The 53,400-nt window shown below is 70.5% G+C and carries 53 protein-coding genes and 1 tRNA gene; 23 read left to right on the top strand and 31 right to left on the bottom strand.

Translation table 11 applies throughout. The annotated features are described in order from the left end of the window. Positions 1–67 precede the first annotated feature (67 nt). Positions 68–301 carry a chaplin ChpH gene (gene chpH, locus ACFXBC_RS14915; protein ID WP_385023508.1) on the bottom strand — a complete coding sequence of 78 codons (234 nt, stop codon included), beginning with the start codon at positions 299–301 and terminating at the stop codon, positions 68–70. 214 nt (positions 302–515) lie between these two features. Continuing rightward, positions 516–1,892 carry a M20/M25/M40 family metallo-hydrolase gene (locus ACFXBC_RS14910; RefSeq protein ID WP_385023506.1) on the bottom strand — a complete coding sequence of 459 codons (1,377 nt, stop codon included), beginning with the start codon at positions 1,890–1,892 and terminating at the stop codon, positions 516–518. A gap of 145 nt (positions 1,893–2,037) precedes the next feature. On the opposite strand from ACFXBC_RS14910, the gene ACFXBC_RS14905 reads away from it, so the two are divergent. Next, positions 2,038–2,125: transfer RNA gene (locus ACFXBC_RS14905), tRNA-Leu, on the top strand. Between the two features lie 357 nt (positions 2,126–2,482). Here the strand turns inward: ACFXBC_RS14905 and ACFXBC_RS14900 are convergent. Both ACFXBC_RS14900 and ACFXBC_RS14895 read right to left on the bottom strand, forming a co-directional pair. Beyond that, positions 2,483–3,478, bottom strand: a complete 996-nt coding sequence (locus ACFXBC_RS14900; protein WP_385023504.1) for a tyrosine-type recombinase/integrase — start codon at positions 3,476–3,478, stop codon at positions 2,483–2,485. A gap of 31 nt (positions 3,479–3,509) precedes the next feature. Continuing rightward, the gene (locus ACFXBC_RS14895) at positions 3,510–3,980 is read right to left on the bottom strand and encodes a hypothetical protein (protein ID WP_385023502.1); all 471 of its coding nucleotides are present in this window, start codon (positions 3,978–3,980) and stop codon (positions 3,510–3,512) included. A gap of 210 nt (positions 3,981–4,190) precedes the next feature. Here ACFXBC_RS14895 and ACFXBC_RS14890 point away from each other — a divergent pair, with 210 nt between their 5' ends. Further along, complete coding sequence (locus tag ACFXBC_RS14890) at positions 4,191–4,892, top strand: recombinase family protein (protein WP_385023500.1); 702 nt, start codon at positions 4,191–4,193, stop codon at positions 4,890–4,892. A gap of 73 nt (positions 4,893–4,965) precedes the next feature. On the opposite strand, the gene ACFXBC_RS14885 is transcribed toward ACFXBC_RS14890, so the two are convergent. The 5 genes from ACFXBC_RS14885 to ACFXBC_RS14865 all read right to left on the bottom strand — a co-directional run bounded on the left by ACFXBC_RS14885 (position 4,966) and on the right by ACFXBC_RS14865 (position 8,414). Further along, the gene (locus ACFXBC_RS14885) at positions 4,966–5,520 is read right to left on the bottom strand and encodes a GNAT family N-acetyltransferase (RefSeq protein ID WP_385023498.1); all 555 of its coding nucleotides are present in this window, start codon (positions 5,518–5,520) and stop codon (positions 4,966–4,968) included. Beyond that, positions 5,517–6,155, bottom strand: coding sequence for a lasso peptide biosynthesis B2 protein (locus ACFXBC_RS14880; protein ID WP_385023496.1), 639 nt, complete (start codon positions 6,153–6,155; stop codon positions 5,517–5,519). The genes ACFXBC_RS14885 and ACFXBC_RS14880 overlap by 4 nt, the downstream gene beginning before the upstream one ends. Then, the gene (locus tag ACFXBC_RS14875; protein ID WP_385023494.1) at positions 6,152–7,849 is read right to left on the bottom strand and encodes an albusnodin/ikarugamycin family macrolactam cyclase; all 1,698 of its coding nucleotides are present in this window, start codon (positions 7,847–7,849) and stop codon (positions 6,152–6,154) included. The genes ACFXBC_RS14880 and ACFXBC_RS14875 overlap by 4 nt, the downstream gene beginning before the upstream one ends. A gap of 69 nt (positions 7,850–7,918) precedes the next feature. Continuing rightward, positions 7,919–8,047, bottom strand: coding sequence for an albusnodin family lasso peptide (locus tag ACFXBC_RS14870; protein ID WP_385023492.1), 129 nt, complete (start codon positions 8,045–8,047; stop codon positions 7,919–7,921). 133 nt (positions 8,048–8,180) lie between these two features. Next, positions 8,181–8,414, bottom strand: coding sequence for a hypothetical protein (locus ACFXBC_RS14865; RefSeq protein WP_385023490.1), 234 nt, complete (start codon positions 8,412–8,414; stop codon positions 8,181–8,183). A 108-nt stretch (positions 8,415–8,522) separates the two neighbouring features. Here ACFXBC_RS14865 and ACFXBC_RS14860 point away from each other — a divergent pair, with 108 nt between their 5' ends. The 3 genes from ACFXBC_RS14860 (at position 8,523) to ACFXBC_RS14850 (ending at position 13,086) form a co-directional block, all read left to right on the top strand. Next, positions 8,523–9,779 (top strand): helix-turn-helix domain-containing protein, encoded by a 1,257-nt coding sequence (locus ACFXBC_RS14860; RefSeq protein ID WP_385023488.1) that lies wholly within the window; start codon positions 8,523–8,525, stop codon positions 9,777–9,779. Positions 9,780–9,793: 14 nt separating this feature from the next. Continuing rightward, positions 9,794–10,153: a hypothetical protein gene (locus ACFXBC_RS14855; RefSeq protein WP_385023486.1), complete on the top strand. Its 360-nt coding sequence runs from the start codon at positions 9,794–9,796 to the stop codon at positions 10,151–10,153. Between the two features lie 527 nt (positions 10,154–10,680). Continuing rightward, on the top strand, positions 10,681–13,086 hold the full coding sequence (locus ACFXBC_RS14850; protein ID WP_385023484.1) for a glycoside hydrolase N-terminal domain-containing protein: 2,406 nt from the start codon (positions 10,681–10,683) through the stop codon (positions 13,084–13,086). 57 nt (positions 13,087–13,143) lie between these two features. Here ACFXBC_RS14850 and ACFXBC_RS14845 read toward each other — a convergent pair whose 3' ends face one another. Further along, complete coding sequence (locus ACFXBC_RS14845) at positions 13,144–13,500, bottom strand: hypothetical protein (RefSeq protein WP_385023482.1); 357 nt, start codon at positions 13,498–13,500, stop codon at positions 13,144–13,146. Then, positions 13,476–13,934, bottom strand: coding sequence for an ATP-binding protein (locus ACFXBC_RS14840; protein WP_385023480.1), 459 nt, complete (start codon positions 13,932–13,934; stop codon positions 13,476–13,478). The genes ACFXBC_RS14845 and ACFXBC_RS14840 overlap by 25 nt, the downstream gene beginning before the upstream one ends. Positions 13,935–14,136: 202 nt before the next feature. On the opposite strand from ACFXBC_RS14840, the gene ACFXBC_RS14835 reads away from it, so the two are divergent. From ACFXBC_RS14835 to ACFXBC_RS14825, 3 genes are read left to right on the top strand one after another with little or no spacing between them, the layout of a single operon-like run. Next, the gene (locus ACFXBC_RS14835) at positions 14,137–14,997 is read left to right on the top strand and encodes a helix-turn-helix domain-containing protein (protein ID WP_385023478.1); all 861 of its coding nucleotides are present in this window, start codon (positions 14,137–14,139) and stop codon (positions 14,995–14,997) included. Further along, positions 14,997–15,233, top strand: a complete 237-nt coding sequence (locus ACFXBC_RS14830; protein ID WP_385023476.1) for a DUF397 domain-containing protein — start codon at positions 14,997–14,999, stop codon at positions 15,231–15,233. The genes ACFXBC_RS14835 and ACFXBC_RS14830 overlap by 1 nt, the downstream gene beginning before the upstream one ends. 60 nt (positions 15,234–15,293) lie before the next feature. Further along, a complete protein-coding gene (locus tag ACFXBC_RS14825; protein WP_385023474.1) occupies positions 15,294–16,100 on the top strand; it encodes an SAM-dependent methyltransferase in 807 nt (268 codons plus the stop codon). Between the two features lie 77 nt (positions 16,101–16,177). On the opposite strand, the gene ACFXBC_RS14820 is transcribed toward ACFXBC_RS14825, so the two are convergent. The 4 genes from ACFXBC_RS14820 to ACFXBC_RS14805 all read right to left on the bottom strand — a co-directional run bounded on the left by ACFXBC_RS14820 (position 16,178) and on the right by ACFXBC_RS14805 (position 20,207). Next, entirely contained in the window at positions 16,178–16,807 is a 630-nt protein-coding gene (locus ACFXBC_RS14820) for an MBL fold metallo-hydrolase (RefSeq protein WP_385023472.1), read from the bottom strand. Continuing rightward, a complete protein-coding gene (locus ACFXBC_RS14815; RefSeq protein WP_385023470.1) occupies positions 16,807–17,904 on the bottom strand; it encodes an S-(hydroxymethyl)mycothiol dehydrogenase in 1,098 nt (365 codons plus the stop codon). Before ACFXBC_RS14815 ends, ACFXBC_RS14820 begins: the two co-directional genes overlap by 1 nt. 40 nt (positions 17,905–17,944) lie before the next feature. Next, a complete protein-coding gene (locus tag ACFXBC_RS14810) occupies positions 17,945–19,387 on the bottom strand; it encodes an amino acid permease (RefSeq protein ID WP_385023468.1) in 1,443 nt (480 codons plus the stop codon). 118 nt (positions 19,388–19,505) lie between these two features. Further along, positions 19,506–20,207 carry a FadR/GntR family transcriptional regulator gene (locus ACFXBC_RS14805; RefSeq protein WP_385023466.1) on the bottom strand — a complete coding sequence of 234 codons (702 nt, stop codon included), beginning with the start codon at positions 20,205–20,207 and terminating at the stop codon, positions 19,506–19,508. 175 nt (positions 20,208–20,382) lie between these two features. Between ACFXBC_RS14805 and ACFXBC_RS14800 the strand changes: the two genes are divergently transcribed. The 4 genes from ACFXBC_RS14800 to ACFXBC_RS14785 all read left to right on the top strand — a co-directional run bounded on the left by ACFXBC_RS14800 (position 20,383) and on the right by ACFXBC_RS14785 (position 24,338). Then, positions 20,383–20,892 (top strand): gluconokinase, encoded by a 510-nt coding sequence (locus tag ACFXBC_RS14800; RefSeq protein ID WP_385023464.1) that lies wholly within the window; start codon positions 20,383–20,385, stop codon positions 20,890–20,892. 104 nt (positions 20,893–20,996) lie between these two features. Continuing rightward, a complete protein-coding gene (locus ACFXBC_RS14795; RefSeq protein ID WP_385023462.1) occupies positions 20,997–22,391 on the top strand; it encodes a gluconate:H+ symporter in 1,395 nt (464 codons plus the stop codon). A gap of 85 nt (positions 22,392–22,476) precedes the next feature. Then, positions 22,477–23,244 (top strand): glucose 1-dehydrogenase, encoded by a 768-nt coding sequence (locus ACFXBC_RS14790; RefSeq protein WP_385023460.1) that lies wholly within the window; start codon positions 22,477–22,479, stop codon positions 23,242–23,244. Further along, complete coding sequence (locus ACFXBC_RS14785) at positions 23,244–24,338, top strand: L-idonate 5-dehydrogenase (protein ID WP_385023458.1); 1,095 nt, start codon at positions 23,244–23,246, stop codon at positions 24,336–24,338. The genes ACFXBC_RS14790 and ACFXBC_RS14785 overlap by 1 nt, the downstream gene beginning before the upstream one ends. Positions 24,339–24,382: 44 nt before the next feature. Here ACFXBC_RS14785 and ACFXBC_RS14780 read toward each other — a convergent pair whose 3' ends face one another. From ACFXBC_RS14780 to ACFXBC_RS14765, 4 genes are all read right to left on the bottom strand, one after another. Further along, positions 24,383–25,039 (bottom strand): cytochrome b/b6 domain-containing protein, encoded by a 657-nt coding sequence (locus ACFXBC_RS14780; protein WP_385023456.1) that lies wholly within the window; start codon positions 25,037–25,039, stop codon positions 24,383–24,385. After that, positions 24,981–25,646 carry a molybdopterin-dependent oxidoreductase gene (locus ACFXBC_RS14775; RefSeq protein WP_385023516.1) on the bottom strand — a complete coding sequence of 222 codons (666 nt, stop codon included), beginning with the start codon at positions 25,644–25,646 and terminating at the stop codon, positions 24,981–24,983. Before ACFXBC_RS14775 ends, ACFXBC_RS14780 begins: the two co-directional genes overlap by 59 nt. A gap of 123 nt (positions 25,647–25,769) precedes the next feature. Beyond that, positions 25,770–27,323 carry an APC family permease gene (locus tag ACFXBC_RS14770; protein ID WP_385023454.1) on the bottom strand — a complete coding sequence of 518 codons (1,554 nt, stop codon included), beginning with the start codon at positions 27,321–27,323 and terminating at the stop codon, positions 25,770–25,772. A 26-nt stretch (positions 27,324–27,349) separates the two neighbouring features. Next, positions 27,350–28,318, bottom strand: a complete 969-nt coding sequence (locus ACFXBC_RS14765) for a hypothetical protein (protein ID WP_385023452.1) — start codon at positions 28,316–28,318, stop codon at positions 27,350–27,352. Between the two features lie 146 nt (positions 28,319–28,464). Here ACFXBC_RS14765 and ACFXBC_RS14760 point away from each other — a divergent pair, with 146 nt between their 5' ends. After that, positions 28,465–28,899: an ASCH domain-containing protein gene (locus tag ACFXBC_RS14760; RefSeq protein WP_385023450.1), complete on the top strand. Its 435-nt coding sequence runs from the start codon at positions 28,465–28,467 to the stop codon at positions 28,897–28,899. A 12-nt stretch (positions 28,900–28,911) separates the two neighbouring features. On the opposite strand, the gene ACFXBC_RS14755 is transcribed toward ACFXBC_RS14760, so the two are convergent. Continuing rightward, positions 28,912–30,585, bottom strand: a complete 1,674-nt coding sequence (locus ACFXBC_RS14755) for an FAD-binding dehydrogenase (protein WP_385023448.1) — start codon at positions 30,583–30,585, stop codon at positions 28,912–28,914. A 161-nt stretch (positions 30,586–30,746) separates the two neighbouring features. Between ACFXBC_RS14755 and ACFXBC_RS14750 the strand changes: the two genes are divergently transcribed. Together ACFXBC_RS14750 and ACFXBC_RS14745 are read left to right on the top strand one after the other, a co-directional pair. After that, complete coding sequence (locus ACFXBC_RS14750) at positions 30,747–31,634, top strand: DMT family transporter (protein ID WP_385023446.1); 888 nt, start codon at positions 30,747–30,749, stop codon at positions 31,632–31,634. Further along, positions 31,631–32,254 carry an NUDIX hydrolase gene (locus ACFXBC_RS14745; protein ID WP_385023444.1) on the top strand — a complete coding sequence of 208 codons (624 nt, stop codon included), beginning with the start codon at positions 31,631–31,633 and terminating at the stop codon, positions 32,252–32,254. Before ACFXBC_RS14750 ends, ACFXBC_RS14745 begins: the two co-directional genes overlap by 4 nt. Positions 32,255–32,347: 93 nt before the next feature. On the opposite strand, the gene ACFXBC_RS14740 is transcribed toward ACFXBC_RS14745, so the two are convergent. Then, positions 32,348–33,286, bottom strand: a complete 939-nt coding sequence (locus ACFXBC_RS14740) for an NADP-dependent oxidoreductase (RefSeq protein WP_385023442.1) — start codon at positions 33,284–33,286, stop codon at positions 32,348–32,350. A gap of 277 nt (positions 33,287–33,563) precedes the next feature. On the opposite strand from ACFXBC_RS14740, the gene ACFXBC_RS14735 reads away from it, so the two are divergent. Both ACFXBC_RS14735 and ACFXBC_RS14730 read left to right on the top strand, forming a co-directional pair. Further along, positions 33,564–34,586: a phosphotransferase family protein gene (locus ACFXBC_RS14735; RefSeq protein ID WP_385023440.1), complete on the top strand. Its 1,023-nt coding sequence runs from the start codon at positions 33,564–33,566 to the stop codon at positions 34,584–34,586. 6 nt (positions 34,587–34,592) lie between these two features. Next, on the top strand, positions 34,593–35,807 hold the full coding sequence (locus ACFXBC_RS14730; protein ID WP_385023438.1) for an acyl-CoA dehydrogenase family protein: 1,215 nt from the start codon (positions 34,593–34,595) through the stop codon (positions 35,805–35,807). Between the two features lie 129 nt (positions 35,808–35,936). Here ACFXBC_RS14730 and ACFXBC_RS14725 read toward each other — a convergent pair whose 3' ends face one another. From ACFXBC_RS14725 to ACFXBC_RS14715, 3 genes are read right to left on the bottom strand one after another with little or no spacing between them, the layout of a single operon-like run. Beyond that, positions 35,937–36,719, bottom strand: coding sequence for a 3-oxoacyl-ACP reductase (locus tag ACFXBC_RS14725; protein ID WP_385023436.1), 783 nt, complete (start codon positions 36,717–36,719; stop codon positions 35,937–35,939). A 6-nt stretch (positions 36,720–36,725) separates the two neighbouring features. Continuing rightward, complete coding sequence (locus tag ACFXBC_RS14720; protein ID WP_385023434.1) at positions 36,726–38,201, bottom strand: aldehyde dehydrogenase family protein; 1,476 nt, start codon at positions 38,199–38,201, stop codon at positions 36,726–36,728. A gap of 8 nt (positions 38,202–38,209) precedes the next feature. After that, entirely contained in the window at positions 38,210–39,574 is a 1,365-nt protein-coding gene (locus ACFXBC_RS14715; RefSeq protein WP_385023432.1) for a glutamine synthetase family protein, read from the bottom strand. A gap of 77 nt (positions 39,575–39,651) precedes the next feature. Between ACFXBC_RS14715 and ACFXBC_RS14710 the strand changes: the two genes are divergently transcribed. The 3 genes from ACFXBC_RS14710 to ACFXBC_RS14700 all read left to right on the top strand — a co-directional run bounded on the left by ACFXBC_RS14710 (position 39,652) and on the right by ACFXBC_RS14700 (position 42,831). Further along, positions 39,652–40,380, top strand: a complete 729-nt coding sequence (locus ACFXBC_RS14710; protein WP_385023430.1) for a FadR/GntR family transcriptional regulator — start codon at positions 39,652–39,654, stop codon at positions 40,378–40,380. Positions 40,381–40,538: 158 nt separating this feature from the next. Beyond that, positions 40,539–42,029, top strand: a complete 1,491-nt coding sequence (gene eat, locus ACFXBC_RS14705; RefSeq protein WP_385023428.1) for an ethanolamine permease — start codon at positions 40,539–40,541, stop codon at positions 42,027–42,029. Between the two features lie 121 nt (positions 42,030–42,150). Beyond that, positions 42,151–42,831: a gamma-glutamyl-gamma-aminobutyrate hydrolase family protein gene (locus tag ACFXBC_RS14700; protein ID WP_385023426.1), complete on the top strand. Its 681-nt coding sequence runs from the start codon at positions 42,151–42,153 to the stop codon at positions 42,829–42,831. 16 nt (positions 42,832–42,847) lie between these two features. On the opposite strand, the gene ACFXBC_RS14695 is transcribed toward ACFXBC_RS14700, so the two are convergent. The 3 genes from ACFXBC_RS14695 to ACFXBC_RS14685 are packed head-to-tail and all read right to left on the bottom strand — an operon-like array spanning position 42,848 to position 45,894. Continuing rightward, on the bottom strand, positions 42,848–43,444 hold the full coding sequence (locus tag ACFXBC_RS14695; protein ID WP_385023424.1) for a TetR/AcrR family transcriptional regulator: 597 nt from the start codon (positions 43,442–43,444) through the stop codon (positions 42,848–42,850). Between the two features lie 27 nt (positions 43,445–43,471). Beyond that, the gene (locus ACFXBC_RS14690; protein WP_385023422.1) at positions 43,472–45,136 is read right to left on the bottom strand and encodes a class I adenylate-forming enzyme family protein; all 1,665 of its coding nucleotides are present in this window, start codon (positions 45,134–45,136) and stop codon (positions 43,472–43,474) included. Beyond that, entirely contained in the window at positions 45,133–45,894 is a 762-nt protein-coding gene (locus ACFXBC_RS14685) for an SDR family oxidoreductase (protein WP_385023420.1), read from the bottom strand. The genes ACFXBC_RS14690 and ACFXBC_RS14685 overlap by 4 nt, the downstream gene beginning before the upstream one ends. A gap of 118 nt (positions 45,895–46,012) precedes the next feature. On the opposite strand from ACFXBC_RS14685, the gene ACFXBC_RS14680 reads away from it, so the two are divergent. Further along, positions 46,013–47,263, top strand: coding sequence for an exo-beta-N-acetylmuramidase NamZ domain-containing protein (locus ACFXBC_RS14680; protein ID WP_385023418.1), 1,251 nt, complete (start codon positions 46,013–46,015; stop codon positions 47,261–47,263). A gap of 89 nt (positions 47,264–47,352) precedes the next feature. Here ACFXBC_RS14680 and ACFXBC_RS14675 read toward each other — a convergent pair whose 3' ends face one another. Beyond that, positions 47,353–50,130: a penicillin acylase family protein gene (locus tag ACFXBC_RS14675; RefSeq protein WP_385023415.1), complete on the bottom strand. Its 2,778-nt coding sequence runs from the start codon at positions 50,128–50,130 to the stop codon at positions 47,353–47,355. Between the two features lie 215 nt (positions 50,131–50,345). On the opposite strand from ACFXBC_RS14675, the gene ACFXBC_RS14670 reads away from it, so the two are divergent. After that, on the top strand, positions 50,346–50,957 hold the full coding sequence (locus ACFXBC_RS14670; RefSeq protein ID WP_385023413.1) for a hypothetical protein: 612 nt from the start codon (positions 50,346–50,348) through the stop codon (positions 50,955–50,957). A 19-nt stretch (positions 50,958–50,976) separates the two neighbouring features. Here the strand turns inward: ACFXBC_RS14670 and soxR are convergent, their stop codons facing one another. After that, positions 50,977–51,462, bottom strand: a complete 486-nt coding sequence (gene soxR / locus ACFXBC_RS14665; protein WP_385023411.1) for a redox-sensitive transcriptional activator SoxR — start codon at positions 51,460–51,462, stop codon at positions 50,977–50,979. Between the two features lie 253 nt (positions 51,463–51,715). Here soxR and ACFXBC_RS14660 point away from each other — a divergent pair, with 253 nt between their 5' ends. Beyond that, entirely contained in the window at positions 51,716–52,177 is a 462-nt protein-coding gene (locus ACFXBC_RS14660) for a MaoC family dehydratase (RefSeq protein ID WP_385023409.1), read from the top strand. Between the two features lie 93 nt (positions 52,178–52,270). Here the strand turns inward: ACFXBC_RS14660 and ACFXBC_RS14655 are convergent, their stop codons facing one another. Continuing rightward, complete coding sequence (locus ACFXBC_RS14655) at positions 52,271–52,894, bottom strand: TetR/AcrR family transcriptional regulator (RefSeq protein ID WP_385023407.1); 624 nt, start codon at positions 52,892–52,894, stop codon at positions 52,271–52,273. Between the two features lie 111 nt (positions 52,895–53,005). After that, on the bottom strand, positions 53,006–53,293 hold the full coding sequence (locus ACFXBC_RS14650) for a YiaA/YiaB family inner membrane protein (protein ID WP_385023405.1): 288 nt from the start codon (positions 53,291–53,293) through the stop codon (positions 53,006–53,008). Between the last annotated feature and the right edge of the window lie 107 nt (positions 53,294–53,400).

Here is a 53,400-nt window from a genome sequence, read left to right as displayed (position 1 = left end):
CCGGTCGGGTCGGGGGCGCGCGCGGGGCCCGGCGGGGCTCCGACCCTCGCGGGTCGGAGGCACAACGTCAGACGTTGGCGCAGGTGTTGCCGAAGGCGGGGTTGAGCAGCCCGATCACGGAGACCGTGTTGCCGCACACGTTCACGGGGACGTGAACGGGCACCTGCACAACGTTGCCCGAGATCACACCGGGAGAGTGCACAGCGGCACCCTGCGCACCCGAGTCGGCGACGGCCATGCCCGCACCCGCGAGCACGAGACCACCGGTGACTGCCGCAGCGGCGACGACCTTCTTGATCATTAGTTCCTCCTAGTCGGCAAATACGGTCCAGACCGCGGACCGCACCACCTGTAACGAGGAGAACCCGGCAGAGCTACGAACCCATCGCCCCATTCACTCTTTCCGGTCGCATACGCACGTACAGCCGATTAGTTGGAATGTCGTTTCAGTACGTATCCGGTCGGCACATGGCAGCTGGCACTTGGCTGCTGGCACATGCCTGGCACTTCTCCGGTCAGCACTTGTCCAGGAAGCGGTCGAGCACCCGTACTCCGAACTTCAGACCGTCGACCGGCACCCGCTCGTCCACCCCGTGGAACATCCCGGCGAAGTCGAGCTCGGGCGGGAGCTTCAGCGGGGCGAATCCGAAGCAGCGGATCCCGAGGTCGTCGAAGGACTTGGCGTCCGTACCGCCCGAGAGCATGTACGGCACGGCCCGCGCGATGGGGTCCTCGGCCTTCAGCGCCACCTGCATGGCGTCGACCAGATCGCCGTCGAAACCGGTCTCCAGCGCCTTGTCGCCGTGCACGTCCTCGCGCCTGACCCGGGGGCCGAGGAGCTTGTCGAGGTCGGTCAGGAACTCCTCCTCGTAGCCCGGCAGGAAGCGGCCGTCGACATGGGCCGTCGCCTGTCCCGGGATGACGTTCACCTTGTAGCCGGCGCCGAGCATGGTGGGCGCGGCCGAGTTGCGCAGCGTCGCGCCCACCATCTTCGCGATGCCGCCGAGCTTGGCGAGGGTCGCCTCCATGTCCTCGGGGTCCAGCGGGGTGCCCAGCGCGTCGGACAGCTCGTCCAGGAACGAGCGCACGGTCTTGGTGACCCGCACCGGCCACTGGTGCCGCCCGAGGCGTCCCACCGCCTCGCAGAGCTCGGTGATGGCGTTGTCGGTGTTGGTCATGGAGCCGTGGCCTGCGGTGCCGTCCACCGTGAGGCGCATCCAGTGCATGCCCTTCTGCGCGGTCTCCACGAGATACAGCCGCAGGTTCTCGTTGACGGTGAACGAGAAGCCGCCGACCTCGCCGATCGCCTCCGTGACGCCCTCGAAGAGGTCCGGGTGGTTGTCCACGAGGTGGCGCGCACCGTAGGTGCCGCCCGCCTCCTCGTCCGCGAGGAAGGCGAGCACGATGTCCCGCGGGGGCTTGCGGCCGCTGCGCAGCCGGTCCCGTACGACCGCGAGGGTCATCGCGTCCATGTCCTTCATGTCGACCGCGCCGCGGCCCCACACGCAGTCGTCCACGATCTCCCCGGCGAAGGGGTGGTGCGTCCAGTCGTCGGCGTTCGCCGGGACGACGTCGGTGTGGCCGTGGATGAGGAGCGCGGGCCTCGACCGGTCCTCACCCTCGATCCGGGCCACCGTGGACGCGCGCCCCGGGTGGGACTCGAAGATCTGCGGTTCGAGACCGACCTCGGCGAGCTTCTCGGCCACGTACTCCGCGGCGGCCCGCTCGCCGGGACCCGAGTGGTCGCCGTAGTTGCTGGTGTCGATCCGGATCAGGTCACGACAGAGGTCCACGACCTCGTCCTCGCCCGAGACGGCCCGTTCCGTGCCTGTCCTGCTGGACTCGCTCACGCTGTTCCTCCCGCTGTCGCTGCTGGTGGTCCCCTGTCCCATACTCGCCCCCGCCACCCCCGGGACCCAAGCGCGGGGACCGGTCGTCATACACGGTTCACAGACCCCGGCGCGTGATCGAGCACTCCCCGATGTTTGCTATGGTTTTCCACGTCGGAACGGCCCAGGGCCGCGAGACAGACACCTTGTCCGGGTGGCGGAATGGCAGACGCGCTAGCTTGAGGTGCTAGTGCCCTTTATCGGGCGTGGGGGTTCAAGTCCCCCCTCGGACACCAGCTGAGACCCCACTTCGCGTGGGGTTTTCTGCGTTACTGGGCTGTGGCGTGACCAACCACGTGACCAACAGCCGAGCGAATCTCCTGGTCAGACCAGGGATGACAGGCCGAGCCTGTCCGCTCCGGAAGCGGCTAGCTTCCCGTGCTCCGTTCTTACGTGAGTGCCCGTAGTGGGGGCATCGTGTAGCCCGGCAAGTGGTGCCCGACGTTGGCGGAGACCTCTTCGGGGTTCTCCCTGGCCTCCAGGTCGTTCGTGACCTTGCTGTGCCGCCAGTCGTGGATGCGGAAGTCCTCGGGCAGGTGGAGCCGGGTGCGCAGGGTGCCGACACCTTCTCGGGGTCCTGGGGTCCGCCCGCCTCACCCCCGGTACAGCTTGAAGCCGTCGCGGGCGAAGACGAGGTCACTGTCCACCCACGCGGAGCCGAGCCGAGCCCGCTCCGCGTTCTGGCGTTCCCTTCGCCACTTCAGGACGTTCATCACGGACTGGTCCACGTAGATGACGGCGTTGTCGTCGCCGTCCTTGGTGAGCTTGCGCAGCCGGTAGGTGTTGCCTTCCTCGACCACGACCCAACCGAGTTCGATGGACCCCGCATCCCAGTTGATGAGGGACCACTTCATGCCGAGCGCCTCACTGCGGCGCACACCGGTAGCGGCGTACACGGTCCACAGCGGGGCGTCCCGCAGACAGTGGTGGGTCAGGCCCCCGTCGCAGGCCCGGTTGCCACACGGCTCCCACACCGTCCCCAGGAACCGGGTCGTCTGACCGTCGTCCAGGGTCGGATACCTCGACTCCTGCGCCCGGATCTGCCGGGCGGTGGGAGGGTGCGCGGTCGCGGCGGGGTTGACGGGTATCAGCTTGGGCACCGCCGCCCCCAACGCGCCGGACAAGATGTTGTGCACGTGGCGCACCGACTTGGCCCCGAGCGGCTTGCCCTTGTTGGTCGGGCACGGGCTCGTTTCCAGCAGCCGGTACAGGTCGTCAAGGGTGTCGTCGGTGACCTCGCACAGCTTCACGCCGCCGATGTGCGGCTTGATGTGCAGACGGACTTTCGTCTCGTAACCGGCCGTGGTCGTTCCCTCCTTCCTGTGGTTGCTCAGCCACTTGTCCAGCCAGTCACCGAGTTTCATGTCCGAGCGGGCGGCGACCTTGCCCGCCTCGTAGTCGGTGATCCAGACCCGGAGTGCCCTCTCCGCCGCCGTCTTGTTCTTGTACTCCCGGCCTATCCAGTAGCGCTCCTGCTTCCCTGTCGCCTTGTTGAAGTGCAGGGGCGTACGTACACCCCAGGTGTTCGCTCTGCCTGTACGCGGGATCTCCACCGGAGTCTCGCCGGGCCCGTTGCCGCGCTTGGCCACTCGGCTACTTCCCCGCTATGGATCGCGGTTGCTATCGGGCGTCCTCGGCGGTCACGCCGCCGGGCTGAATCCTCTTGAGAACGTCGTGAGCCTTGTCCGTGATCTGGCCCCCGGCCTTGCCCTCGACCTTGGTCCGAAACCCGCGCTGGCGTGCGGCTCGGAGATGGCCTTTGAGGGTGGCCTGTTTGGTTCCGGTGACTTGTTCAAGGTCCTGGATCGGGGCACGTTGCCCGACCTCCACCACGCGGACGTAGACGGCGGAGAGGAACGCCAGGTACTCGTCCGAGAGTCCCTTTGGCATCTGGCGCAGGGTGGCGGACAGGTCATCCGGCGCGGGTTCTTCGCTCGCCTGTCGCGCCAACTCTCCGGGGGTTGCCGTGACGATCTGGCGCAGGACGGTGGAGGAGATCCCGCGAGCGATCTCCTGAGGGTCGGCATCGCCGGCCGGTTCGATGCGGATCTCCTGTGGCCCTCCAGCAGCGAATCCGATGGGGCGATACAAGGGCAAACCGGGGCGCGGCAGCGCCCCGCCTGCGTAAGTCGCAGCGGCGGAAGAGTCACCAGGGAGGGGGCGGCTCCGCCGCCACAGAGCGAAGCCACTTCGACAGTGCGGCCCCGCAGAGGCCGACATCAGGAAAACCAGGCAGGAAGCCCCTGCCGTACCGGCGCGGGCAAGGTCGCAGCCAACTACCACACGGGGCGCTTCGCCCTCGTGCCCGCCTTGAAGGCGGAACTCACCGTGAAGACCCCGGCCGACCGCAACCCCGGCAAGGCATGGGCACAGGGCGCACCCGTGGCACAAGCACCCGAAGGGAAGCCGGGCGCAGCGATCCGGCTCGGCTACGCCCGGTGCTCCACGGTCGGGCAGGAACTTCAGTCCCAGTTGGACGCCCTTGCCGGGGCGCAGTACACCCGCGTGTTCTCCGAGAAGATCAGTACCCGTGTGAAGGAGCGGCCGGAGCTGGAGAAGGCCCTCACTCTGGCGCGGGAGATCAGGCAGGCCGCCCCCGGGCAAGCCGTCATCCTGACCGTGGTCGAGATGAAGCGGCTTGCCCGCAACGCGGCGGAGTTGATGTCCCTGTCCGCCACCCTCCAGGCGGACGGCATCCAACTTGAACTCCTCTCCGGTCCCCTCACGGGGGTGTACGACCCGAACGGGGCGGGAGCCATCGTCTTCGCCGTTCTCGCCGTCAGTGCAGAGGTCGAGCGGGAGGGCATCCGGGAGAAGACCTTGGAAGGCTTGGACGCTGCGGCCCGCAAGGGCAACCACGGGGGACGCCCCACCGTCGTGGACGACGACAAGCTAGCCGTGGCCCGTGCCCGGCACGCCAAGGGAGAGAGCGTCACCGCCATCGCCAAGGCGCTGGGGATCTCCCGAGCCACCCTCTACCGGCATTTCGGTGAGAGCGCCTGAGATAGGCGCACAGGGCGTTGAGGAGTGCTTCCGAGCCCTCCTCTGCCCGGGGGGTGTAGGGCCGCGAAGCTTCTCAGCTCCCCGACGCCGGGGCAGGAGGAGCCTCTTCGGCAAGGGCGTCCATCAGGAGTTCGTCACAGGGACGGCCACGCCAGTAACCCGACTGACGTAGGCGGCCAGCCGGTTTGAACCCGGCCTTCTCGTACGCCGTGATCCCGGTCGCGTTGGGCTCCAGTACCTTGAGCCAGACCATCCGCAGTGCGGCGTACTCGAACGCCCACCGCAGTGTCAGGGCCGTGGCCTCCATGGCCAGTCCCTTCCCCCGTGCTTCGGGCGCGAGCAGGATGACGTACTCGGCGGTCCGTACCGCCGGGTCGATCTGGAGAGACGTGAGGCCGACCGGGGTCCGGTCGTCGGTCGTGATGACCTCGAACTGAGGGAAGTCGCGGTTGCGCCCGGTCGCCTCCCAGCCGCCGGCACGGACCTCCCAGGACTGCGGGACCTGAGTGCCGAAGCCCAGGATGGTGCCGGGGTCGTTCTCCCACCGGTGGTAGTCGGGCAGGTGGTCACGGTCCGGCATGGCCAGGCTGACGCGCTTGCCCGGGATCAGGATGTGAGGCTCGGTCATGGGCACCCCTTCGACGTTGGCTCCGGCCCGTTGATGGGCGAGTAGTCCCCAGTCTGGTCCGGTTCCTCGACGGGCTGACCGTGAACGTCGCAGATCCAGGCATGCATCCGGATCGGATCGGTGGCCATGCCGTGCCGCCAGGCTCCGCCCCGTCCGCCTGCCGCGAGCAGGAGTGCAGCGGTCGCAGACTCCTCTAGGCACGCGACGCGGGCGGGAAAGAAGCGGGCCGCCCAGCGGACTGAACGGACCGCCAGGCTCGCATGCGCGCGGCTCGGGGGTGGCAGGGTACGGCCCATCTCCGCCAGGCGGACCAGGCGACCGAAGCGGGTACGCCTGCGTCCCAGGTGGCGCGTCGTGAGGGTGAACGCGAGGGCAACGGTTGCCGCCATGCGCCACGACCACGGTGCCAGGTCCACAGCGTCCAGGTGGGCGGACGCCTCACTGGTGCCCCATGAGGACTCGGAGGGACGGACCGTGACGGGAGGCGGTGCGTCGCCGTCCTTCAAGGAGTCGAGCCAGTGTGACAGGGGTTCGCCGGTAAGGACTACAGTCGATCCGGTGCGGTAGTTGACGACCACGCCCACCGGGCCGGTCAACGCTGTACGGGTGTGGCGGCTGGCGACGGGGATGTTCACGGCTTGCGCTCCCAGCGGACTCGTTCGGTCGTGGTCTCGTGGGCCCGTAGCCACAGCTCGGCGCCGAAGAGCGGTTCGAGGAGCCCCCAGGGGATCTCCACCCCGAGGACGGCACGCCGGAGAAGCGAACGCAGGACCGCCGGGCGCACCAGGCAGAGGTCCGCCAGGTGCCCGTCCGCCAGTTCCAGGACGGCCGCCTGGTTGGCCCGTAGTCCGTGGTGGTGGTCCACCGCGAACAGCCCCTTGGAGCCACGCCGAACGACCCTGTCCGGAAGCAGGCCGGTGACCGCATCGGTGAGCAGCGGCTTGTATCGACGGGCCGACCAGCGCTCCGAGGCGGGCACCGACAACACGGCTTCTAGGACACGGGCATCCGTGTACGGGTTGTGCATCTCGATGCCGTACGTGGCGGCAAGCTGGTTCTCCGACGCGGCTGTACGGCCGACGTAGCGCGCTTCCCTGAGTAGGTGGCGGTCGGTATAGCTGAGGCTGTCAACGTCCGTCTCGGGCGAGATGACGGACTCGGCCACGACGGTCGCCTGGTGGGTGAGCCAGGACTTCGGCAGCGCCTCGCCTGCCAGCCGACTGGGCGCCTTCCAGGCGGCAGCCACGACAGGCCAGGGGCTTGAACGGTAGAGGCGTCCCCATGCCTGGGCGTCACGCGCCAGGCGGAGAAGACGGCCCGATCGGGCGAGGTCGGCCAGGTGGACGGGGGGCGGCATGAACAAGGTGTCGCCGCCGTCCCCGGTCAGATGCACGGAGACGCCCTCCTCCGCCAGTAGGGCGAACTGGTGGCAGAGTTGTGCGATGGTCACGGCGGACGGTGCCGGTTCGTCGGTGAGGGGCAGGGCTTCCAGGTCGGTGAACGGCAGGTGTTCACGCCCCAGCGCCATGAACCGGTGCCGGATGGAGGAGAACGCATTGGCCACGTTGCGCGCGTGGTTCACGTCCCCGCCGGACTCCCGGCCCTTGGGGTGGAAAGTCACGCCCAGGACGGGCCCGCACTGTGCCGCGTATGCCGCGAGGGCGCTGGAGTCCAGGCCGCCGGACAAGTCGGAGGACGCGGCGCGCCCGGTGACCCGGATCAGCACGCCGTCCGACAGGTCGAGTCGCAACCTGTCCACGGCCTCCGGCCAGGTAGAGGGAACCGGCTGCCAGTACGGGACAGAGAAAGACGACCCATCGCGTGGGGCCGTCCAGCGGTGCCCGGGAGGTACCTGCTTCACCCCTGTCCAGGCCGAGCGCCCTGCCGCCCAAGCTGTGGGGTGTGCCAGGTGGGCCGCAAGCCAAACCGTGTCCGGCCGACTCCCCAGCAGGGAGGCCAGCGCCAAGGAACTGGACGCCCAGACCAGCGCGCCGTCGACCTCTGCCACGTACAGCGGGCAGGACCCTGCCGGGTCGGCCCACAGGCTGATCGATCCGGCCCCGTCGTCGAGAAGCAGGGCGTACGAGCCGGACCACGCCGAGGCCGCCGCGTCGAACTCTCGCAAGTCCGATGAGCGCACCAGCCTCACGAGCTGCGCGTCTGTCGCTCCACACGGTCCGAACACGGCCAGTCGTCGGCCGTCTCCGCCCCTCGCCTGGCGCACCGGAGTGCCTACGGTCCAGGCTTCCGGCCCGTGCCACAGGAAATCAGCGGTCGCCGGTCTCGGGGCCGGTGCGTGGGAGGCGATCGCCCCGCCGAACCAACGCATGCCGTCACCTCCTCTCGGAAGTGGAAGAAGGTGCGGCGGCACCCCGGGCAGGGATGCCGCCGCCGGGCGTCACGCCCCGTAGGGCGAGCGCTTGTTCTCGACGCTGGAGCTACTGCCACCCTTCGTCAGAAGCGCCGCGTCCTCCAAGGACACGACCTCCTCCGTGGGCTCGGGTTCGAGCTGGGAACGGTCCTCCATGGTTCTCATCTCCGTTCGTTACCTGCCGAGCGTGGCGGGGTGGCTTCCCCACCACGGTGGTGCTACCTCCCGGAAGCGACGTGGCCACGGGAGGGGCTTGGTTCGGATCGTCAGGTGATCCGTGCGCAGTGCGTCAGTCGGTCACTTCCTGGTCCGGCGCGGACCAGTCGGCCAGGTGCGGCGGGTGGACCTCCGGCCCCACGTGCTGGCTGGCAAGGGCGCCAAGCAGGAACAAGGTCAGGAGGTTGCCCAGCGCCCAGGTTCCGGCCAGCACGGCTCCCGACGGGTCGTGCCGTTCCCGGCGATAGCGACCGCCGGCCGCCCCTGCCTCGTGACGTGCGTTGTCCGTGTGGCCCTTCGCTGCCATGTGTGCGGCCTCTCTCCGTCCGCTCCTGTGCTGCTCTGCGACAGCTCCAAGAAAAGCGCCGGAGAGCCGTTCATCCCAGGGCCGCGCGGGACAGGAAGGGGGGCAGCCATGGGCATGGCGGAACGGCGCAGATCCCTGGGCTACAGTCAGGAACAACTGGCTGGGTTACTCGGGGTGGACCGCACGACCATCGGGCGCTGGGAGAGCGGAAAAAGCGCCCCTCAGCCGACCCAACGACCGGGCTTGGCCAATGCTCTCGAACTCGGCCGGGATGAACTGGATGCCCTTCTGGCGGAGGCGCAGAGATCCAGCCCGGAAGACGCGAGTCGAGCACCCGGTAAAGACCCGAACGCGGGAGAACCTGACGAGATGATCCGCCGCGAATTCCTCCGCATCCTCACCGTCAGCGGGGCGCTGACCGCCCTGCCGATCGATGACGCGGAAGCCCTCAAAGACGGCGTGCGCCGGGGCGCACCCGAGGACTTCGCCCGGATGAACACCCACCTATGGCAGGTCTACCAACTGGCCCGCTCCAAGGGAGCTGTCTACCCCCTGGTCCGGGACCAGCTCACCACCCTCAACGACGCCCTTGCCGGTGACACCCGGGGCAACTCCCGCCCACTGTTGAACGCCGCAGCCGATCTCTTCCAACTCGCCGGAGAGGTGGCCTTCGACGCCAACAGGTACTCCGGCGCGGCAGCCTCGTACGTCCTTGCCGCCTCGGTCAGCAAGGATGCCGGGGCCCACGACCTGTGGGCGTGCGCTCTGGTGCGTCACGCCTACGTGGACATGTCGGAGCGCCGCTACCGCCAGGCAGCACAGATCCTCGACGCCGCGCACACCTTGGCCGAGCGGGGCGACAGCGCGTTGTCCACCCGCTACTGGGTCGCCTCCGTACAGGCCGAGGCATACGCCGGACTCGGTGACCTGGTCTCCTGCGAAAGGGCCATGGACCGGGCCGAGGAAGTCACCGCTCTACCCGTCGGAAGCGTCAACGGAGGCTGGCTACGGTTCGAGGGGTCCAGGCTCGCCGAGGAGAAGGGAGCCCGCTACGTCCAGCTTGGCCGTCTCGACCTGGCGGAGGAAGCGTTGGAGGCAGCTCTCGCGCAAGGGGCCCTTTCCTCTGGCCAGTCCTTCCGGCGTAGGGGCACGGCGTTGGCGGACCTGGCCGTCATCGGTGCCAAGCGCCGGGACGCCGAGCAGGTCATCGAGTACGGCCAGGAAGCCTTGCGGCTGGCCCGCGCCTCCTCCTCCGGTTACGTCGCCCGTAGACTCCAAGCCCTGTGCGGCGAGGTCGGCCCCCTGCGTCGGGACCAGCGGGTAGCGGACCTCGGGGCGGAGATCGCCGCACTGGGCACGTCATGACGAGAGGGGTTGCCATGCCGCAGGTCGAAGGTGCACGACTGTTCAGGGAAGCGTGGGTCTCCGGGGTGCGACAGCACTTCCCGGGGGAGCCCAGGCCGGGCTATGTGACCCCGTGGGAGGACACGCCGCAGTGGGAGCGCGAGGCCGCCGGGTCCGTCTTCGACCAGGTGCGCCAGTTCATCGAGGTCAGCGACGGGCACGCGTCGCGGCTGTCCCGTGAGCAGAAGAGCCGGTTCGTGGCGACGTGCTGGACAGCGCAGATGTTCAAGCACTTTGAGGACCCCAAGCCGGGTTACGTCGCTGACTGGCCCGATCTCCCGACCTGGCAGCAAGAGACCGACGCCGACATCTTCGAGGCGATCCAGAAAGCCTGATCAAGCAGGCGAGGCGGGATGGTCACATGACCAACGCATGACCAACAGCGCCCGGAAGCCCACAGGAAACAGCAGGAAAGAACCGGAGAAGCGCCCGCCGAAATATCGCCACTCGACGGGCATTTCCCCAGTTCAGGGCAGTTGTGGGCTGGCGCCCGAGTGGAGAGTTCAAGTCCCCCTCGGACACCAGCTGAGACCCCACTTCGCGTGGGGTCTTCTGCATTTCCCGGCAGTGGCGTGACCGACCACGTGACCGACGGCCCGGAGCCTCCCCAGGTGAGGCCAGGAATGACGGGCCGAGCCCGCGCGCTCAGGAGGCGGTTGGCTTCTGTGCTCGTATCGGCCGTTTCGTACACGTCAGAGCGCTCACGTACGCCCACTGCGAATACATCGGATGGCCACCGCTCCGCCACCCCCCAACCACCCGTGAAAACCGCCCAGAACGTTGACACGCCCCCTCAGACATCGTATGTTTCCGTCGCTTCCCGAGGTGCCGTCAGGGCACATCACGTCGAAGGGACCGGTAGATGACCCATTCCCCGGAACACCCCGCACCGTCGCGTCGAAGCGTTCTGGGGGCCGCGGGCGGAACCCTCGCCGCGGGGATCGCGCTCGGTGGGTTCCGGCCGTTCACCGCTGCTGCCGCCGGGCCGCGGCGGGGCGGGCGCGGTGCGCGGCTCGTTCCCGAGTCGGCTGCCACCGTGCTGCGTTACCCCGCTCCGGCGGACGAGGACCTGATCATCCAGCAGGGGCTGCCCATCGGGAACGGCCGGACGGGCGCGCTGCTGACCGGTGGTCCCGCGCACGACGTCCTCTATCTCACCGATGCCACCCTGTGGACCGGCGGCCTCAACGACAGCCTCCAGAGCGACGGTCAGTTCCCTTACGGAGTGGACGACTTCGGCAGCTTCACCCTGCTGGCCAAGGTGTCCGTCGACCTTCCGGGCCATGAGCCGTCCGCCGTCACCGGCTACCGCCGCACCCTCGACCTCAGCAACGGGCTCAGTACGGTCACCTACCGGCTCGGCAGAGTCACCTACCGGCGCGAGGTCTACGCCAGCCACCCCGACGAAGTCGTCGTCGTCCGCCTCACCCAGAGCGGCGGGGGCCACTGCACCGGCTCGCTCTCCCTCGGCGGATGGCACGGCGAGAGCACCGCGGCGGACGGTGCCGGCCGTACCGTGTCGTTCGCCGGCGCCTTCCCCAACGGGCTGACGTACGCGGCGGCGGCCGGCGTCACCAGCAGCGGCGGCGCCGTGGCCGTCAAGGGCGACGCCATCGTCTTCGACGGATGCTCCGAAGTGCTGGTCGTCATAGCCGGCGGTACGAACTACGCGCCGGACCCCGCGACCGGCTACCGGAACCCTGGCGCGGACCCGCACGCCATCGCGGCCGGCCGGCTGCGCGCGGCGGCGCGGGCGGGCGGCGCCGCGCTGCTCGGCGCCCATCTCGCCGACTACCAGCCGCTGTACAGCCGGATGACGGTCGAGCTCGGCAGGTCGACCGAGACGCAGCGCTCGCTCGACACCTGGGCCCGCCTCACCGCGCTCGGCGCCGACGGCGCGCCGCCGGACCCCGAACTGGAAGCCGCCTACCTCCAGTTCGGCCGCTATCTGATGATCAGCGGTTCGCGCGACAGTGTGCCGCTCAACCTCCAGGGGCTGTGGATCGACCGGACCGACCCCGACTGGATGGGCGACTACCACACGGACATCAACGTCCAGATGAACTACTGGCTGGCCGACCGCGCCGGTCTCTCGGACTGCTTCGGGCCCTTCCTGGACTACTGCCTGGCCCAGGTGCCGTCCTGGACGCGTACGACCGCCAGAAGGTTCAACGATCCGCGCAACGGTTTCCGCAACTCCAGCGGGAAGGTCGCTGGCTGGACCACCGCCATCTCCACCAACGTCCACGGCGGAATGGGCTGGTGGTGGCATCCGGCGGGGAACGCCTGGCTCTGCAACTCGCTCTGGCAGCACTACGAGTACACCCAGGACCGCACCGAGCTGAAGAAGATCTACCCGCTACTCAAGGGCGCCTGCGAGTTCTGGGAGGCCCGGCTGGTCAGCACCTCCGTCACCGACCCGGACACCGGCGTGTCCCGGCAGGTCCTGATCGACGACAGCGACTGGTCACCGGAGCAGGGACCGACCGACGCCAAGGGCATCACCTACGCCCAGGAACTCGTCCGGGACCTCTTCGCCTCGTACCGCACGGCGGCCGCACTGCTCTCCAGGGACGCCGGGTACGCGAAGACCGTGGCCGGGCTCCAGTCCCGCCTCTACCTGCCGAGGGTCAGCCCGCAGACCGGCTGGCTGGAGGAGTGGATGACCCCGGAGAATCTGGGCGAGACCACGCACCGGCATCTGTCACCGCTGATCGGTCTCTTCCCGGGCGACCGGATCACCCCCGGGGAGAGCCCGGCCGAACTGGTCACCGGGGCCCGCAATCTGCTCACGGCACGCGGTATGTCGAGCTTCGGCTGGGGCTGCGCCTGGCGCGCGGCGAGCTGGGCACGGCTCAAGGACGCCGACCGGGCGTACCGGTTGGTCCGTACGGTCATGGCGCCGTCCACCGGTGCCACCAACGGCACCTCGCAGAACCTCTTCGACATGTACGACCTGGGGTCGCGTGCCACCCTGCAGATCGACGCCAACTTCGGCACCCCGACCGCGATGATCGAGATGCTGCTCTACTCCAGGCCCGGGGTGATCGAGCTGCTTCCCGCACTGCCGGACGCCTGGGCCGCGGCCGGCCGGATCACCGGCGTCGGTGCGCGCGGCGGTGTCACCGTCGATCTGGAGTGGCGCGCCGGGAAGGTGACCCGCGCGGTGCTGCGCTCCTCGGTCAGCACGGTGACCGAGGTGCGGGCCGGCGGGTGGCGGCGGACCGTACGGCTGCGGCCGGGGCGGACGGTCACGCTGCGGCCGTAGCCGGCCCGCTCCGGAGCACGGCGAGCCCGCCGGCTCCGGAGCCCCGGACCGGGGGGCTCAGGCCCACTCCGGCACTTCGCCCATGAGCTGGCACACCATGAGGTACAGCGGGATCGGCGGGGTGTAGGGCAGGGAGTCCTGCGGCCAGTGGAGCAGCCGGGGACGGGCCGCCGGGACATAGGCGCCGGGCGCGTAGCGCACCCGCTCCGGCCAGGCGAGTTCATGGTCGGAGCCGGAGGGGACGATCCACCACCACCAGTCGTCGTCCGCGAAGACACAGCCGGGCTTGGGCAGCCTGGCGAGGAGCCGGAACCCGTGGTGTTCGGGTACGCCCACCGCGTCGCAGCCGAGGGGTGTCGAGAGGGTAGGGACGCGCGCCAGCGCATTCCTCAGCACGGCCGCCCCGCGTGGCACTCCAGCTCCGCCCAGACCAGCCGCCCCGGCCCGTGTGCCGCGTCGCGGACGCCCCAGGCGCTGCTGACGGCGTCGACGAGCAGCAGTCCGCGGCCGTGCTCGCCCTGCGGCGAACGGCAGAGCTGCGGTCCCGCGGCGGCGTGCCCCTGGTCCTGTATCGCGATACGCAACTGTCCCCTGTCGTCCCGCAGCTCGCAGGCGATGTGGTCGCCCGCCGTGTGCACGACCGCGTTGGTGACCAGTTCCGAGACGATCAGCAGCGCGGTGTCGCTGGCGTCCTCCGAGAAGTCCCAGCAGGCGAGCCGGTTCCGGGTCAGGCGGCGGGCGCGGGCCACGGAATCGGTGCGTGCAGGTAATTCGAATGCGTACCGCCGTACGTCGCTTCCGGGGCACTGGTCGATGAGCTGGGGGATGAGCGCGGTACCTGGAGCCACAGCCGAAATCCTCACGGTGGGGTACGGCGACTGCCGCACCATCCCCCATGGGTATGCGCCAGTCGCGTGAACTGGTTCACCCGTCTACTGTCCTCCGTAACGGACACCTTGGCAAGAGGCACTTTGAAAAGTTCAGAGTGACGTTTCACCGATGGGGCGGGCATGGCAGACTGCTGCACAACTGCCCAAGTGGAGGTCTCAGTTGAGTGAGCCGCGGTCCGCCCCGACCGTTGGCCAGGTCGTGCTCGGTAAGCGCCTGCAGGAACTGCGCGAGCGAGCCGGCCTGAGTCGCGAACAGGCTGCCAAAGTGCTCAGGGTCGCCCAGGCCACCATCCGCCGGATGGAGACCGCCGAGGTGGCGCTGAAGATCCCCTATGTGCAGTTACTGCTGAAGGCGTACGGGATCAGCGAGGCGGAGAACGACGCCTTCGTGGAACTCACCGAGGAGGCCAACCAGCCGGGCTGGTGGCAGCGGTTCCACGGCATCCTGCCCGACTGGTTCAGCATGTACGTCAGCCTGGAGGGCGCCGCCTCGCTCATCAGGCAGTACGAGCCGCACTTCGTGCCCGGCGTGCTGCAGACCGAGGAGTACGCGCGCGCGATCATGATGAGCGGCGCCGTCGGGGAGACCAGCCCCGCGGACATCGAGCGGCATGTCGCGCTGCGGATGGAGCGGCAGTCGCTGCTGGCGCGGCCGGACGCGCCGACCCTCTGGGTCGTGATGGACGAGACGGTACTGCGGCGTCACGCGGGCGGCCGCGACGTCATGCGCGGCCAGATCGACCGGCTGCTGCGGGCAGCGGATCTGCCGCATGTCACGCTGCAGATCGCGGAGTTCTCCAGCGGCCACCACCCGGGTACGTACGGCCCCTTCGTCCTCTTCCGGTTCGCGATGCCCGAACTCCCCGACATGGTTTACAGCGAGTACCTGACCGGCGCCGTCTATCTGGACGCGCGCCCCGAGGTGGCCGCCCACCTCGAAGTCATGGACCGCATGGCGGCTCAGGCCGCAACTGCACAACGCACGAAGGAGATCCTCAGGGATTTCCGCAAGGAGCTGTAATGGATCGCATATACAACGGCATGCCTGCCGCGGACCTCGGCGCCGAGGGCTGGCACAAGCCGTGGAGCGGCGGTAACGGCGGAAACTGCGTCGAGGCCATGAAACTGGCCGACGGCAGGGTCGCCGTACGCCAGTCCGCAGACCCTGAAGGCCCCGCGCTCATCTACTCGACCGGCGAGATAGCCGCTTTCATCCAGGGGGCGAAGTCCGGCAAGGCCGACTTCCTCCTCTACTGAACAAGGCTGTCGCCGCTGCCCGTTGTCCTCGCTGTTGCCGACCACGTACTGGAGCGTTCCATGACCGGAGTAGACCCCGCGCCCGTCCAGATCGACACCAGCAAGCCGCATCCGGCCCGGATGTACGACTGGTTCCTGGGCGGCAAGGACAACTATCCCGTCGACCAGGAGATGGCCGAGCAGCTGCTCGCCCTCGACCCCCGGGGCAGGGAGATGGCGCGGGTCAACCGGGCGTTCATGCACCGCGCGACCCGCTGTCTGGCGGAGAGCGGCATCCGTCAGTTCCTGGACGTCGGTACGGGCATACCGACCGAACCCAACCTGCACCAGGTCGCCCAGCGTTCGGCGCCGGACTCCCGCGTCGTCTACTGCGACAACGACCCGATCGTGCTGGCGCACGCGGCGGCGCTGCTGCGCTCGACGCCCGAGGGCGCGACCGACTACATCCAGGCCGACGCGCGGGAGCCCGCCACCATCCTGGAGGCGGCAGGCAAGCTGCTGGACTTCGGCCGGCCGGTCGCGCTCTCGCTGGTGGCCCTGCTGCACTTCGTCGCCGACGAGGAGGCGTACGAGCTGGTGGACCGGCTGGTCGAGCCCCTGGCGCCGGGCAGCTGTCTCGTCCTCTCGCATGTCACAGGGGAGTTCGACCCGGAGGGGTCGGCGAAGGCCGTCGAGATGTACCGGGCACGCGGTCTGACCCTGCGGCCCCGCTCGCAGGCGGAGACGGCCCGGTTCTTCGAGGGCCTGGAGCTGTTCGAGCCCGGGGTCTCGCTGGCCGCCGAGTGGCGGCCCGAGCTGGGTGAGCGGGTGCCGGTACCCGGTGACGACCCGATTCCGGGCTGGGTGGGCGTGGCCCGCAAGTCCTGAACCCGGAACCGCTGAGCCCGCGGGGTGCTCGGGAGGGACGCCTGACCGGCTCCCCGGCCGGGCACCCCGCAGCCGTGTCAGCCGTCCTGCGCCAGCCACTCCGGCAGGCCGGGGGCCTCGGCGCCGATCGTGGTGGTATCGCCGTGGCCGGTACGGACCACGGTCTCCGGGTCCAGCGTCAGCAGCCGGTCCCGGATGGACGCGACGATCGTCGGATGGTCCGAGAACGAACGGCCGGTGGCACCGGGGCCGCCCTGGAAGAGCGTGTCGCCGGTGAAGACCGTGGCAAGGCCGGGGGCGTACAGACAGATCGCGCCCGGCGCGTGGCCCGGCGTGTGCAGCACGGTCAGCGCCGTCCCCGCGACGGTCAGGCTCTGCCCGTCCGCGAGTTCACCGTCCGGGAGGCGGTCGGGGTGGGTCATCCGCCACAGCGGCAGATCGTCGGGGTGCAGGAGGACCGGCGCCCCGGTCGCGGCGGCGAGTGCGGGGGCCGCGTCGATGTGGTCGTTGTGCGCGTGGGTGCAGACGATGGCGCGCAGTGTACGGCCGCCCAGCGCGGCCTCGATGGCGCCGGGGTCGTGGGCGGCGTCGATGACGATCGCCTCGGTGTCGTCGCCGACGATCCACACGTTGTTGTCGACGTCCCAGGTCCCGCCGTCGAGCGAGAAGGTGCCGGAGGTGACGAGGTGGTCGATACGGGCCGCCATCAGAACTCCACCACCGAACGCAGCACATCGCCGTGGTGCATCCGCTCGAAGGCCTTCTCCACCTCGTCGAGGCCGATCGTCTCGGTGACGAAGGCGGCGAGGTCGATCCGGCCCTGCTGGTGCAGGTCGACGAGCATCGGGAAGTCGCGGGAGGGCAGGCAGTCCCCGTACCAGGAGGACTTGAGGGCGCCGCCGCGGCCGAAGACGTCGAGGAGCGGGAGTTCCAGCTTCATCTCCGGCGTCGGGACGCCGACCAGGACGACGGTCCCGGCCAGGTCGCGGGCGTAGAAGGCCTGCTGGTAGGTCTCGGGGCGGCCGACCGCCTCGATGACCACGTCGGCGCCGAAGCCGCCGGTGAGTTCCCGGATGGCCTCGACCGGGTCCGAGGTGCGCGAGTTGACGGTGTGGGTGGCGCCCATCCGCTGAGCGGTCGCGAGCTTCTTGTCGTCGATGTCGACGGCGATGATCTTCGCGGCCCCGGCGAGCCGGGCCCCGACGACGGCGGCGTCACCGCCGCCGCCGCAGCCGATGACGGCCACCGAGTCGCCCCGGCCGACCTGGCCGGTGTTGATGGCGGCGCCGATCCCCGCCATCACTCCGCAGCCGAGCAGCCCGGCGACGGCCGGCGAGACTGCCGGGTCGACCTTGGTGCACTGGCCGGACGCGACCAGGGTCTTCTCGGCGAAGGCCCCGATGCCCAGCGCCGGGGACAGCTCCGTGCCTTTGCCGGAGCCCCCGGCCAGGGTCATCTTCTGCTTGGCGTTGTGCGTGTCGAAGCAGTACTGCGGCCGGCCGCGCAGACAGGCACGGCACTGGCCGCACACCGCGCGCCAGTTGAGGATCACGAAGTCCCCGGGGGCGACGTCGGTGACGCCCGCGCCCACCGACTCCACGGTGCCCGCCGCCTCGTGGCCGAGCAGGAACGGGAAGTCGTCGTTGATCCCGCCCTGCTTGTAGTGGAGGTCCGTGTGGCAGACCCCACAGGCCTGGATCCGCACCACGGCCTCGCCCGGTCCCGGGTCGGGGACGAGGATCGTCTCCACGCGTACGGGTTGGTTCTTGCCGGGGGCCACGACCCCCTGGACCTGCTGCGTCATGCCGTCAACAGCCTTCCGTGTCACCGAACGGTATGGGGCCTCAGTCTCCCAGGTCCTGGCGCTCGGCGGCGACGGACGCGACCCGGCCGCGCACCACGAACCAGCCGCCGACGAGGGCCGCGGCGATCAGCGGCAGGCATTCGACGGTGGTGCGGCCCACTCCCCCGCCCCACCACATCAGGAACGCGACGGAGAGCAGGAAGCAGAGGGTGACGATCTGGGTGTACGGCGCCCACGGCAGCCGGTAGGCGGGACGGGTGACCCGGCCCTCCTTGGACCGCTGCCAGAAGAGCAGCGAGCAGAGCATGACCATGCCCCAGGTGCCGAGGATGCCGATGGAGGCGAAGTTGAGGACGATCTCGAAGGCCTTGCCGGGGACCAGGTAGTTGAGCACGACGCCCAGCACCCCGAAGCTCGCCGTGAGCAGGATGCCGCCGTAGGGCACCTGGCCCTTGTTCATCCGGCCGGTGAAGCGCGGGGCGGACCCGGCGAGCGCCATCGAGCGCAGGATGCGTCCGGTGGAGTACAGGCCGGAGTTGAGGCTGGAGAGCGCCGCGGTCAGGACGACCAGGTTCATCACACCGGCCGCGCCGGGGACGCCGACCTTGGAGAGGACCGTGACGAAGGGGCTCTCGCCGTCGGAGTACGCGGTGTACGGGAGGAGCAGGGCGAGCAGCACCACGGAGCCGACGTAGAAGATGCCGACCCGCCACATGATCGAGTTGATCGCCTTGGGGATGATCTTCCCCGGGTTCTCGGTCTCGCCCGCGGCGACCCCGCACAGCTCGACGGAGGCGTAGGCGAAGACGACACCCTGGATGACCAGCAGCATCGGCATGACGCCCTTGGGGAAGAAGCCCCCGCTGTCGCCGATGCTGCCGAACCCGGGGGTGTGCCCGTCGACCGGGTGCTGGGTGACCACCAGATAGATGCCGATGCACATGAAGACGACCAGTGCGGCGACCTTGATGATCGCGAACCAGAACTCCGTCTCGCCGAAGTACTTGACCGAGATCAGGTTCGCGGTGAGGACGAGGGCCAGGGCGACGAGTGCGCAGACCCACTGCGGGACCGAGCTGAACATCGACCAGAAGTGGGCGTAGGTGGCGGCGGCCGTGATGTCGGCGACCGCGGTGGTCGACCAGTTGAGGAAGTAGAGCCAGCCCGCGGTGTAGGCGCCCTTCTCGCCCATGAACTCACGGGCGTAGCTGACGAAGGCGCCGGATGAGGGGCGGTAGAGGACGAGTTCGCCCAGGGCCCGTACGACGAAGAAGGCGAAGGCACCGCAGACGGCGTAGGCGATCGCGAGTGAGGGGCCCGCACCTGCCAGCCGGCCGCCGGCGCCGAGGAAGAGGCCGGTGCCGATGGCCCCGCCGATGGCGATCATGTTGATGTGGCGGGACTTCAGATCTTTGCTGTAGCCCTCGTCACCGGCATCGACGTGCAGAGAGGGCTCTGCCGCGGTGAGGGTGCGGTCACTCATGTGGTGCGTCGCCTTACGTGGGGGAGGTGGCGGCTGATCAAGGCGTCAGCGTAAAGGGGTCATGTCGAGCCGGAGAACTGAATGAAATCTATGTCACAAAAGGTTTGAAACATTTCCCTCAGGGCGCCAGGACGTCGAGCTCCTTCAGGGCGCCGACCGCGATCTCTCTGGTCAGCTCCTCGGCCCGGTCCGCGTCCCCTTCCCGTACGGCCTCCGCCACCTGCACATGCAGGGTGACGGCGGCCGGATCGGGGTCGTCGAACATGATCTGGTGCTCGGTGCGCCCGGCGAGCACCTCGGCCACCACATCGCCGAGCCGGGCGAACATCTCGTTCCCCGAGCCGCGCAGGACCAGGCGATGGAAGGCGATGTCGTGCACGAGATATCCGGCCAGCTGGTGGCCGCGCGAGGTGGCGACCATACCGAGGGCCTGCTCGGTGAGGGCGGCGCACTGCTCGGCGGTGGCGTGCCGGGCGGCGAGCCCGGCGGCGACGGGCTCGACGGAGTACCGCAGGACGGTCAGCGAGCGGAGCTGGCGGGAGCGGTCCGGGCCGGCCAGCCGCCACCGGATGACCTGGGGGTCGTAGACGTTCCATTCGTCGGCGGGGCGCACGGTCACACCGACCCGTCGCCGCGACTCGACCAGGTGCATCGATTCCAGTACGCGGACGGCTTCGCGGATCACGGTACGGGAGACGTCGAAGCGCTGGGCGAGCTCGTCGGTACGCAGCACGCTGCCCGGCGGGTACTCCCCCGAGGCGATCGAGGGACCGAGGTTCTCCAGCACATGGGCGTGGAGCCCCGGGCCCTGAGTGGTCATGGACTCAGCCTACGGGGCGGCCACCGGACCCATTAAGTATGACTTTTAGGTCACAGACTCTTGAATAAGTCGTACCTAATGGGTTTCAGTAGCGCGACGGATCCATGCCGCCCCCGTCGCAGACACAGCGACGTCACATCGAAGTCATGTCGAAGAAGACAGCGAGGCACCACCGATGAGCACCCCCCGAGTCGTAGTCCTGATGGGCGTGGCAGGGACCAGCAAGACCACGATCGGTCCGCTGCTCTCCGCCGCACTGGGCGTTCCGTACGCCGAGGGGGACGACTTCCACCCGGCCGCGAACATCGCCAAGATGTCGGCCGGAACGCCTCTTGAGGACGCCGACCGGTGGCCCTGGCTGGACGCCATCGGCCGGTGGGCGCACGAGCACGCCGGGCGGGGCGGGGTGGTCAGCTGCTCCGCGCTCAAGCGCTCCTACCGTGACCGCTTGCGTGCCGAGGCGCCCGGCGCCGTCTTTCTGCATCTGACCGGTGACCGGGAGCTGATCGAGCAGCGGATGGCGGAGCGCAAGGGGCACTTCATGCCGACCGCGCTCCTCGACTCGCAGTTCGCCGCGCTCCAGCCGCTGGGCCGGGACGAGGCGGGAGCCGCCGTCGACATCTCCGGGACGCCCGATGAGATCACCGGGCGGGCCGTGGCCGCGCTGCACGGCATGGACCGCTAGCGCCGAGCCCCACCGTCACGCCCCACCACCGAGCGCCCCCGCGCTCCTGTCCGTACCACAGCCCCACCGCCGAGCCACAGCCTCACGAACCGAAGGAATCCACCGTGTCCAGTCTCAGTGTCGAGATGCTGGCAGCGGACGCAGCGCCGATATCGTCGGCCGGCCACGCCCAGCTGGGTATCGCCGTCCTCGCGGGCATCGCCGTCATCGTCCTGCTCATCACGAAGACCAAGCTCCACGCGTTCCTGTCGCTGACCATCGGATCGCTTGTCCTGGGAGCGGTCGCGGGCGCCCCGCTCGACAAGGTCATCACGAGTTTCACCACCGGCCTCGGTTCCACCACCGCGAGCGTCGGTGTCCTGATCGCGCTCGGTGCCATCCTCGGCAAGCTCCTCGCGGATTCCGGCGGCGCCGACCAGATCGTCGACACCATCCTCGCGAAGGCGAGCCGGCGCGGTATGCCGTGGGCGATGGTGCTGATCGCGGCGATCGTCGGTCTGCCGCTCTTCTTCGAGATCGGCATCGTGCTGCTGATCCCGGTGGTGCTGCTGGTCGCCAAGCGCGGCAATTTCTCACTCATGCGGATCGGTATCCCCGCGCTGGCCGGCCTCTCCGTCATGCACGGTCTGATCCCGCCGCACCCCGGGCCGCTGGTGGCCATCGCAGCCGTGCACGCCAACCTGGGCGTGACGCTCGCGCTGGGCGTTCTGGTGGCCATCCCGACTGTGGTCGTCGCCGGTCCCGTCTTCTCCCGGTACGCGGCCCGCTGGGTGGACATCGAGGCGCCCGACCGTATGGTGCCCGAGCGTCCTTCGGAGGACCTGGAGAAGCGGCCCGGCTTCGGCGCCACCGTGGCCACCGTGCTGCTGCCCGTCGTACTGATGCTGGCCAAGGCGCTCGTCGACATCATGATCGACGACCCGGCGGACACGGTCCAGCGCACCTTCGACGTCGTCGGATCACCCCTGATCGCCCTGCTGGCCGCGGTGCTGGTCGCCATGTTCACGCTGGGCCGCGCCGCCGGGTTCACCAAGGGCCGGATGTCGGCCACCGTCGAGAAGTCCCTCGCCCCGATCGCGAGTGTGCTGCTGATCGTCGGAGCCGGCGGTGGGTTCAAGCAGACCCTCATCGACTCGGGTGTGGGCCAGATGGTGCTGGACATCTCCAAGGACTGGTCGATCCCCGCGCTGCTGCTGGCCTGGCTGATCGCCGTGGTGATGCGGCTCGCGACCGGCTCCGCCACCGTGGCGACGGTCTCCGCAGCCGGTCTGGTCGCACCGCTTGCCGCCGACATGTCCACGGCTCATGTGGCGCTGCTCGTCCTCGCCGTCGGCGCGGGCTCGCTCATCTTCAGCCATGTCAACGACGCGGGGTTCTGGCTGGTCAAGGAGTACTTCGGGATGGACGTCGGCCAGACGATCAAGACCTGGTCGGTGATGGAGACCATCATCTCGGTCGTCTCGCTGATCTTCATCCTGCTGCTCTCGCTGGTTGTCTAGGAGCCCGCTGGTTGCCCAGGAAGGCGGCAGGGCAGCCACCGGGGCAGGCAACTGTTCGCGCCCGCACGGGAGAAGGACACACCTCATGGCACATCCACTGTTCGAGATCGGCGGCCGTACGGCACTGGTCACCGGAGCCGGGCGGGGCATCGGCCACGCCCTGGCCCGAGGGCTGCTGGAGGCGGGCTGCACCGTCGTCATCAACGGCCGGGACGAGGGCCGGCTGAAGGACGCGGCAGCCCGGCTCGCGGACGCCGGGGGCACGGTGCTCACCGCCGCCTTCGACGTCACCGACGGGCCGGCGGTCGCCGCCGGGATCGCCGCGGCCGAGGAGCAGGCGGGCCCGCTGGACATCCTGGTCAACAACGCCGGTATGCAACTGCGCGCGCCGCTGCTCGACTTCACCGACTCCGACTGGCACCGGATCGTGGACACCAATCTCACCAGCGCCTTCCTGGTGGGCCGCGAGGCCGCCCGGCGGATGGTCCCCCGCGGCAGGGGGAAGATCATCAACATCTGCTCACTGCAGAGCGAGGTGGTGCGCCCCGGCATCGCCCCGTACGCGGCCACCAAGGGAGCCCTGAAGATGCTCACCAAGGGCATGTGCGCCGACTGGGGGCCGCACGGCATCCAGGTCAACGGCCTGGGCCCCGGCTACATCGAGACCGAGCTGACCCGCCCCTTGGTGGAGAACGGGGAGTTCAATTCCTGGGTACGCGGCCGGACCCCCGCCGGGCGGTGGGGGCGCACCGAGGACCTGGTCGGCGGAGTGCTCTTCCTCGCCTCACCGGCCGCGGACTTCGTGAGCGGCCAGATCCTGTACGTCGACGGCGGAATGACGAGCGTGCTGTGATGCGAGGATGTGTGATCCACGGGGCGGACGACCTGCGGGTCGAGGAGCTGCCCGAGCCGGCCGCCGGGCCCGGCGAGGCCGTCGTCGCGGTGCGGTACGGCGGGGTGTGCGGCTCGGATCTGCACTACTGGCGGCACGGCGGGGTCGGCGACTTCCGGCTCCGGGAGCCGATGGTGCTGGGCCACGAGGTCGTGGGCACCGTGGTCTCGTACGGCGAAGGGGCGGCGGGGCCGCCGCCCGGCACGCGGGTGGCGGTGCATCCGGCGACGCCGTGCGCTGTCTGTCCTGAGTGCCGGGACGGGCGGGCCCAGGTCTGCCGCGACACCCGCTATCTCGGCAGCGCGGCCCGTACCCCGCATGTGCAGGGCGGCTTCGCGGCGCGGATCGCGGTACCGGCAGGCCAGTTGAGGGCGCTGCCCGCGGGTCTCGGGCTGCGCAGGGCCGCCCTGGCGGAGCCGCTGGCGGTGGCGCTGCACGCGGTGCGCAGGGCCGGTCCCGTCGCGGGCAGGCATGTCCTGGTCACGGGAGCGGGACCGATCGGCGCCCTGGTGGTGGCGGCGCTGCGGGCTGCGGGCGCCGCGGCCGTCACGGCCACCGATCTGCTGCCCAGGGCCCTGGAGTTCGCGGCGGCAGCGGGTGCGACGCGGCTCGTACGGGCAGACGGCCCGGCGGACCCCGGCCCGGCCGGGTCCGGACTGCCGGACGAGGTGGACACGGCGGTCGAGGCGTCCGGATCGGCGGCCGGCCTGGACACCTGTCTGCGGTCCGTGCGGCGGGGCGGGGCCGTCGTACAGCTGGGGATGCTGCCGCCGGGGATGAGCCCGTTCGCCGGGAATCTGGTGGTGAGCCGGGAGATCGAGCTGCGCGGCGCGCTCCGCTTCGACACGGAGTTCGACGAGGCGCTGGAGCTGCTGGCCCGGGAGGAGTCCTTCGACGCGCTGATCAGCGCGGTGGTGCCGGTGGAGCGGGCGGTGGAGGCGTTCGCCCTCGCGGCCGACCGGTCACGGTCCTGCAAGGTGCTGATCGACTTCGGCGATACCGACGATCGAGGCGGCTCCGGCGACCGGGGCGGCTCCGGCGACCGGGGCGACTGAGGGCCGCGCGGCGCGGGCTCCGGGCGGCGCCGGGGCCCGGCTCCTCACCGCTCGTCGAGCCACCGCGGATGCTCCCGCCGCGCCCAGCCGCGCCCGACCCACCCCGTCCGCATCCCCCGCCGCGCCTCCGGATCGCCCAGCGCCATCCCGATGTGCCCGGCGACCACGATGCCGATGGCCGGTGCCAGCCAGTCGTGCACGAAGGTGGCGTTCGTCCGCCAGACCAGCGGGGTCAGACCCGTGAACCACATCAGCAGCCCGGTGCAGAGCATCACCAGCGCGGCGCCCGCGATCCACCCCGCGTAGATCTTCTGGCCGCCGTTGAACTTGCCCGCCGTACGCGGCGATCCGTCCCTGCGCAGCGCCGACCGGAGCCAGACCCTGTCGTACGGTGCGAAGCGGTTGAGGCGGCCCAGGTCCGCCCGGAGCGTACGTGAGACGAGGCCGAGCAGGACCGGCACCGGCAGCAGCAGCCCCGACCACTCATGGACGGTGACCACCAGATAGCGGCGGCCGACCAGCTCCGCGAGCTGCGGGACGTAGAGGCAGCCGGCCGACGCGATGCAGACCAGCATCAGTGCGGACGTCGTACGGTGCACCCAGCGCACCGGGCGGGTGAAGCGGCGCAGTCCGGACCGCGGTTCAGACCGTGGGGTGGTCGTCGCGTCCGTTGGACCTGCCGACCCATGCGTCGACGTCATAGCCGCGCTCCTCCCAGTAACCACGCCGCACATCACGGGTGGCCGTGATCCCGGACAGCCATTTCGCGGACTTGTAGAAGTACATGGGCGCGACATAGAGCCGGACCGGCCCGCCGTGGTCGTGGCTCACCGGCTCGTCCCGCATCCGCAGCGCCACCAGGACGTCCGCACGGCGCGCCTGGTCCAGGGTGAGGCTCTCGCTGTACGCGCCGTCGAAGCAGGTGAAGCGGACCGCTCCGGCCCCCGGCCGCACGCCCGCCGCATCGAGCAGCCGGGAGAGCCTGACCCCTTCGAAGGGGGTCTCCGGCACCCGCCAGCCGGTGACGCACTGCACATCGCGCACCACCCTGGTCTGCGGGAGCCGGCGCAGCGAACCGAGGGTGTACGAGACGGGCCGCTCGACCATGCCGTCCACGGTGAGCCGGTAGCTCCCGGCGTCCTTGTGGGGCACCGATGAGGTGACCGAGTAGTAGCGGAATCCGCCGCCGCCGGGCAGCAGCCCGGTCAGTCCCGTGGGGTCCTTGCCCGCCACCGCGCCGAGCGCCGAGTCGGTTCCGCGCTGGATGGCGGGCGCGGCGACGAGCCCGGCCGCGCCGAGGCCGAGCATGCCGAGGACGAGGCGGCGGCCGACCGGCGGGCCGTCGCGGTCGGAGGGTTCTGGTGTCACCCCGCGATTCGAGCACCCGCGGGCGCCGGAAGCCAGCGACCGCGGGTGGCCGTCAGACTTCCGTCACAGTCCGGCCGTGGATCCGGCCCGCGCCTCGGCGGCCTTGTCGAGCTGGAATGCCTCGTTGCCGAGCCCGATCCTGGCGTGCACCTGCGGCCTGTTCGAGCGGAGCACCAGTCCGTAGCCCAGACCGCCGACGAGTGCGAGGCCGATGATGCCGGGCAGCAGCCAGCTCAGTACGGAGCCGGGGCCCGCGCCGACCAGCACATCGAAGTCCTTGACCGTCATGAAGGCGATGCTGAGCAGGGCGAGACAGGCGAGCCCCGACGCGATCAGCCGCCAGAGCTGTGTACGGGCCGCCCCGCGCTGCACGAAGAAGGCGATGACCGCGACCGACGCCGCGGCCATCAGCAGGATGATGCCGAGGGCGCCGATGTTGCCCATCCAGGTGAAGAGGTGCAGGACGGGCGCGGTGGGGTCGCCGTGCGGCTTGCCGTCGGTCACCGCGAAGGCGATGACGACCAGGAGGGAGATCACGGTCTGGAGCAGTGAGCCGGTGCCGGGTGCGCCGCTGGACTTGTTGGTACGGCCGAAGGCGGCGGGCAGCAGTCCCTCGCGGCCCATCGCGAAGGCGTACCGGGCGACCACGTTGTGGAAGCTGAGCATCGCGGCGAACATGCCGGTGACGAAGAGGACATGGAGCACATCGGTGAAGGACTTGCCGACGACGCCCTCGCTGAGGCCGAAGAGCAGTCCGGGGCCGAGCTTCCCGGCCTGCGCGCTGATCGCCGAAGGCCCGGCGGCCACGGTCAGCGCCCAGGAGCTGATGGCGAAGAACAGCGCGACGAAGCCGACGGCGAGGAACATCACCCGGCGGACGACCACCTGCGGCCTGCTGGTCTCCTCGGCGTACACCGGGGCCTGTTCGAAGCCGACGAACGCGGCGATACAGAAGCAGAGCGCAGTGCCGAAGCCCGCACCGGTGAGGGTGCCGGGGTTGAAGGCGTGCAGCGAGAGCCCCTCCTTGGCGGGGTTCGCGACCGAGGCGATGTCGAAGATCACCACGAGGGCGCACTCGATGAGCAGCAGCACACCGAGGACCTTCGCGTTGAGGTCGATCTTCAGCCAGGAGAGCACCCCGACGACCGCGACGGCGACCAGCGCCGGGATCCACCAGGCCACTTCGGTGCTCAGATAGGTGTCGAAGAGGCCGGACACCTCGAAGCCGAAGATGCCGTAGATGCCCACCTGCATGGCGCTGTAGGCGACCAGCGCGACGAAGGAGGCGCCGGCCCCTGCGGTGGAGCCGAGGCCGCGGGCGATGTACGCGTAGAAGGCCCCGGCGTTGTGGACGTGCCGGCTCATCTCCGCGTAACCGACGCTGAATAGCGCCAGGACGACCGCCAGGATGACGTAGAGGATCGGCTGTCCGACGATCCCCATCAGGCCGAAGATCGTGGGCATGACACCCGCGACGACCATAAGCGGCGCGCTGGCCGCGAGCACGGAGAGCAGCAGCCCCGCCGTCCCCAGACGGCCGGCGCGCAGCGCCTGGTCCTGCCCCTTGAACGTGCTGATCTCGTTGATCTCGCTCGTGCTCGAACTGCCCGGCGGCATGGCGGGTCGGTCCCTTCGGTGAGGAGTTAGACGGAGCCGAGCGCGGCCTCGCGCGCGGCCATGAACGCCTGGTACGGGTCCCGGTCGGGGTACGCCCAGGGAGCTGGCGTGATGTGTTCTCCGATGCGGTGGAACAGTGCGGCGGCCTCGGCCGGGCGGCCCTCGCAGAACTTCGCGTGGGCCAGGAAGTTGAGGTCGACGCGGTTGCGCGGATGGTCCTCGCGCTCCCACTCCAGCCACCAGTCGAAGGCGGCCTTCATCACCTGGCGGGCCCGGCGGCCCGTCCAGTGCGCGGAGCGCGCGGGATCGTCCGGTTCACTGCCCGCGGCGGCGAGCACCCGGTAGCGCTCCGCGTGGGCCACCACCGGAAGGACGGCGAGCGGCGAGTCGGCGGGCGCCTGTTCGGCCGCCCAGGCCGCGAAGTCGTACACCTCGTGGAGCGGGTCCTGCCCGGCTTCCGGATGCCGTTCGGCGAGCCGCGCGGCCATCAGGTGGTGGGCATGGTGGTGCTCGGGGTGGCGGGAGCGCACCTCGTCGAAGAGGCGGCTGACCTCCTCCTCGGTACCGCGGCTGCGGGCCAGGATCAGCAGGCCGAGCCAGGGCGTGGGGTCCGATGGCGCCATCCGGGCGGCGGCACGGCACGCCTCTCTGGCCGCGTCCTCCTCGTCCCGGCCGGCCCGGCCGGTCCTGTTCCCCTTGCCGCGCAGCAGCCGCAGCACGGTGGCGCAGGCCAGCAGCGCGGCGGCGTCCGCGCTCTCCGGCTCGGCCAGCAGCCAGTCCTCCGCCCAGGCCGCGGACCCGGCCCCTTCGCCGAGTACGACGAGACGGTGGCCGCGGCGGTCCCAGTCGTCGGCGGTCGCGGTGAGCAGTGAACTGACGGTGCCCCAGCGGCCCTGGGCCAACTGGGTTTTCGCCGCAGCGAGTTCGGCGTCGTCGAGCGCCGGGTCGGCGAGCTGGCCGGCCCGTCTTCGGGAGCGGCCGAGGAAAGGGGGCATCCGCGGGGTTCCTCAAGGGCGCCGGGGCAATTGATCACGCACAGCAAACCGGTAGTAATGGCCCCACGTCAAGGGCGGACGGGTGCCATACCCGCCTCAACTCCCCTTGCGCCGCAATGTTTTACCCGGGTGCGTACGCTGGCACCATGACCGGTCCCGAGCCTCTCAAGCCTCTGCTGTTCGCCTTCCCCGGCCCGCTGCGCGACCGGCTCGTCGATGCCGTGCTGCGCGGCGAGAAGGTCTCGACCAGCGGACTCCTCGCCGAGTACGAGGCCGAGCAGGAGGAACTGCCCCCGGTCGGCGAGCGCTCGGCGCTGATCGACTCGGACGGCCGCGAGGTGGCGGTGGTCGAGCTGACCGAGGTCCGGGTGGAGCGGCTGGGCGACATCGGCCTCCAGCACGCGCTGGACGAGGGCGAGGGCTATACGTCGGTCGCCGAGTGGCGCGCGGGGCACGAGCGGTTCTGGCACGGGGACGAGATGCGGGAGGCGCTGCGGGACCCGGAGTTCACCGTGGACGACGACACGATGATCGTGGCCGAGAGGTTCCGGGTGGTGGAACGGCTGCGGGAACGGCCTTAGGAGGGCAGGCCGTTACCCCACCGCCCGTGCCGCCGCCCTTCCGGCGACCCGCCCGGAGTGGATACAGCCGCCCAGGAACGTGCCCTCCAGGGAGCGGTAGCCGTGCACACCGCCGCCGCCGAACCCGGCCGCCTCCCCCGCTGCGTACAGACCGGGCACGGGCTCGCCCCGGTCCGGGCCGCCGTCCGGCTCGGCGAGGACCCGGGAGGACAGGTCCGTCTCCAGGCCGCCCAGCGACTTACGGGTGAGGATGTGGAGCTTCACCGCGATCAGCGGTCCCGCCGCGGGGTCCAGGATCCGGTGCGGCGCTGCCGTACGGATGAGCTTGTCGCCCAGGTAGTTCCGAGCGCCGCGGACCGCCATCACCTGGAGGTCCTTGGTGAACGGATTGTTGATCTCGCGGTCACGCGCGACGATCTCCCGGCGCAGCTCCGCCTCGTCGATCAGCGGCTCGTCGGTGAGCGCGTTCATCCCGCGTACCAGCGAGGCGAGATCCTTCTCCACGACGAAGTCCGCGCCGTTGTCCATGAACGCCTTCACCGGCGCGGGTACGTCGGCCCGCGCCCGCCCGATGACGTCACGGACGGACTTCCCGGTCAGGTCCGGGTTCTGCTCGGAGCCCGAGAGCGCGAACTCCTTGCCGATGATGCGCTGGTCGAGGACGAACCAGGTGTAGTCGTGGCCGGACTTCATGATGTGGTCGAGAGTGCCCAGCGTGTCGAAGCCGGGGAAGAGCGGCACCGGCAGGCGTTTGCCCCGCGCGTCGAACCAGAGGGACGAGGGCCCCGGCAGGATACGGATGGCGTGCTTGGCCCAGATCGGGTTCCAGTTCTGGATGCCCTCGGTGTAGTGCCACATCCGGTCCCGGTTGATCTGGCTGCCGCCCGCTGCCTCGGCGACGCCCAGCATCAGCCCGTCCACATGTGCGGGCACCCCCGACAGCATGTGCGCGGGCGGGGTGCCGAGCCGCTCGGGCCACTGCGCCCGTACGAGGTCGTGGTTGCCGCCGATCCCGCCGGAGGTGACGATGACCGCCTGCGCCCGGTAGCTGAACTCGCCGGTGACCGTACGGCTGCTCGCCGTGCCCCGCTCCGCGCCGCTCGCCTCCAGTACCTCACCGGTCACCGTGTCCAGCGCGCCGGCGCTGCGGGCGAGGCCGGTGACCCGGTGGCGGAATCTCAGCTGTACCAGGCCGCGCGCCACGCCCTCCCGCACCCGGCGTTCGAAGGGCGCGACGACACCGGGCCCGGTCCCCCAGGTGATGTGGAAGCGCGGTACGGAGTTGCCGTGTCCCGTCGCGTCGTAGCCACCGCGCTCCGCCCACCCGACGACCGGGAAGAAACGCATCCCCTGGGCGTGCAGCCAGGCCCGCTTCTCGCCGGACGCGAAGTCCACGTACGACTCGGCCCACCGGCGCGGCCAGTGGTCCTCCGGGCGGTCGAATCCGGCGGTGCCCAGCCAGTCCTGCATCGCCAGCTCATGGCTGTCCTTGATCCGGAAGCGCCGCTGTTCGGGCGAGTCGACGAAGAAGAGGCCGCCGAAGGACCAGTGCGCCTGTCCGCCCATGGACTGCTCGGGCTCCTGGTCGAGAAGGATCACCTTCCGGCCGGCGTCCACCAGCTCGGCGGTGGCCACCAGACCGGCGAGTCCGGCCCCGATCACGATCACGTCAGCGTCGTCCGCCATGAGCCCCATCCCTGCCAGGTTACTTGTGGGTCACATCTTCAGTTCGTCCCGAAGCTGCGTCAACCGTCCCGTTCGCTGCACTCAACGGGTACAGGTGCCGTTCCAGGCGCTATCGTCGCCAGGACCCCGCCCCTTTTCTGGCCGGTCTTGAGGTTGATCACGTGTCGGTACTCGTTCTCGCGCTCTCCGTGGGTGCGGCCTGCTGTCTCGGTTTCGGCTTCGTGCTCCAGCAGAGAGCGGCCCGGCATGCCCCGATGAAGGACTTCCTCTCCTTCCGGCTCCTTCTCGACCTCGTACGGGTGCCGCTCTGGCTGGGCGGCATCGGGCTGATGGTCTGCGGCATGGTGCTGGGCGCGCTGGCGCTCGGCCAGGGCGAGATCTCCCTGGTGGAACCGCTGCTCGCCACGAACCTGCTCTTCGCGATGGCGCTCTCCCGCCACCAGACCGGGCAGCCGCTGGGGCGGCAGGGGTGGAGCGGTCTCGCGCTGCTGGCGGGCGGGGTCGCGGTCTTCATCCTGGCGGGCCAGCCGAAGGCCGGCGCCGCATCGGTGAACGAGCTGCGGCACTGGCTGATCATCGGTGTGGTGGCGGGCACCGCGATGCTCCTGGCGTTCTTCGCCAAACGGACCCGGCTGACCGTGGGCCCCGCGCTCCTCGCGCTGGGCGCGGGGCTGCTGTACGGGCTCCAGGACGCCCTGACCCGGGTCAGCGGGCAGCATCTGGAGCACGGCGGCTGGGCGGGCCTGGCCACGGGCTGGGAGCCGTACGCCGTGATCGCGCTGGGGGTGACCGGACTGGTCCTGGTGCAGAGCGCCTTCGAGGCCGCCCCGCTGCGCAGTTCGCTGCCCGCGCTCACCGCGGCGCAGCCGCTCGCGGGCATCGCCTGCGGCGTCGGCTTCCTCGGCGACCGGCTGCGCACCGACACCGGCGCCCTGGCCTGGGAATCGGCCGGGCTGGCGGCGATCGTCGTGGGGATCATCCTGCTGGGGCGGCACCCGGCGATGCCCTCCGGGTCGGCGCGTGCGCCGCGCGAGAAGATGGCCGCATGACCCCTGCGAACCCTGTGCCTCCCGCGTCCTCCGGTTCACCTGAGTCCCCTGGTGCTCCTGCTGCCTCTGCCCCTGCCGTTCCGGTGTCTCCCGCTCCTCCGGCTTCTCCGGCTTCTCCGGCCGACGAAATCCTCGATGTGGTCGACGCGTCCGACCAGGTGACGGGGCAGGCCCCGAGGGGCGAGGTGTACGCGAAGGGGCTGCTGCACCGCTGTGTCTTCGTCCTCGCCCGGGACGCCGACGACCGGATCTTCGTCCACCGGAGGACACCGGTGAAGCTGGTCTTCCCCTCGCTCTACGACATGTTCGTGGGCGGGGTGGTCGGCGCGGGCGAGTCCTACGACGCGGCGGCGCTGCGGGAGGCCGAGGAGGAGCTGGGCGTCTCGGGGCTGCCCGCGCCCGTACCGCTCTTCAAGTTCCTCTACGAGGGCCCCGGGCAGGGCTGGTGGTCCTGGGTGTACGAGGTGCGCTGCACCCTTCCGGTCGATCCCCAGGTGGAGGAGGTCGCCTGGCACGGCTTCCTCTCGGACGAGGAGCTGGCACAGCGGCTCGGCACCTGGGAGTGGGTGCCCGACGGCCTCGACGCGTACCGCCGTCTGACCGCTTCGCACCCGCGGTGACGGCGGCCTCCACCGCCGCGCACGACCGCGCCGGACCGGCGCCCCGGCCGTTGTGCTGCGGGGCCCCGATCCGGTCTGTCCGACGCCGTCGCCTCAGGCTGCCGCCTCCCAGTCGACCGTGACGACGATCTTGCCCCGGGTGTGGCCCTCGGTGTTGAGCCGCTGCGCGTCGGCCGTGCGCTCCAGCGGCAGGACCTGGTCCACATGGACCGCGATGACCCCCTGGTCGGCCAGTTCGCCGAGGACATGCAGATCGAGCGGGTCGGGCCGTACGAAGACATAGCGGCCGCCGAACTCGGCGACGTCGCCGTCGACGATGGACGCGAGCCGGCCCTCCGGGGCGAGCAGGTTCGCCGAGAGCCGCAGGGTGTCGCCGCCGACCGTGTCGAGCACCGCGTCCACCCCCTCGGGCGCCAGGGCGCGCACCCGCTCGGCCAGCCCCTCGCCGTAGGCCACCGGTTCCGCGCCCAGCGTGCGCAGATGGTCGTGGTTGTGGGTGCTCGCGGTGCCGATGACGCGTGCGCCCGAGTGCTGGGCGAGCTGCACGGCCATCGAGCCGACACCGCCCGCGGCGGCATGGACCAGAACGGTGTCGTCGGACCGGATTTCGAGCGCGCGCAGCGCCTGGTAGGCGGTGAGCCCGGTCAGCGGCAGTCCGGCGGCCTCCTCGAAACTCAGCCCCAGCGGTTTGCGGGCGAGGGTGCGCACCGGGGCCGCCACGTACTCGGCGAAGGTGCCCCGCGAGAGGAAGTCCTCCCGTACGTACCCCATCACCTCGTCGCCGACGGCGAACTCGGTCACGGCCGCACCCGGCTGCACCACGACCCCGGAGACGTCCCAGCCCGGCACGACCGGGAAGACGGCTTCGAGTACCGCGTCGAGGTGCCCCTCACGGGTCTGCACATCGACCGGGTTGACGGCCGCCGCGCGCACTTTCACCAGTACGGAGTCGGGCCCGACCTTGGGCTCGGGGCGCTCGCCGTACTCCAGGACCTCGGGGCCGCCGTAACGGCTGTAGCTGATCGCCTTCATGCCTACGAGCCTCTGGTCAGGCCCGGCCTCGCGCAACCGGACCCCGTGCAAACGTGAGCCCGGTTCATCCGCGCCGGTCCCGGCCGGAGGGGAACCCGAACCGGCCGGGCGGTGTATGAGAGATGTGGCCCTCACCCACCGCTGCCGGAGGCGGACCGGGGGTGGACGGCATACCGACTGGTCGGCATGATGGGCGCTGGCAGTACAGCGAGCGTTCCCGCAGACATCCGCGCGAGCGTCCACCCGGACGGTCCGCCCCTACACACGGAGGTGCCCCATGAGCGCAGTCCACCCACCGGGAATCGACCCCGAGGCGCTGCGCGGTCATCTCGACCGGGTGCGGCCCGGCCTGGTGCGCGGACCGCTCAGCGCGCGGCTGATCGAGGGCGGCCGGTCCAATCTGACGTACACCGTCAGCGACGGCACCGGCCGGTGGGTGGTGCGCAGGCCCCCGCTCGGCCATGTCCTGGCCACCGCGCACGACATGAAGCGCGAGCACCGGGTGATCAGCGCGCTGCACCCGACGGGCGTCCCGGTGCCGGAGCCGGTCCTGCTGTGCGAGGACGAGTCGGTGATCGGATCGCCGTTCTACGTCATGGAGTTCGTCGAGGGCACGCCGTACCGTACGGCCGCCCAGCTGGCGCCGCTCGGCGCCGAGCGGACCCGGGCGGCGGTGCTGGGTCTGGTCGACACGCTGGTCGATCTGCACGCCGTGGACCCGGAGGCGGTGGGCCTCGCCGACTTCGGGCGCCCCGAGGGCTTCCTCGACCGGCAGCTGCGCCGCTGGGGCAAGCAGCTGGACGCCTCGCGCAACCGCGATCTGCCCGGCATCGACGAACTGCACGCCACACTCGGACGCGAGCTGCCGCGCTCCCCCGCCCCCACCGTGGTGCACGGCGACTACCGCCTGGACAACGTCCTGCTCGGTCCCGACGACAGGATCAACGCGATCCTGGACTGGGAGATGTCGACACTGGGCGATCCGCTCACCGACCTGGGGCTGCTCGTGATGTACAGCTCCGATCTGGGCATCCCCGAGTCGCCCGTCTCCACCACGAGCGGCGCGGCGGGCCACCCCTCGCCCACCGAGCTGGTCGAGCGGTACGCGGCCCGCTCGGGCCGGGACACCTCCGCCATCGCCTGGTACACGGCGTTCGCCTGGTTCAAGCTCGCCGTGATCCTCGAAGGAATCCACTACCGCTACACCCTCGGCCAGACCGTCGGGGCGGGTTTCGACCAGATCGGCTCCCTGGTCCCCGTCTTCATCGAGCACGGCCTCACCACCCTCCAGGAAGGCTGAACCCCCATGGATTTCGCATTCGACGCGCACACCGAAGAGCTGCGCGGCAGGCTCACCGCCTTCATGGACGAGCATGTCCGGCCCGCCGAGGCCGTCGCCCACGAGCAGCGTGCGCGGCTCGCCTCCCCGTGGGAGACCCCCGCGGTGGTCGAGGAGCTGAAGGCGGAGGCGCGCCGCCAGGGCCTGTGGAACCTCTTCCTGCCGGACGCGGAGTACGGCGCGGGGCTGACCAACCTCCAGTACGCACCGCTCGCCGAGCTCACCGGGCGCTCACCGCAGTTGGCGCCCACCGCGCTGAACTGCGCGGCACCGGACACGGGCAATATGGAGGTGCTCTTCCAGTTCGCCACCGAGCAGCAGAAGAAGCAGTGGCTGGAGCCGCTGCTCGCCGGTGAGATCAGGTCGGCCTTCGCCATGACGGAGCCGGAGGTGGCCTCGTCCGACGCGACGAACATCGAGACCCGTATCGCACGCGAGGGCGACGAGTACGTCATCAACGGCCGCAAGTGGTACATCTCCGGGGCGATGAACCCGGACTGCAAGATCTTCATCGTGATGGGGAAGACCGACCCGGACGGGGAGGACGTCCGCCGCCAGCAGTCGATGATCCTGGTCCCGCGCGACACCCCGGGGCTCGAAGTCCGCCGCGCCATGCAGGTGTACGGCTATGAGGACCACTACCACGGCGGCCACGCCGAGGTGGTCCTCGACAACGTCCGGGTCCCTGTGTCGAACCTGATCGGCGAGGAAGGCGGCGGCTTCGCCATCGCCCAGGCCCGTCTCGGCCCCGGCCGGATCCACCACTGCATGAGGCTGATCGGGATGGCCGAGCGGGCCATCGAGCTGATGTGCCGGCGCGCGGTCGGGCGCACGGCGTTCGGCAAGCCGCTGGCCCAGCAGGGCGTCGTACAGAACTGGATCGCGGACGCCCGGGTCACCGTGGAGCAGCTGCGGCTGCTGGTCCTCAAGACCGCCTGGCTGATGGACACGGTGGGCAACCGCGGTGCGCACACGGAGATCCAGGCCATCAAGATCGCGACTCCGCGCGCGGTCATCGACATCATCGACAACGCGGTCCAGCTGTACGGCGCCGGCGGGGTGAGCCAGGACTTCCCGCTGGCCGAACTCTGGGCGGCGGCAAGGACCCTGAGGCTCGCCGACGGGCCGGACGAGGTGCACCAGCGGTCCCTGGCGCGCCGCGAGCTGAAGAAGTACCTGTAGCGGGAGGGGGGCCGTTACGGGGGCGGGCAGGGAGGTCCGGGGCAGGCGTGTACCTCCGTCCCGCCCCGGACCTCCCTGCCCCCGGGCCGCCCTGCCCGCCCCCGGACCACCGCCGCTCCTCCGCGACGCCTACACGGGTGTGACATAGGCGCCCGCGATACCGCCGTCGACCAGGAAGTCGGTGGCGTTGACGAACGAGGAATCGTCGCTGGCGAGGAAGGCCACGGCGGCGGCGATCTCGTCCGCCTCCGCGAACCGGCCGGCCGGGATGTGGACGAGCCGGCGTCCCGCGCGCTCCGGGTCCTTCGCGAACAGCTCCTGCAGAAGGGGGGTGTTGACCGGCCCCGGGCAGAGCGCGTTGACGCGGATCCCCTCGCGGGCGAACTGCACGCCGAGCTCGCGTGACATGGCGAGCACACCGCCCTTGGACGCGGTGTACGAGATCTGCGAGGTCGCGGCGCCCATGATCGCCACGAAGGACGCGGTGTTGATGATGGAGCCCCGGCCCTGGCGCTGCATATAGGGGACGGCTGCCTTGCAGCAGAGGTAGACGGAGGTGAGGTTGACGTCCTGGACGCGCTTCCAGGCTTCCAGTCCTGTGGTGAGGATGGAGTCGTCGTCGGGCGGCGAGATACCCGCATTGTTGAAGGCGACGTCGACGCTGCCGTAAGTGTCGTACGCCGTCCTGAACAGCGCCTCGACCTGCTCGGGGCTGGTCACGTCGACCCGCACGAAGGTACCGCCGACCTCTTCGGCGGCGGCCTTGCCCGCGGCCTCGTCGATGTCGCCGCAGACGACATGGGCGCCCTCGGAAGCCAGTCGCCGCGCGGCCGCGCGGCCGATTCCGCTGCCCGCGCCGGTGATGACGGCGGTACGGCCGGCCAGGCGGCGGCAGATGCTGCTCTCGGTCATGGTGTCTCAGGCCTCCGTGCCGGGTTCTGTGCCGGGTTCCTTGCGGGGTTCCGTGTTGCGTTCCGTGCTGGCTTCCATGTTGCGTTCCGTGCTGGGTTCCGTGCTGATGAAGACGTTCTTGGTCTCGGTGAAAGCGGTCAGGGCGTCGGGGCCGAGTTCGCGGCCGATGCCGGACTGCTTGTAGCCGCCGAAGGGTGTCCCGTAGCGGACGCTGGAGTGCGAGTTGACGGAGAGATTGCCCGCGGCGACCGCGCGGGAGACCCGGATCGCACGGCCGACGTCGCGGGTCCAGATGGAGCCCGACAGCCCGTACTCGGTGGCGTTGGCGAGCCGGACCGCCTCCTCCTCGTCCTCGAAGGGAAGGACCACGGCGACCGGGCCGAAGATCTCCTCACAAGCCGCCGGGGCATCCGGAGCGAGGCCGGTGAGCACGGTCGGCGGGAACCAGAAACCGGGTCCGGTGGGCGCCGTACCGCGGATCCCCGCCGCCCCGTCGGGGACGTAGCCACGCACCCGTTCGCGCTGGGCCTCGGAGATCAGCGGGCCCATCTGGGTCTTCTCGTCGGCGGGGTCACCGACCACCACGGACTCGATCGCGGGAGTGAGGAGAGCGAGGAAGCGGTCATGGACGGAGCGCTGCACCAGGATGCGGGTGCGGGCGCAGCAGTCCTGGCCGCTGTTGTCCAGGAAGGACATGGGGGTCGCGGCGGCCGCGGCCTCCAGGTCGCAGTCGGCGAAGACGATGTTGGGGCTCTTGCCGCCGAGTTCGAGCGTCACGCGCTTCACGCGCTCGGCGCACCTGGCCATGACGCTCTTGCCGACGCGGACGGAGCCGGTGAAGACGATCTTCGCCACACCCGGATGGTCGACCAGGGCCCGGCCCGTGGTGTCGCCCGCGCCCGGCAGTACCTGGAACAGCCCTTCGGGCAGACCCGCCTCCAGGGCGAGTCCGGCCAGCCGGAGCGCGGTCAGCGGGGTGGTCTCGGCGGGTTTGAGGAGCACCGCGTTGCCCGCGGCCAGCGCGGGGGCCGTGCCCCAGGCGGCGATCGGCATGGGGAAGTTCCAGGGCGCGATCACGCCGACGACGCCGAGCGGTTCGAGGAGGGTGAGGTCGAGGCCCCCCGCGACGGGGATCTGCCGGCCGCTGAGCCGCTCCACCCCTCCGGCGGCGAATTCGAGGAGATCGCGGACGTTGCCGGCCTCCCAGCGGGCGTTGCCGATGGTGTGACCGGCCTCCCGCACCTCCAGCCGCGCCAGCTCCTCGGCATGTCCGTCGACGACGTCGGCGAAGCGGCGCAGCAGCCTGGCGCGGTCGGCCGGCGCCGCTGCGGCCCAGCCGCGCTGGGCCCGCGCCGCCCTGGCGACGGCCTCGTCGACCCCGGCGGCCGTCGTCGCCCGCACGGTCTCGACCAGTTGGCCGGTTGTCGGGTCGAGCACCTCGTGCGACAGCTCGGGACCTACCTCGTGGGATGCGTGGACCACAGCGTTCCTCACAGACGTTCGAAGGAGCGGCGGAGCTCCCAGTCGGTCACCGCGGCGTCGAAGGCTTCGAGTTCGACCCGCGCCATGTTGCGGTAGTGGGCGACGACTTCGGCGCCGAAGGCCGCCTTGGCGACCGGGCTGGTCTCCCACAGTTCAGCGGCTTCGCGCAGAGTGGTGGGGACCCGCTCGTATCCGGCGGTGTACGCGTTCCCGGTGCACTCGTCGGGCAGTTCCAGCCGCTGCTCGATGCCGTACAGGCCGGCCGCGACGAGTCCCGCGACGGCCAGGTGCGGATTGACGTCACCGCCCGGCAGCCGGTTCTCGAAGCGCATCGAGGGGCCGTGGCCGACGACACGGAGCGCACAGGTGCGGTTGTCGTGGCCCCAGGCCACGGCGGTCGGAGCGAAGGAGCCCGGCTGGAAGCGTTTGTACGAGTTGATGTTGGGCGCGTACAGCAGCGAGAAATCACGCAGTGCGGCCAGCTGCCCCGCCAGGAAGGACCGCATGACCGGCGACATCCCGTCAGGTCCTGCGCCGGCCATCGCGGGACGGCCTTCGGCGTCCCGCAACGAGAGGTGGATATGGCAGGAGTTGCCCTCGCGCTCGTTGTACTTGGCCATGAAGGTGAGCGCGACCCCTTCCTGCGACGCGATCTCCTTGGCGCCGGTCTTGTAGACGGCGTGCTGGTCACAGGTGACGAGGGCCTCGTCGTACCGGAAGGCGATCTCGTGCTGGCCCGGGTTGCACTCGCCCTTGGCGGACTCGACGGTCAGACCGGCCGCCGCCATCTCGTTGCGGATCCGGCGCAGCAGCGGCTCGATCCGGCCGGTGCCGAGGACGGAGTAGTCGATGTTGTACTGGTTGGCCGGGACGAGGTCGCGGTAGTTGCGGTCCCATGCCTCCTCGTACGTGTCCCGGAAGACGATGAACTCCAGCTCCGTGCCCACATGCGCGGTGAGACCGTGCTCGGCGAGACGCTCCAGCTGGCGGCGGAGCACCTGGCGCGGGGCCGCCACGACGGGTGCGCCGTCGTTCCACGCCAGGTCGGCGATGAGCAGCGCGGTGCCCTGGTTCCAGGGGATCCGGCGCAGTGTGGTGGGATCCGGGTGCATCGCGAAGTCGCCGTAGCCGGTCTCCCACGAGGACATCTCATAGCCGTCGACGGTGTTCATCTCGGTGTCGACGGCGAGAAGGTAGTTGCACCCCTCGCTGCCGTTCTCCAGGACCTCGTCCAGGAAGAAGGGGGCGGCGAACCGCTTGCCCTGGAGACGTCCCTGCATATCGGGGAAGGCCAGGACGACGGTGTCGATCTCACCGCTCGTGACGAGGGAGCGAAGCTCCTCCACCCCGAGCGGGGGTGTGCGGTCTGCCACGGGATTACCCCTCCTTGGGCCAGCCGGAAGCCATAAGGTAGTACCGAAGACCATTGAAGGGGAAGAGGATCGGTGACGTGGCGAGGCAGATCGAACCGGCAGACCCCCTGACGCCCGTACTGCGCCCCGTGCGCGCCGGGAACGGCTTCGAAGAGGCGCTGGAACAGATCCTTCAGCTGCTGCGCCTCGGCCTTGTCCCGGCCGGGGACAGGCTGCCCGCCGAGCGCGAACTGGCGGAGCGGATGGGGATCAGCCGGGTCACACTCCGCGAGGTGCTGAAGGTGCTGACCGAGCAGGGCCTGGTGGAGAGCAGGCGCGGCCGGTACGGCGGGACCTTCGTGCTGCACCGCCCGGCCGCGCACGGTGAGGACGAGCTGCGCCGGCGGGTGGCGGGGGTGGACGTCGAGGACACCCTGCGCTTCCGCGAGGTGCTGGAGGTCGGGGCCGCCGGACTGTGCGTGGCGCACGGTCTCGCCGATGAGGACGTGCGGCGCCTGCGGGCCGCGCTCGCCGCCACCCATGACGCACCGCTGGCCGAGTACCGGCGGCGGGACACGGTGCTGCATCTGACCCTCGCCGAACTGTGCGGGTCGCCCACGCTCAGCGCCCAGTACGTCGCGGTGCGGGCGACGCTGAACGATCTGCTGGACTGCATTCCGCTGCTCGTACGGAACCTGGAGCACTCACAGCACCAGCACTCCGCGCTGGTCGACGCGGTCGTCGACGGGGACGCGGACGCGGCGCGCGAGGTGATGCGGGAGCACTGCGAGGGTACGGCCGCGCTGCTGCGCGGCTTTCTGTCCTGACCGGGGGCCGCAGCGACCAGGACCGGTGCGATCCGGGCCGGATGGCCGGCCCGGGTCGCACAGGCCCGGCCGCACGGGCCCGCGCAGGGGGCTTGCGCACGGCCGGGAGTACCGGAATGGTGTGCGTGCAAACCTTTGACCTCTGTCAGGAGCGACTCATGGCCGAAGGCACCACCAGGGACGACCCCTCCGCCTCGTCCCCCGCGTCTCTCTCCTCCCCCGCGTCTCCCTCCTCCCCGGCCGACGATGCCTACCTCAGCCGCCGCACTCTGCGCAGGGGCAGTGCGGGATGGCTGCTGCTCACGGGGCTCGGGGTCGCCTACGTCGTCTCGGGTGACTTCTCCGGCTGGAACATCGGTCTGTCCAAGGGCGGTTTCGGCGGGCTCGCCGTCGCCATGCTGCTGATGGGCGTGATGTACGCCTGTCTGGTCTTCACGCTGGCGGAGCTGTCCACGATCCTGCCGACGGCCGGCGGCGGTTACGGCTTCGCCCGCCGTGCGCTGGGTACGTGGGGCGGTTTCCTCACCGGCACCGCGATCCTCATCGAGTACATCCTGGCGCCCGCCGCGATCTCCATCTTCATCGGCGACTACGTCGAGTCGCTCGGCCTCTTCGGCCTCGAATCCGGCTGGCCGGTCTATCTCGCCTGCTTCGCGGTCTTCATCGGAATCCATCTCTGGGGCGTGGGCGAGGCACTGCGTTTCAGCCTGGTGGTGACGGCGATCGCGGTGGCCGCGCTGCTGATCTTCGCGGTCGGCGCGTTCACCGGCTTCAGCGTGAGCGGGCTCAGCGACATCCCGGTCGACACGAGCGCCTTCGGCTCGGGTTCGTGGCTGCCGTTCGGACTCCTCGGCATCTGGGCGGCGTTCCCCTTCGGTATGTGGTTCTTCCTCGGCGTCGAGGGCGTACCGCTGGCCGCGGAGGAGGCGAAGGACCCGGTGCGCTCCATGCCGCGGGCCCTCTCGATCTCCGTGGGCGTCCTGGTGCTGCTCGCCGTACTGACCTTCTTCGCGGCGGCCGGCGCACACGGCTCGAACGCCATCAAGGAGGCCGGGAACCCACTGGTGGTGGCCTTGCAGGGGGACGGCGGTCCCACACCGCTGAGCCGTTTCGTCAACTACGCCGGTCTCGCGGGCCTGGTCGCGTCCTTCTTCTCGCTGGTCTTCGCGGGATCACGCCAGCTCTTCGCGCTCTCCCGGGCCGGCTATCTGCCCCGCTTCCTCTCGCTCACCAACCGCCGGAAGTCGCCGTACCTGGGGCTGCTGGTCCCCGGAGCGATCGGCTTCGCGCTGGCGGCGGGGACGGGGAACGGGGCCCGGATGCTGAACGTCGCGGTCTTCGGCGCGACCATCTCGTACGCGCTGATGGCGCTGTCCCACATCGTGCTGCGGCGCCGCGAACCGGCGCTGGAGCGCCCGTACCGGACCCCGGGGGGTGTGCTGACCTCGTCGGTGGCGTTCGTACTCGCCCTCTTCGCGCTGGCGGCGACGTTCCTGGTGGACAAGGACGCGGCGTTCATCGCCATGGGCGTCTATGCCGTGGCCCTCGCCTACTTCGCGCTCTACAGTCGCCATCATCTGGTGGCGCGGGCGCCGGAGGAGGAGTTCGCCGCGCTGGCAGCGGCCGAGGCCGAGCTCGAACGGGACTGAACCGGACGCCGCAGGCCCGGCCCCCACCGGGCCTGCCCCACAGGCCCGGACCCACTGGCGCACACTCACCACCTCACCGGCTCACACCCGACCGAACGGAATCCGCGGAAACGGAGTCGCTGTGTCCAAGCCGCTCATCGGTGTCACGACCTATCTGGAACCGGCCCAGTGGGGTGTGTGGGACATGCCGGCGGCGCTGCTGCCGGCCGGATACCCGCGCCTGGTCCAGGCGGCGGGCGGTATCGCCGTACTCCTCCCGCCGGACGACCCGGCCGTCGCGGCCCCCGCCCTGGCCAGGCTGGACGGTCTTGTCGTCGCGGGCGGCGCCGACATCGAGCCGGCGCGGTACGGGGCGGAGACCGACCCCCGTACCGGCCCCGCGGCGCGGGACCGGGACGCCTGGGAACTCGCCCTGATCCGGGTGGCGTTGGCCTCGGGGGTGCCGCTACTCGGCATCTGCCGGGGGATGCAGCTGCTGAATGTCGCGCTGGGCGGGACGCTGGTGCAGCATCTGGACGGGCACACCGGGGGTGTGGGTGTCTTCGGCCGGCACCCGGTGAAGCCGGTGCCGGGCACGCGGTACGCGTCGATCGTGCCGGACGAGGCATCGGTCCCGACGTACCACCACCAGGCGGCCGGCCGGCTGGCCGACACCCTGGTGGTGAGCGCGTACGCGGCGGACGGCACCGTGGAGGCGGTGGAGCTGCCGGGTGCGGCGTGGGTGCTGGGCGTGCAGTGGCATCCGGAGGCGGGCGACGACACCCGGGTGATGTCGGCGCTGGTCGCGGCGGCCGCGGGCTGACGCTCCGGCAGCGGAGCTACGGCCGCAGCGCCCGCAGCAGCAGATCCGCCAGCTGGTCGGCCACTTCGCGCGGGGTCAGCGAGCCGTCCGGGCGGTACCACGTGGACAGATGGTGCACGGACCCGAAGTGGTAGTCGACCACCAGGTCCGCGGGGGTGGCCGCCGAGAACACCCCGGCGCGCTGGCCCTCCTCCACCAGCGCCCGGAAGCGCTCGTGGTAGCGGCGGCGCTCCAGCCGTACCTGCTTGTTCTTCTCGGGGCTCAGATGGTGCATGGAGCGGAAGAAGATCGACGCGTCGTCCAGATTGTCGATGGTGGTGACGACGACGTCCGCGGCGGCGTCGCGCAGCCGCTCCTCGACCGGCGCGTCGGCGTCCGCGAACGCGTCGAGCCGCTCCTGCTGGAGCCTCAGCACCCGTGAGTAGACCTCCTGGAGGAGATCCTCCTTGGACCCGAAGTAGTGGTAGAGGGCGCCCTTGGTGACTCCGGCCGCCTCGACGATCTCCTGGACCGACGTCCGGTCGTAGCCGCGCTCGGCGAAGAGCCGGGTGGCGGCGGCCAGCAGCCTCTGCGGGACGGGCACGCCGTTCCCGTCGGTCGTTCTGGCTGCCATCGCCGCCACCTTCCGTCCGTGTGCTCGTCACTGCGGGGAACGCAGTTCCCGCCTCAGGATCTTCCCACTGGTGGTCTTCGGCAGCTCCGGCAGGATCTCGACCTCGCGCGGGTACTTGTACGCCGCGAGCCGCTCCTTGCAGTACGCGGCCAGCTCCGCCGGTGTCACCGCGCTCCCGGTCCCCGTCGGCCGCAGGCTCACATACGCCTTGACCGACTCGCCGCGGTAGGCGTCGGGGATCCCCACCACGGCGGCCTCCCGTACGGCGGGGTGGGTGTAGAGGACGTCCTCCACCTCGCGCGGCCAGACCTTGAAGCCGGATGCGTTGATCATGTCCTTCATCCGGTCCACGACATAGAGCCAGCCGTACCGGTCCATGAAGCCGATGTCCCCGGTGCGCAGCTCACCGCCGGGGAACGCCTCGGCGGTGGCCTCCGGCCGTTCCCAGTATCCGGAGACGACCTGCGGCCCGCTCACCACGATCTCGCCCTGCTCCCCGAACGGCACCTCACCGCCGTCGGGGTCCACGATCCGCACCACGGTGTCGGGCCCCGGCACTCCGACCGAGAGCGTGCCCGACACCGGGTCGACCGGGGCCTCCCGCTCGGGCGGGACGGACGCGCACGGGGCGGTGCACTCGGTGAGCCCGTAGCCGTTGCGGATGTACGGGCCGAAGCGCTCACGGAACCCCTCCACCAGCGCGGGCGGCAGCGGTGCGCCGCCGGACGAGATCACCTGGAAGGAGGCGAAGTGGTCCGGGGTGACCGAGGGATCGGCCGCGAGCGCCATGAAGGCCGTGGAGGGGCCGACGGTGTAGGCGGGGCGGTGCTCGGCGAAGGCGTCGAGCACCACTCCGGGGTGGAACCGGTAGGCGAGTACGAGAGTCCCGGCGTTGGCGACGCACGCGGCCAGCTCGCAGACCATCCCGGTGATGTGGAAGAGCGGCGCGAGCGCGAAGTAGGCGGAGCCCTCGGCCACCGGGTGCCCGGTGCGCTGGCGCTCGGCGTTCACCATGATGTTGGCGTGGGCGTTCATCGCGCCCTTGGGGGTCCCGCTGGTGCCGGACGTATAGCTGATCAGGGCCACGTCGGCGGGGTGCGGATCGCGGCCTGCGGGGGCCGGGAGACCCTGCCGGGCGACGGTCACCAGGTCGTCGGTGTCGGCGGGGCACGGCAGCCGCTCGAAGCCGAGGACCCGGGCGTCGTCCCGGGTCTGCAGATCGCGCTCGCAGGCGGTGAGCGCGCAACGCAGCGGCACTCCGGCGGAGGTCTCGCGCAGATACGACTCCCAGGCCCGGTCGGAGCAGACGAGCGCGGTGACCCCGGCGTCCCGCAGGGCGTGGCCGACCTCGGCCGACTTGTACATCGGGTTGAGCGGTACGACCGTGGCGCCGGCCTTCCAGGCACCGAGCAGCGCCAGCACGAAGTGCGGCGAGTTCTGCAGCATGACCGCGACCCGGTCGCCGCGCCCCACACCCCGCGCGGCGAGGTGCCCTGCGACCGAGTCGGAGAGCGCGTCGGTCTCGCGGTAGGTCAGCCGTCCGTCGAAGTAGGCGAGGGCCGGGCGCTCCGGTGCGCGGGCGACGGCGTCACGGAAGGCGTGCACCACGCTCGCCTGCGGGTGGACCGGGCGGCGCTGGGCCTCGCTGAGCAGCTCCAGCCAGGGCTTCGCCGCGTAGAGCGAGGCGCTCACCGTCCGGACTCCCATTTCTGCTGGAGGTGGTTCATCCCGCCGATCCACCGGTCGGGATCGGCGGCCCGCGCCTGGTAGTAGTCGGCGACCTCGGGGTGCGGAAGTACCAGGAAGCGGTCGTCGGCGATGGCGGCCATCAGCGCCTCGGCGACATCGGCGGGCTCGATCGCCGTCGGCGCGAGCACCAGCTCACCCGCGGACCCGGTCGAGGCCAGCATGTCGGTCCGTACGCCCTGCGGGCAGATCGCGTGGACCTTCAGCCCGCGATGGCGGTAGGTGAGCGAGAGCCACTCCGCGAAGGCCAGCGCACCGTGCTTGGTGACGCTGTACGGCGCCGCGCCGATCATGGTGAGCAGCCCGGCGGCCGACACGGTGGAGACGAACCGGCCCTCTCCGCGCTCCAGCCAGCCGGGCAGCAGCGCGCGGGCGGCGCGGACATGGGCCATCACATTGAGGTCCCAGGCCGCGTCCCAGACCGCCTCGTCGGAGAAGGGGTCGCCTGCCGAGCCGAGGCCGGCGTTGGCGCAGTAGATGTCGACCCGTCCGCCGAGTGCATCCCGGGCGGCCTCCACGACCGCCGACGCGTCACCGGGCAGCGCGGTCCCGCCGATCTCATCGGCCACCGCACCGGCTCTGGCGCCGTCCAGGTCGTTGACCACGACACGGGCCCCCTCCGCGGCGAACCTCCGGGCCAGCGCCGCGCCGATACCGCCGCCCGCCCCTGTGACCACTACACGCGCGCCGTCGACCGTACCCATCAGGACCTGCCTCTCCCTTGAATGCACCAGCAGACTAACCAGTCGGTATGTGGCAGGGGAAGGGGCGAGGGCTAGCCTGCGTGGCCATGACACTCGGCGAGATCATGGAGGTATCCCGATGAACCTTTCCAGGCGGGGGCTGCTGGCCGCGAGCGGAGCCGTGGGTGCGCTGGGAGCCGTGGGCGCCACGGCGGAACCGGCCGCCGCGCGCGGGAGGCGCGCCCGGGTGCGTACCGGCTTCGACCGGCTGGCCGCCGACGGCTACGCCCTGCTCGACGGGGAGCGCGTCGGGATCGTCACCAATCCGACCGGGGTCACCCAGGACGTCCGGCACATCGTCGATGTCATGCACGCCGACCGGCGGGTGAACCTCACCGCCGTCTTCGGCCCCGAGCACGGCTTCCGCGGCACGGCGCAGGCGGGCGGTTCGGAGGGCCGGTACGACGACCCGGCGACCGGGCTTCCGGTGTACGACACGTACACCAGAAGCGGGCAGCCCCTCGCTGACATCTTCACCGCGTCCGGTGTGGACACGGTGGTCTTCGACATCCAGGACGCGGGCGCCCGCTTCTACACGTACATCTGGACGCTCTACGACTGCATGGAGGCGGCGGCGCTCGCGGGGCTGCGCTTCGTGGTGCTCGACCGGCCGAATCCGGTGACCGGGCGGGCCGCGCTCGGCCCGGTGCTGCACAAGGGGTTCGCGACGTTCGTCGGGCGGCAGCCGATCGCGCAGGCGCACGGGATGACGGTGACGGAGCTGGCCCGGCTCTTCAACGGCGAGTTCCTGGCGGGCAGGGTGAAGTTGGAGACGGTACGGATGTCCGGCTGGCGGCGCGGCGACTTCTTCGACGCGACAGGGCTGCCGTGGGTGCCGCCGAGCCCGAACATGCCCACGCCCGACACGGCTCTGGTCTACTCGGGGACCTGTCTCTTCGAGGGGACCAGCCTCTCCGAGGGGCGGGGCACCACCAGGCCGTTCGAGCTGCTGGGGGCCGAGGGGATCGACCGGCGGTGGGCGGAGGCCGCCAACACGCTCGATCTGCCCGGGGTCGTCTTCCGCGAGGCGTACTTCGCGCCGACCTTCTCCAAGTTCGAGGGGAAGACGGTTGGCGGTGTCCAGCTCCATGTCCAGGACCGTACGGCGTTCGACCCGGTGCGGACCGCCGTCGGGCTGCTGGTGACGGCGAAGAAGGTCTGGTCCGGGTTCGCCTGGCGTTCCGACGACTGGATCGACAAGCTGACCGGATCGACCAGGGTCCGCACGATGATCGACAAGGGCGCGGACACCGATGAGGTGGTGGCGGCCTGGCAGGGCGAACTCGCCGCCTTCCGGGCCGTGCGCGAGCGGTATCTGACGTACCGCTGAGCAACATCCGACATGACGCCGAGCAGCCACCGCGGGCCGGACCGGAGTCATCCGGTCCGGCCCGTGGCCGTCTCTGTGTCCCCTTACGGTTACCGGTGCGAGGGGAACTCCACGACCTGCTGGTACGTAGGCCGGTTCTGCCACTGGATGGGCCAGAACTGCAGCCCGCCCAGCGGACGGTGGATGATCGCGTCCGAGCACCACTGGTCACCGGCGGCGCAGCTGTCGTCACCGGGGTAGACCTGCGCCGGGGTCTTGGCGGCCGCCTGGCCGAGCGTGGTGAGCAGCGCGTCCCGGCAGGCGCTCAGATCGCCCCCGCCGCAGTACGTCTTGCCCAGCTTGCCCTGCACCGGGCGCCCCAGGACCGTGCGGATGTCCTTGTCGACATAGCTCCACCAGCCGTACTGGAAGGCGGATCCGGCGTGTGCCCCGGTCGGTCCGTGGCCCGCCGAGGGCGACTCGTCGATGGAGAGGTTGGCGGTGAGCGCCGAGTAGAGGTCGTCGCCGAGCCCCGGCTTGAACTCGGCCTGCACCAGCAGCGGCCACCAGGCGTCCATGATCCGCACGGCGTCGGGGTGGGTGTAGACGTGCGAGCTCTGGGCGTTCTCCTTGCGCTGGGCGCCGTCGGACACCCACGCCTCCAGCTGCTCGACCGCCTTGGCCTCCGCCGGGTCGGTGACCGGCTGGCTCCGTACGACGTCGAGCAGTTCGGGCAGAACGTCCTCGCCGCGCAGATCGGTGACGGCGGCCTCGGCCATGGCGCGGGTCAGCGCGGCACGGGTGACGCCGCCCTTGGCGACGAGTTTCGCCACCCGGTCACCCAGCAGGTCGACCCGGTGCACCGAGCCGTTGCCGAACCCGGCCGACGCGTAGTCCTTGGCCTGTTTGTTGTTCCAGGAGACGTAGTAGTCCTGGCCCACGGACTGCGGATGCTGGGTGGCCGGGGTGACGTCGGTGGTGTGGTGGTCGGGGTCGAAGCCCTTCCACTCGTAGGCCGGTTCGGCCTTGACGGGCAGCGAGGCATCGACCCCGGCGGCGCGCACCGGGTTCATCCCGCTGTTGAAGTAGGCGGCCTGGCGGGAGTCGGCGTAGAACCAGTTGAAGGTGTAGCCGATGTGGTCGGCGGCCTGCTGGAAGGTCTTGGCGTCCTTCACGTACCCCGGGTCGTTCATCATCTGGAAGCCCACGATCGAGTCGGCCTCATGCCCGTACGTACTGCGCAGCGAGGTGTAGGCGACGGGTTTGCCGTCGACGGTGGCGCGGTGGGTCACGATGCCGTACTTGGTGCGGTAGACCTGCATCCGGTAGGAGCCGGCCGCCGTGGAGTCGGCGACGGTGGGCTTCCAGGAGTTGGTCCGCTCCATCTTCTCCATCGGGGTGCAGACGCCCCTGAAGAGGTAGTGGGTGTCGTCCTGGCAGAGCTCCACCGCGTAGGTGTCGGTGATGTCCTGGCCGGCCGATGTGGCGCTCCACGCGTAGTCCTGGCCGCGGCCCAGCTGGATGTACATGCCGACACCGGCGAAGGAGACACCGCGGGCACTGATGCCGGGCCCCTGGAGTTCCTGGAGCATCAGCAGCTGCGGCAGGAAGTATCCGGTCTGCGGACCGAACACGGCGACGGGGTTTCCGCTCGCGGTGTGCTGACCCGAGACGACAAGGGCGTTGGACATGCCCTTCTTGCTGCTGAACAGGTCCGCCGGGAGCACCCCGTTGTCGTACATGCCCTGGACCGGCTTGAGTTTCTTCGACGCCTTGACCGGGGTCTTCGCCGCGGTCTTGGCGCCGCCGGTCCTGTCGTACACCAGCGGTTCGGCCTTCACCGAGCCCGGGTCGGGCATCGCGGTGCCCTTGGGATCGGCCGGTTTGTCCGCGTAGGGGAAGCTGGTGCCGTCGTGGACGGTGAGGGTGGCCTCCGGGTCGTTGCGCTCCCGGAAGGACTCCCAGACCTTGCTGCCCTCGGTGACGCCGTACTTCTGCTGGGCGGAGAGCAGCGAGAGCGCGGCCTGCACCTCGCCGCCACCGCCGCCGCCGAAGAGACCGCCGACCACCGAGGCAAGCGCGATCATGTCCGTGATCTTGAAGGGCTCGATCTCCCCGGCGTTGGTGATCGCGTTGATCTTCCCGGTGAGGACGTACTCACCGGGGAAGTAGCGGCCGTCCTTCGACTTCTGCCGGTAGGCGTTGATGCCGTCGACATACGCCTGGGCGTCGTCCATGGCCTGCTTGCCCCGGGCGCCCTGGGCCGCGATCCGGTCGACCTGGTCCTGGAGGTCCTGCTCGGTGTACGGGGCCTGCGGCCAGAACTCCTGCTCCAGGCCCTGGTTGGCGAGTGCGCCGCCGGCGAAGGAGGTGAGCTCGCCCCTGCCGATGTGCCGGAAGAGGTCCATCAGCCAGAGCCGGTCCTGGCCTGCCGCGTATCCGGCGCCGAACTCGGTTCCGTAGCGCGTGGTGCCCTTGATGTGCGGGACGCCGGTCTTCTTGTCCCGGGTGATGCTGACGTCGTCGCGCGGCTTGGTGACCGAGGCGACCTGGTCGTCGGGGACGCCGAACGAGCCGTCGTTGAAGAAGTTGTTCAGCGTGGAGTCGGTGAGCGAGGGGGCCCCGGCGGGCAGCGCGTCGTACGGTCCGAGCTGGTCGGCGCTGTGTTCGGGACGGGTGCCCAGCGCACGGTGGGCGAGGATCTGGGCGAGGGTGGCATTGCCGTTCTCACCCGGCGGCATGATGTCGTTGCACTGGCTCTTGCAGTAGTCGGTGCCGGGATCCGCCGCCGCGGCGGTCGCCTGCGGCAGCGGGGTCATCAGGCCGGCGCCGAGTGCGAACACCGCTATCGCGATGCCAGTTCTGAGCTTTCCGGTACGTCGTCGCATGAATGCTCCTGAGGGGGAAGCCGATGGGAACGGACGTTACTGGCGAGGTGACCCGTCAGTAAGGTGAACATGCGTCACCTTTTCCGAATCACCACACAGGTGCGGGAGAGGCCGCATCGGTGATGGCACCCATCGGGAATTCGATGGAGCCGAATCGGGTAGCCGTACGTCCATTCACTGACGCAGCAGCATTCAGCGACGGAGGTGGCAGTGCGATGGCCGGTTTCCGGAGTCTCGCGAGACAGGTGCGCGATCCCCACCACGACCTTGCCCTGCGGCGGTATTCGCTGCGCAAGTGTCTGGAGAGGTTTGCCCCGTACGGACACAGGGCGACCTGGGATCATCTGTGTGCCAGGCATCACATCGGGCCCGAGGACCGGGCCCCGGATCCGGCGCGGCTGGTGGCCGCGCTCGACGAACTCGAAGAGGCGCGGACCGTCTGGCTCGCCTACGAGGCGGAGTTCGCGGAACGGCGCAAGCGGGAGAAGCACGAGGGGATAAGGCGTCCCGGCGCCTTCGACGACTGGCACCGGCGCACCTGGGGCGGCTGCGGTGTGGCCTGGTGCGGGGACCCCGCCGTGCACCCGTCCCGGCCGCTGGCGGAGGTTCTGCGGCGGCTGATTTCCGCCCTGAGGGCCGACCCGGCCGGCGCCTGCCCGGTGTGCACCGGGAAGACGATCACCTGGACCTCGCGGGGCGGCCGGGAGCCGTGGTCGGGGCCCGTCTGCAACCGCTGCGGGATCCTCGTACCGCAGCCCGCCCTGACCTCCACCGCGCTGGCCCGCGCGCGGAGCGCCGGTCACTCCTCCCTGGCCTCGGCGGCCTGAGCACCGGCGGGACCGTCCGTCAGCCGGTCCCGCCCTCCGGATCCGGTTCCGGCGGGCCGGGGAGCAGCCTCGATCCGGTCATACGGTCGCCGAAGACATCGTCCGGGTTGGACAGGACGCAGTTCTCCAGCGACAGACAGCCGCAGCCGATGCAGTCGGTGAGATGGTCGCGGAGCATGCCGAGCTGGGCGATGCGACCGTCGAGCTCGGAGCGCCAGGCGGCGGAGAGGCGCGCCCAGTCCTCGCGGTTGGGCGTGCGCTCGTCGGGCAGCTCGGCGAGCGCGTCCCTGATCGTGGCGAGCGGGATGCCGACCCGCTGCGCAGCCCGGATGAAGGCGACGCGGCGCAGCGCGTCCCGGGTGTAGCGGCGCTGGTTGCCGCTTGTCCTGCGGCTGGTGATCAGGGCCTTGCTCTCGTAGAAGTGCAGGGCGGAGACGGCGGCTCCGCTCCGCGCGGAGAGCTGGCCGACGGTGAGTTCGTGGATCTTCTCCGGAAGGTGCGGCACTCCGCGAAGCCTACTGCCCCGTTCCTGAGGGGGTCTGGTCTGTTCCTGCCGGAGTCCCGCCCCCTTTCCGCCGGTGTCCGGTCTGTTCCTGACGATGTCCCGCGACCCTGATCAGCACCGGCGGTGCGGCCGGTCGTTGACAGGGGCGGCCGCACCCGACAATGCTGAGCAAGCGCTTGGACACTTCACCGGGGCCGCCGGAGCGCCGCGGCCACCGGGACCGTCGGAACCGTTGGGAAAGGCAGGATCACGCATGGCAGAGCCGAGGATCTTCACATCCGCCGATGAGCTGCGCGCCGGGATCGGTGAGCGACTGGGGCCGAGCGACTGGCTGGAGATCGACCAGAAGCGGATCGACCTCTTCGCGGATGCCACGGGTGACCACCAGTGGATCCACGTCGATCCGGCCAGGGCCGCTTCGGGCCCGTTCGGCACGACCATCGCCCACGGCTATCTGACCCTGTCGCTGCTGCCCACCCTGGTCCCGCAGATCATGCGGGTCGAGGGAATGAAGATGGGCATCAACTACGGCACCAACAAGGTGCGTTTCCCCTCCACGGTGCCGGTCGGCTCCCGGCTGCGGGCCACGGCCGTCCTCACCGATGTGTCCGAGGCGGGCGGGGGCGTCCAGGTGACGGCCGCCGTCACGGTGGAACGCGAGGGCGCCGACAAGCCGGTGTGCGTGGCGGAGTCGGTCTCCCGGTATTACTTCTGATCCATCCGTACGTCCGGTCCACCCGTACGTCTGATCCACCCGCGCTGCTGGCCCGCGCCGGACCCTGTGATCCGCGGCCGGCACCGGCCCGCGCTACTTCCGGGCGGAGACCATCCGCAGGACGAGGTCGGCGTAGAACGCGCCGACCTCGTCGGGCGTACTGCGCCCCTCCACGTTGAACCAGCGCGACACGTCGATGCAGAGCGACAGCACGGCCAGGGCGGTTCCCGGGATGTACGGGACATCGAACTCCCCCGTCCGCACCCCGTCTTCGATGATGCGGCGCACGGCGGCGTCGCTGCGCTTGCGCAGTCCGACGATCCCGGCGCGGTGCTCGTCACCGAGCGCGTCGAGTTCGTACTGGACGACCCGGGCCGTCGTGTGGTGTCCGGCGTGCCAGCGGACGAAGGAGCGGACCGCCGCCGCGAGCCGTTCGGCGGGGGTCCCCGGTCCTTCGGCCGCCGTCTCCAGGATCTCCAGGGCCTTCTCGTGGCCGATGCGGCTGATCCGGTGGAGCAGCTCTTCCTTGGTCTTGTAGTGGATGTAGAGCGCGGCGGGGCTCATTCCGGCGCGGCCCGCGATGTCGCGGGTCGTCGTGGCGTGGTAGCCGCGCTCGGCGAAGGCTCCGACAGCGGCGACGAGCAGCCGCCTGGCGGCCTCGGGGCCGACCTCCGCCCACGGCTCCTCGCCGCCCGCCGTCTCCTCCGCCGTGCTCATTGCTGGCCCCTTCCGCCCATGACGCAGCGCTGCTGCAGGACGCACACCATACCCCGAAGGTGAGCAAGCGCTTAGAACGCCGGCCGGGGAGGGCAGGCGGCGGGGGGACGGTCAGAGCTTCTGGAACGGGTCGTGCTCGGCGAGCAGCTTCTCCAGGCGGGCCTGGTCGACCCGGGTCACGATCTGGCCGGCCTCCTGCCGGTCCCTGATGACCTTGGCCAGCGTGAAGGCGGAGGTGGTGAGGTACAGGAGGCCGAGGCCGAGGAAGGCCCGCACCCAGACGTTGACGTCCAGGTTGAGGATGCCCAGAGTCATGGCCGCGAGGGCGACCGCGAAGGACGCGACGGCCTGGCCGAAGTAGGCGGCGGTGTTCTGCTGTCTGACCGGTGTGTCACTCATGGGGAGAGCATCGTGGGGGGGGGGGGGGGGCGCGCCCGCGCGGGCGCCTCGGCGATGGAGGGAGCGGCGCGGCTCCGCCGCGCCCGGGGGGCGTGGCGCGCGCCACG

The organism is Streptomyces sp. NPDC059398 (assembly GCF_042751845.1).
Classification (GTDB): domain Bacteria; phylum Actinomycetota; class Actinomycetes; order Streptomycetales; family Streptomycetaceae; genus Streptomyces.
Note: the sequence above shows the minus strand (reverse complement) of the source record. Positions and strands in the feature narration are given on the sequence as shown.

Bases quoted from the DNA above. Each gene is read 5' to 3' on its own strand.
- chpH (WP_385023508.1), bottom strand. From the start codon at position 301: ATGATCAAGAAGGTCGTCGCCGCTGCGGCAGTCACCGGTGGTCTCGTG.
- ACFXBC_RS14910 (WP_385023506.1), bottom strand. From the start codon at position 1,892: ATGGGACAGGGGACCACCAGCAGCGACAGCGGGAGGAACAGCGTGAGC.
- ACFXBC_RS14885 (WP_385023498.1), bottom strand. From the start codon at position 5,520: ATGACCGAGCCTCACATCCTGATCCCGGGCAAGCGCGTCAGCCTGGCC.
- ACFXBC_RS14875 (WP_385023494.1), bottom strand. From the start codon at position 7,849: ATGCGTTGGTTCGGCGGGGCGATCGCCTCCCACGCACCGGCCCCGAGA.
- ACFXBC_RS14870 (WP_385023492.1), bottom strand. From the start codon at position 8,047: ATGGAGGACCGTTCCCAGCTCGAACCCGAGCCCACGGAGGAGGTCGTG.
- ACFXBC_RS14865 (WP_385023490.1), bottom strand. From the start codon at position 8,414: ATGGCAGCGAAGGGCCACACGGACAACGCACGTCACGAGGCAGGGGCG.
- ACFXBC_RS14860 (WP_385023488.1), top strand. From the start codon at position 8,523: ATGGGCATGGCGGAACGGCGCAGATCCCTGGGCTACAGTCAGGAACAA.
- ACFXBC_RS14855 (WP_385023486.1), top strand. From the start codon at position 9,794: ATGCCGCAGGTCGAAGGTGCACGACTGTTCAGGGAAGCGTGGGTCTCC.
- ACFXBC_RS14850 (WP_385023484.1), top strand. From the start codon at position 10,681: ATGACCCATTCCCCGGAACACCCCGCACCGTCGCGTCGAAGCGTTCTG.
- ACFXBC_RS14830 (WP_385023476.1), top strand. From the start codon at position 14,997: ATGGATCGCATATACAACGGCATGCCTGCCGCGGACCTCGGCGCCGAG.
- ACFXBC_RS14825 (WP_385023474.1), top strand. From the start codon at position 15,294: ATGACCGGAGTAGACCCCGCGCCCGTCCAGATCGACACCAGCAAGCCG.
- ACFXBC_RS14820 (WP_385023472.1), bottom strand. From the start codon at position 16,807: ATGGCGGCCCGTATCGACCACCTCGTCACCTCCGGCACCTTCTCGCTC.
- ACFXBC_RS14815 (WP_385023470.1), bottom strand. From the start codon at position 17,904: ATGACGCAGCAGGTCCAGGGGGTCGTGGCCCCCGGCAAGAACCAACCC.
- ACFXBC_RS14810 (WP_385023468.1), bottom strand. From the start codon at position 19,387: ATGAGTGACCGCACCCTCACCGCGGCAGAGCCCTCTCTGCACGTCGAT.
- ACFXBC_RS14805 (WP_385023466.1), bottom strand. From the start codon at position 20,207: ATGACCACTCAGGGCCCGGGGCTCCACGCCCATGTGCTGGAGAACCTC.
- ACFXBC_RS14800 (WP_385023464.1), top strand. From the start codon at position 20,383: ATGAGCACCCCCCGAGTCGTAGTCCTGATGGGCGTGGCAGGGACCAGC.
- ACFXBC_RS14790 (WP_385023460.1), top strand. From the start codon at position 22,477: ATGGCACATCCACTGTTCGAGATCGGCGGCCGTACGGCACTGGTCACC.
- ACFXBC_RS14785 (WP_385023458.1), top strand. From the start codon at position 23,244: ATGCGAGGATGTGTGATCCACGGGGCGGACGACCTGCGGGTCGAGGAG.
- ACFXBC_RS14780 (WP_385023456.1), bottom strand. From the start codon at position 25,039: ATGACGTCGACGCATGGGTCGGCAGGTCCAACGGACGCGACGACCACC.
- ACFXBC_RS14775 (WP_385023516.1), bottom strand. From the start codon at position 25,646: ATGCTCGGCCTCGGCGCGGCCGGGCTCGTCGCCGCGCCCGCCATCCAG.
- ACFXBC_RS14770 (WP_385023454.1), bottom strand. From the start codon at position 27,323: ATGCCGCCGGGCAGTTCGAGCACGAGCGAGATCAACGAGATCAGCACG.
- ACFXBC_RS14765 (WP_385023452.1), bottom strand. From the start codon at position 28,318: ATGCCCCCTTTCCTCGGCCGCTCCCGAAGACGGGCCGGCCAGCTCGCC.
- ACFXBC_RS14760 (WP_385023450.1), top strand. From the start codon at position 28,465: ATGACCGGTCCCGAGCCTCTCAAGCCTCTGCTGTTCGCCTTCCCCGGC.
- ACFXBC_RS14755 (WP_385023448.1), bottom strand. From the start codon at position 30,585: ATGGCGGACGACGCTGACGTGATCGTGATCGGGGCCGGACTCGCCGGT.
- ACFXBC_RS14745 (WP_385023444.1), top strand. From the start codon at position 31,631: ATGACCCCTGCGAACCCTGTGCCTCCCGCGTCCTCCGGTTCACCTGAG.
- ACFXBC_RS14740 (WP_385023442.1), bottom strand. From the start codon at position 33,286: ATGAAGGCGATCAGCTACAGCCGTTACGGCGGCCCCGAGGTCCTGGAG.
- ACFXBC_RS14735 (WP_385023440.1), top strand. From the start codon at position 33,564: ATGAGCGCAGTCCACCCACCGGGAATCGACCCCGAGGCGCTGCGCGGT.
- ACFXBC_RS14730 (WP_385023438.1), top strand. From the start codon at position 34,593: ATGGATTTCGCATTCGACGCGCACACCGAAGAGCTGCGCGGCAGGCTC.
- ACFXBC_RS14725 (WP_385023436.1), bottom strand. From the start codon at position 36,719: ATGACCGAGAGCAGCATCTGCCGCCGCCTGGCCGGCCGTACCGCCGTC.
- eat (WP_385023428.1), top strand. From the start codon at position 40,539: ATGGCCGAAGGCACCACCAGGGACGACCCCTCCGCCTCGTCCCCCGCG.
- ACFXBC_RS14695 (WP_385023424.1), bottom strand. From the start codon at position 43,444: ATGGCAGCCAGAACGACCGACGGGAACGGCGTGCCCGTCCCGCAGAGG.
- ACFXBC_RS14685 (WP_385023420.1), bottom strand. From the start codon at position 45,894: ATGGGTACGGTCGACGGCGCGCGTGTAGTGGTCACAGGGGCGGGCGGC.
- ACFXBC_RS14680 (WP_385023418.1), top strand. From the start codon at position 46,013: ATGAACCTTTCCAGGCGGGGGCTGCTGGCCGCGAGCGGAGCCGTGGGT.
- ACFXBC_RS14675 (WP_385023415.1), bottom strand. From the start codon at position 50,130: ATGCGACGACGTACCGGAAAGCTCAGAACTGGCATCGCGATAGCGGTG.
- ACFXBC_RS14670 (WP_385023413.1), top strand. From the start codon at position 50,346: ATGGCCGGTTTCCGGAGTCTCGCGAGACAGGTGCGCGATCCCCACCAC.
- ACFXBC_RS14660 (WP_385023409.1), top strand. From the start codon at position 51,716: ATGGCAGAGCCGAGGATCTTCACATCCGCCGATGAGCTGCGCGCCGGG.
- ACFXBC_RS14655 (WP_385023407.1), bottom strand. From the start codon at position 52,894: ATGAGCACGGCGGAGGAGACGGCGGGCGGCGAGGAGCCGTGGGCGGAG.
- ACFXBC_RS14650 (WP_385023405.1), bottom strand. From the start codon at position 53,293: ATGAGTGACACACCGGTCAGACAGCAGAACACCGCCGCCTACTTCGGC.